General features: G+C 50.8%; 54 protein-coding genes (2 of these 54 only partly in view). 23 read left to right on the forward strand and 31 right to left on the reverse strand.

The window, feature by feature from the left end:
• The 4 genes from urtB to FN082_RS20170 form a co-directional block, all read right to left on the reverse strand.
• Positions 1–274, reverse strand: the 5' end (the start) of a protein-coding gene (gene urtB / locus FN082_RS20155) for an urea ABC transporter permease subunit UrtB (protein WP_142462458.1). 1301 nt of this gene lie to the left of the window's left edge; only the first 274 of its 1575 coding nucleotides appear in the window; its start codon is at positions 272–274; the stop codon falls past the left edge of the window.
• Between the two features lie 81 nt (positions 275–355).
• Positions 356–1627 carry an urea ABC transporter substrate-binding protein gene (urtA, locus tag FN082_RS20160; RefSeq protein WP_139539944.1) on the reverse strand — a complete coding sequence of 424 codons (1272 nt, stop codon included), beginning with the start codon at positions 1625–1627 and terminating at the stop codon, positions 356–358.
• 176 nt (positions 1628–1803) lie between these two features.
• The gene (locus FN082_RS20165) at positions 1804–2907 is read right to left on the reverse strand and encodes a cobalamin-independent methionine synthase II family protein (RefSeq protein ID WP_142982240.1); all 1104 of its coding nucleotides are present in this window, start codon (positions 2905–2907) and stop codon (positions 1804–1806) included.
• Positions 2908–3056: 149 nt separating this feature from the next.
• Positions 3057–3449, reverse strand: a complete 393-nt coding sequence (locus FN082_RS20170) for a rhodanese-like domain-containing protein (RefSeq protein ID WP_139539946.1) — start codon at positions 3447–3449, stop codon at positions 3057–3059.
• 67 nt (positions 3450–3516) lie between these two features.
• Here FN082_RS20170 and ftrA point away from each other — a divergent pair, with 67 nt between their 5' ends.
• Positions 3517–4527, forward strand: coding sequence for a transcriptional regulator FtrA (ftrA, locus tag FN082_RS20175; protein WP_142982241.1), 1011 nt, complete (start codon positions 3517–3519; stop codon positions 4525–4527).
• A gap of 135 nt (positions 4528–4662) precedes the next feature.
• Entirely contained in the window at positions 4663–4758 is a 96-nt protein-coding gene (gene mgtS / locus FN082_RS20180) for a protein MgtS (RefSeq protein WP_004102377.1), read from the forward strand.
• Positions 4759–5008: 250 nt separating this feature from the next.
• On the opposite strand, the gene FN082_RS20185 is transcribed toward mgtS, so the two are convergent.
• From FN082_RS20185 to FN082_RS20205, 5 genes are all read right to left on the reverse strand, one after another.
• A complete protein-coding gene (locus FN082_RS20185) occupies positions 5009–5407 on the reverse strand; it encodes a hypothetical protein (RefSeq protein ID WP_142982242.1) in 399 nt (132 codons plus the stop codon).
• Positions 5404–10851 (reverse strand): DUF637 domain-containing protein, encoded by a 5448-nt coding sequence (locus FN082_RS20190; RefSeq protein ID WP_235892137.1) that lies wholly within the window; start codon positions 10849–10851, stop codon positions 5404–5406. The genes FN082_RS20185 and FN082_RS20190 overlap by 4 nt, the downstream gene beginning before the upstream one ends.
• 53 nt (positions 10852–10904) lie before the next feature.
• On the reverse strand, positions 10905–12587 hold the full coding sequence (locus FN082_RS20195) for a ShlB/FhaC/HecB family hemolysin secretion/activation protein (RefSeq protein WP_142466636.1): 1683 nt from the start codon (positions 12585–12587) through the stop codon (positions 10905–10907).
• 254 nt (positions 12588–12841) lie between these two features.
• Positions 12842–13873 (reverse strand): methionine synthase, encoded by a 1032-nt coding sequence (locus tag FN082_RS20200; protein WP_139540112.1) that lies wholly within the window; start codon positions 13871–13873, stop codon positions 12842–12844.
• A 27-nt stretch (positions 13874–13900) separates the two neighbouring features.
• Entirely contained in the window at positions 13901–14878 is a 978-nt protein-coding gene (locus FN082_RS20205) for a DUF1852 domain-containing protein (protein WP_139539952.1), read from the reverse strand.
• Between the two features lie 179 nt (positions 14879–15057).
• Between FN082_RS20205 and FN082_RS20210 the strand changes: the two genes are divergently transcribed.
• The 5 genes from FN082_RS20210 to FN082_RS20230 all read left to right on the forward strand — a co-directional run bounded on the left by FN082_RS20210 (position 15058) and on the right by FN082_RS20230 (position 18902).
• The gene (locus FN082_RS20210) at positions 15058–15279 is read left to right on the forward strand and encodes a hypothetical protein (RefSeq protein ID WP_139539953.1); all 222 of its coding nucleotides are present in this window, start codon (positions 15058–15060) and stop codon (positions 15277–15279) included.
• Positions 15280–15800: 521 nt separating this feature from the next.
• Positions 15801–16361 (forward strand): hypothetical protein, encoded by a 561-nt coding sequence (locus FN082_RS20215; RefSeq protein WP_142982243.1) that lies wholly within the window; start codon positions 15801–15803, stop codon positions 16359–16361.
• A gap of 45 nt (positions 16362–16406) precedes the next feature.
• Positions 16407–17096, forward strand: coding sequence for a glycosyl hydrolase 108 family protein (locus tag FN082_RS20220; protein WP_142982244.1), 690 nt, complete (start codon positions 16407–16409; stop codon positions 17094–17096).
• 66 nt (positions 17097–17162) lie between these two features.
• Complete coding sequence (locus tag FN082_RS20225; protein ID WP_142982245.1) at positions 17163–17720, forward strand: murein L,D-transpeptidase catalytic domain-containing protein; 558 nt, start codon at positions 17163–17165, stop codon at positions 17718–17720.
• Positions 17721–18074: 354 nt separating this feature from the next.
• Complete coding sequence (locus FN082_RS20230; RefSeq protein ID WP_235891786.1) at positions 18075–18902, forward strand: YggS family pyridoxal phosphate-dependent enzyme; 828 nt, start codon at positions 18075–18077, stop codon at positions 18900–18902.
• Between the two features lie 308 nt (positions 18903–19210).
• Here FN082_RS20230 and FN082_RS20235 read toward each other — a convergent pair whose 3' ends face one another.
• On the reverse strand, positions 19211–20281 hold the full coding sequence (locus FN082_RS20235) for a LacI family DNA-binding transcriptional regulator (RefSeq protein WP_142463130.1): 1071 nt from the start codon (positions 20279–20281) through the stop codon (positions 19211–19213).
• Positions 20282–20488: 207 nt separating this feature from the next.
• On the opposite strand from FN082_RS20235, the gene FN082_RS20240 reads away from it, so the two are divergent.
• Together FN082_RS20240 and FN082_RS20245 are read left to right on the forward strand one after the other, a co-directional pair.
• Positions 20489–23596, forward strand: a complete 3108-nt coding sequence (locus FN082_RS20240) for a beta-galactosidase (RefSeq protein WP_142982246.1) — start codon at positions 20489–20491, stop codon at positions 23594–23596.
• A gap of 55 nt (positions 23597–23651) precedes the next feature.
• Positions 23652–24902, forward strand: a complete 1251-nt coding sequence (locus FN082_RS20245) for an MFS transporter (RefSeq protein WP_139539958.1) — start codon at positions 23652–23654, stop codon at positions 24900–24902.
• 57 nt (positions 24903–24959) lie between these two features.
• Here FN082_RS20245 and FN082_RS20250 read toward each other — a convergent pair whose 3' ends face one another.
• The 3 genes from FN082_RS20250 to FN082_RS20260 form a co-directional block, all read right to left on the reverse strand.
• Positions 24960–26048 (reverse strand): AAA family ATPase, encoded by a 1089-nt coding sequence (locus tag FN082_RS20250; RefSeq protein ID WP_139539959.1) that lies wholly within the window; start codon positions 26046–26048, stop codon positions 24960–24962.
• Positions 26049–26150: 102 nt separating this feature from the next.
• A complete protein-coding gene (locus tag FN082_RS20255; RefSeq protein WP_180349627.1) occupies positions 26151–26411 on the reverse strand; it encodes a hypothetical protein in 261 nt (86 codons plus the stop codon).
• Between the two features lie 28 nt (positions 26412–26439).
• Positions 26440–26694, reverse strand: coding sequence for a hypothetical protein (locus FN082_RS20260; protein WP_139539961.1), 255 nt, complete (start codon positions 26692–26694; stop codon positions 26440–26442).
• A 276-nt stretch (positions 26695–26970) separates the two neighbouring features.
• Here FN082_RS20260 and FN082_RS20265 point away from each other — a divergent pair, with 276 nt between their 5' ends.
• The gene (locus FN082_RS20265) at positions 26971–27297 is read left to right on the forward strand and encodes a hypothetical protein (protein ID WP_139539962.1); all 327 of its coding nucleotides are present in this window, start codon (positions 26971–26973) and stop codon (positions 27295–27297) included.
• 88 nt (positions 27298–27385) lie between these two features.
• Here the strand turns inward: FN082_RS20265 and FN082_RS20270 are convergent, their stop codons facing one another.
• The gene (locus FN082_RS20270) at positions 27386–27697 is read right to left on the reverse strand and encodes a hypothetical protein (RefSeq protein ID WP_139539963.1); all 312 of its coding nucleotides are present in this window, start codon (positions 27695–27697) and stop codon (positions 27386–27388) included.
• Positions 27698–27905: 208 nt separating this feature from the next.
• On the opposite strand from FN082_RS20270, the gene FN082_RS20275 reads away from it, so the two are divergent.
• The gene (locus FN082_RS20275) at positions 27906–28445 is read left to right on the forward strand and encodes a DUF2058 domain-containing protein (protein ID WP_139539964.1); all 540 of its coding nucleotides are present in this window, start codon (positions 27906–27908) and stop codon (positions 28443–28445) included.
• A gap of 99 nt (positions 28446–28544) precedes the next feature.
• Positions 28545–29027 carry a cold-shock protein gene (locus FN082_RS20280; protein ID WP_142982247.1) on the forward strand — a complete coding sequence of 161 codons (483 nt, stop codon included), beginning with the start codon at positions 28545–28547 and terminating at the stop codon, positions 29025–29027.
• Positions 29028–29099: 72 nt separating this feature from the next.
• On the opposite strand, the gene FN082_RS20285 is transcribed toward FN082_RS20280, so the two are convergent.
• Complete coding sequence (locus FN082_RS20285) at positions 29100–29585, reverse strand: hypothetical protein (RefSeq protein ID WP_142982248.1); 486 nt, start codon at positions 29583–29585, stop codon at positions 29100–29102.
• A 378-nt stretch (positions 29586–29963) separates the two neighbouring features.
• Positions 29964–32021, reverse strand: a complete 2058-nt coding sequence (gene dcp / locus FN082_RS20290; RefSeq protein ID WP_142463123.1) for a peptidyl-dipeptidase Dcp — start codon at positions 32019–32021, stop codon at positions 29964–29966.
• 172 nt (positions 32022–32193) lie between these two features.
• Between dcp and ydfG the strand changes: the two genes are divergently transcribed.
• Both ydfG and FN082_RS20300 read left to right on the forward strand, forming a co-directional pair.
• Positions 32194–32943 (forward strand): bifunctional NADP-dependent 3-hydroxy acid dehydrogenase/3-hydroxypropionate dehydrogenase YdfG, encoded by a 750-nt coding sequence (gene ydfG / locus FN082_RS20295; RefSeq protein WP_139539967.1) that lies wholly within the window; start codon positions 32194–32196, stop codon positions 32941–32943.
• Positions 32944–33039: 96 nt separating this feature from the next.
• The gene (locus tag FN082_RS20300) at positions 33040–33726 is read left to right on the forward strand and encodes a GntR family transcriptional regulator (protein WP_139539968.1); all 687 of its coding nucleotides are present in this window, start codon (positions 33040–33042) and stop codon (positions 33724–33726) included.
• Between the two features lie 41 nt (positions 33727–33767).
• Here the strand turns inward: FN082_RS20300 and FN082_RS20305 are convergent, their stop codons facing one another.
• The 10 genes from FN082_RS20305 to FN082_RS20350 all read right to left on the reverse strand — a co-directional run bounded on the left by FN082_RS20305 (position 33768) and on the right by FN082_RS20350 (position 44943).
• Positions 33768–34199 (reverse strand): universal stress protein, encoded by a 432-nt coding sequence (locus FN082_RS20305; RefSeq protein ID WP_139539969.1) that lies wholly within the window; start codon positions 34197–34199, stop codon positions 33768–33770.
• Between the two features lie 241 nt (positions 34200–34440).
• Positions 34441–35847 carry a glucuronate isomerase gene (uxaC, locus tag FN082_RS20310; protein ID WP_142982249.1) on the reverse strand — a complete coding sequence of 469 codons (1407 nt, stop codon included), beginning with the start codon at positions 35845–35847 and terminating at the stop codon, positions 34441–34443.
• Positions 35848–35952: 105 nt separating this feature from the next.
• Entirely contained in the window at positions 35953–37230 is a 1278-nt protein-coding gene (locus FN082_RS20315; RefSeq protein ID WP_139539971.1) for a TRAP transporter large permease, read from the reverse strand.
• On the reverse strand, positions 37221–37700 hold the full coding sequence (locus FN082_RS20320; protein ID WP_142982250.1) for a TRAP transporter small permease: 480 nt from the start codon (positions 37698–37700) through the stop codon (positions 37221–37223). Before FN082_RS20320 ends, FN082_RS20315 begins: the two co-directional genes overlap by 10 nt.
• Positions 37701–37744: 44 nt before the next feature.
• Positions 37745–38728, reverse strand: a complete 984-nt coding sequence (locus tag FN082_RS20325; RefSeq protein ID WP_142982251.1) for a C4-dicarboxylate TRAP transporter substrate-binding protein — start codon at positions 38726–38728, stop codon at positions 37745–37747.
• A 309-nt stretch (positions 38729–39037) separates the two neighbouring features.
• A complete protein-coding gene (locus FN082_RS20330; protein ID WP_142982252.1) occupies positions 39038–40501 on the reverse strand; it encodes a mannitol dehydrogenase family protein in 1464 nt (487 codons plus the stop codon).
• A 236-nt stretch (positions 40502–40737) separates the two neighbouring features.
• Positions 40738–42117, reverse strand: a complete 1380-nt coding sequence (locus FN082_RS20335) for an MFS transporter (protein WP_139539975.1) — start codon at positions 42115–42117, stop codon at positions 40738–40740.
• A gap of 43 nt (positions 42118–42160) precedes the next feature.
• Complete coding sequence (locus FN082_RS20340) at positions 42161–43180, reverse strand: Zn-dependent oxidoreductase (RefSeq protein ID WP_139539976.1); 1020 nt, start codon at positions 43178–43180, stop codon at positions 42161–42163.
• Positions 43181–43190: 10 nt separating this feature from the next.
• The gene (gene rspA / locus FN082_RS20345; protein ID WP_139539977.1) at positions 43191–44405 is read right to left on the reverse strand and encodes a starvation-sensing protein RspA; all 1215 of its coding nucleotides are present in this window, start codon (positions 44403–44405) and stop codon (positions 43191–43193) included.
• A 211-nt stretch (positions 44406–44616) separates the two neighbouring features.
• Positions 44617–44943: a YnfA family protein gene (locus FN082_RS20350; protein ID WP_142982253.1), complete on the reverse strand. Its 327-nt coding sequence runs from the start codon at positions 44941–44943 to the stop codon at positions 44617–44619.
• 135 nt (positions 44944–45078) lie between these two features.
• On the opposite strand from FN082_RS20350, the gene FN082_RS20355 reads away from it, so the two are divergent.
• Positions 45079–45420 (forward strand): DUF1283 family protein, encoded by a 342-nt coding sequence (locus FN082_RS20355; RefSeq protein ID WP_139539979.1) that lies wholly within the window; start codon positions 45079–45081, stop codon positions 45418–45420.
• A 60-nt stretch (positions 45421–45480) separates the two neighbouring features.
• Complete coding sequence (gene speG / locus FN082_RS20360) at positions 45481–46041, forward strand: spermidine N1-acetyltransferase (protein WP_139539980.1); 561 nt, start codon at positions 45481–45483, stop codon at positions 46039–46041.
• Here speG and FN082_RS20365 read toward each other — a convergent pair.
• The gene (locus FN082_RS20365; protein WP_142982254.1) at positions 46035–46745 is read right to left on the reverse strand and encodes a YnfC family lipoprotein; all 711 of its coding nucleotides are present in this window, start codon (positions 46743–46745) and stop codon (positions 46035–46037) included. The two genes, speG and FN082_RS20365, sit on opposite strands and share 7 nt — an antisense overlap.
• A 102-nt stretch (positions 46746–46847) precedes the next feature.
• On the opposite strand from FN082_RS20365, the gene FN082_RS20370 reads away from it, so the two are divergent.
• The 6 genes from FN082_RS20370 (at position 46848) to clcB (ending at position 53232) form a co-directional block, all read left to right on the forward strand.
• Positions 46848–47099, forward strand: a complete 252-nt coding sequence (locus FN082_RS20370; protein WP_139540114.1) for a DUF1161 domain-containing protein — start codon at positions 46848–46850, stop codon at positions 47097–47099.
• 148 nt (positions 47100–47247) lie between these two features.
• The gene (gene ynfE, locus FN082_RS20375; RefSeq protein ID WP_142982255.1) at positions 47248–49683 is read left to right on the forward strand and encodes a selenate/tellurate reductase subunit YnfE; all 2436 of its coding nucleotides are present in this window, start codon (positions 47248–47250) and stop codon (positions 49681–49683) included.
• 10 nt (positions 49684–49693) lie between these two features.
• Positions 49694–50311 (forward strand): DMSO/selenate family reductase complex B subunit, encoded by a 618-nt coding sequence (locus FN082_RS20380; RefSeq protein ID WP_142982256.1) that lies wholly within the window; start codon positions 49694–49696, stop codon positions 50309–50311.
• A gap of 1 nt (position 50312) precedes the next feature.
• Positions 50313–51170 (forward strand): DmsC/YnfH family molybdoenzyme membrane anchor subunit, encoded by an 858-nt coding sequence (locus tag FN082_RS20385; protein ID WP_139539984.1) that lies wholly within the window; start codon positions 50313–50315, stop codon positions 51168–51170.
• A gap of 17 nt (positions 51171–51187) precedes the next feature.
• Positions 51188–51796 carry a Tat proofreading chaperone DmsD gene (gene dmsD / locus FN082_RS20390; protein WP_142982257.1) on the forward strand — a complete coding sequence of 203 codons (609 nt, stop codon included), beginning with the start codon at positions 51188–51190 and terminating at the stop codon, positions 51794–51796.
• A gap of 140 nt (positions 51797–51936) precedes the next feature.
• Positions 51937–53232, forward strand: a complete 1296-nt coding sequence (gene clcB, locus FN082_RS20395) for a voltage-gated ClC-type chloride channel ClcB (RefSeq protein ID WP_139539986.1) — start codon at positions 51937–51939, stop codon at positions 53230–53232.
• Here the strand turns inward: clcB and bioD are convergent.
• The 3 genes from bioD to FN082_RS20410 form a co-directional block, all read right to left on the reverse strand.
• Entirely contained in the window at positions 53185–53880 is a 696-nt protein-coding gene (bioD, locus tag FN082_RS20400) for a dethiobiotin synthase (protein WP_139539987.1), read from the reverse strand. The two genes, clcB and bioD, sit on opposite strands and share 48 nt — an antisense overlap.
• Before the next feature lie 127 nt (positions 53881–54007).
• Positions 54008–55228 (reverse strand): sugar metabolism global transcriptional regulator Mlc, encoded by a 1221-nt coding sequence (mlc, locus tag FN082_RS20405; protein ID WP_142982258.1) that lies wholly within the window; start codon positions 55226–55228, stop codon positions 54008–54010.
• A 124-nt stretch (positions 55229–55352) separates the two neighbouring features.
• Positions 55353–56255 carry a LysR family transcriptional regulator gene (locus tag FN082_RS20410; protein WP_139539989.1) on the reverse strand — a complete coding sequence of 301 codons (903 nt, stop codon included), beginning with the start codon at positions 56253–56255 and terminating at the stop codon, positions 55353–55355.
• 118 nt (positions 56256–56373) lie between these two features.
• Here FN082_RS20410 and FN082_RS20415 point away from each other — a divergent pair, with 118 nt between their 5' ends.
• On the forward strand, positions 56374–57624 hold the full coding sequence (locus FN082_RS20415; RefSeq protein WP_139539990.1) for an MFS transporter: 1251 nt from the start codon (positions 56374–56376) through the stop codon (positions 57622–57624).
• 34 nt (positions 57625–57658) lie between these two features.
• Here the strand turns inward: FN082_RS20415 and FN082_RS30245 are convergent, their stop codons facing one another.
• Positions 57659–57671, reverse strand: partial view of a KPN_01571 family protein gene (locus FN082_RS30245; protein WP_235891606.1) — the 3' portion only. Its footprint extends 80 nt past the window's final position; the window shows 13 of its 93 coding nt (coding positions 81–93); the start codon falls outside the window, past its right edge; the stop codon is at positions 57659–57661.

Consider the following 57671-nt stretch of genomic DNA (forward strand, 5'->3'; position numbering starts at 1 on the left):
CACCGTCAGGCGCTGAAGCCGCGCCTAGCGCAAGCAGGTTTTCACCCTGCTTGCTGAAAGCATGACCGTGACTATCAGATTGTAATGTTTCACTTTTCAGCGCCCGCAGCAGCGGCAAACGTGGCGCTTGCGGCGCGGCGGCCCACTGTTCAAGCAGTTGAGCCTGCTGGCCGCGGTTGGCGGCGACGAAATCATCGGCGTCCGCTGCCTGCGCCCGCCACGGTATCAGTACCATCAGCAGCGCAAAATAACTCATGAGGCGCAATGCGTTCATGGTTGTTCTCCTTACCTCGGGAGCCGGGCGGTGCCCGAACATCAGAATTAATGACCCCGGCTCAGCGTCGGGGTTTAATACTTAGTTGCTGGCGCTTTTTACCGGGTGATCCGGTTTCTTGTCGTTACCGGCAATCCACGGGCTCCACGGCTGAGCGCGAACCGGCTCTTCGGTCTGCCAGACCACGTTAAACTGACCGTTGCTTTCGATTTCGCCAATCATCACCGGCTTGTGCAGATGGTGATTGGTCGCATCCATCGTCAAAGTAAAACCTGACGGTGCTTTGAAGGTCTGACCGGCCATCGCCTCGCGAACCTTGTCCACGTCGGTGGTGCCCGCTTTGGTCACCGCCTGCGCCCACATATGCAGACCAACCCAGGTTGCTTCCATCGGGTCGTTGGTTACCACGGTATCAGCGTTGGGCAGTTTATGGGCTTTGGCATACGCGCGATAATCGGCAACGAACTGTTGGTTGGTTGGGTTATCTACGGATTCGAAGTAGTTCCACGCCGCGAGGTTGCCCACCAGCGGTTTAGTGTCAATACCGCGCAGCTCTTCCTCGCCGACGGAGAACGCCACCACCGGCACATCGGTTGCTTTCAGCCCCTGGTTAGCCAGCTCTTTATAGAACGGGACGTTGGAGTCGCCGTTGATAGTGGAAACCACCGCCGTTTTTCCGCCAGCGGAGAACTTCTTAATGTTGGCGACAATAGTCTGGTAATCGCTATAGCCGAACGGGGTGTAGACCTCTTCGATATCTTTATCCTGAATACCTTTGGCGTGCAGGAAGGCGCGGAGAATTTTGTTGGTGGTGCGCGGGTAGACGTAGTCGGTGCCCAGCAGGAAGAAGCGTTTCGCCCCGCCGCCGTCTTCACTCAGCAGATATTCCACCGCCGGGATCGCTTGTTGGTTTGGCGCAGCGCCAGTGTAGAAGACGTTTGGCGACATCTCTTCGCCTTCATACTGCACCGGGTAGAACAGCAGGCCGTTCAGCTCTTCGAACACCGGCAGAACCGATTTACGCGATACCGAGGTCCAGCAGCCGAATACCGCCGCCACCTTATCCTGGGTCAGCAGCTGACGCGCTTTTTCAGCAAACAGCGGCCAGTTTGACGCCGGATCCACGACCACCGGCTCCAGCTTTTTCCCCAGCACACCGCCTTTGGCGTTGATGTCGTCGATAGCCATCAGAGCGACATCTTTTAGAGGAGTTTCGGAAATCGCCATCGTCCCGGAGAGCGAATGCATAATCCCGACTTTAATGGTGTCTGCGGCATAAACCTGAAAGGAGAAGCCCATGCTGATAACAGAGGCGGAGAGAGCAAAAGCTTTTAATAATGTTCGACGCTGCATGTGTATCACTCCTGAATAGCGCAAAAACAAAAAATGAATTAACGACTAACCGGGAGTAATTAGGCAAAAACGGTGCCAGGTTGTTCAGTGGCCTTAAAGCGCGGCGGGAGACGTAAGGAGTGAAAAATAGCGCGCAGCATTGCCTCAAAATAGTGCAACGCTGCGCGATGAAGTGATTACCAGACCTGGGCGGCGATACCGGTGACCAGACGGACTTTGTCCCACTGCTGAGCCTCAGTCAGGGAATTCCCCTCTTCAGTGGAGGCGAAGCCGCACTGCGGGCTAAGGCAAATCTGCTCCAGTGGGACGTACTGCGCCGCTTCCTGCAGGCGCGCTTTCACGCCCTCCGGGTTTTCAAGTTCACCGTTTTTGGTGGTGATTAGCCCCAGCACGACCTGCTGATGACCGGGACGAATAAAGCGCAGCGGCGCGAAGTCGCCGGAACGGTCATTGTCGTATTCAAGGAAAAAGGCATCAATATTCACACCGCCGAACAGCACTTCGGCTACCGGCTCATAGCCGCCCTCAGAAATCCAGGTCGAGCGGAAGTTTCCGCGACAGACATGCAGGCCAACGGTCAGATCCTCCGGTTTACCCTCCAGGGCTTTATTCAGGACACGAGCGTAGGTGCGCGCCAGTTCGTCCGGGTCTTCGCCGCGATCGCGAACCTGTTGACGCTGTTCATCGGAGCACAGATAGGCCCAGACGGTATCATCAAGCTGCAAATAGCGGCAGCCCGCATCGTAGAAGGCGCGGATCGCATCGCGCCAGGTGGTCGCCAGGTCATCAAAATAGTCGGCAAGGTCCGGGTAGACGGTGGCGTCGATATCTTTCCGCCCGCCGCGGAAATGCAGCACGCTCGGGCTGGGAATGGTCATTTTCGGCTGCGCGCTGCCGCTGATGCTTTTCAGGTAACGGAAATCTTCCAGCATCGGATGATCGCCAAAAGCCAGTTTTCCTGTGACGCGAATACCGTGCGCTTTAGTCTGTACCCCATTGAACTGAATACCTTTTTCAGAATCATAGCGTTCAACCCCCTGTAAACCGTCGAAGAAATCAAAGTGCCACCACGCGCGACGGAACTCACCGTCGGTCACCACATGCAGTCCGCACTCGCACTGCTGCCGTACCAGATGACGGATGGCCTCATTTTCAACCTGACGCAGTTGCTGTGCGTCGATAACGCCAGCGGTCAGCTGCTGACGGGCCTGTTTAATGGCGTCCGGGCGTAAAAAGCTGCCGACGATATCTGCGCGGAACGGGGCCTGATGACGTTGCATGGTGTCTCCTTAGCAGTGGGCAAGGTTAGTTGCCCACCGTGATAGTTTATTATTTGAATATTTAGACTTCTGGATGGCTATATGTCCAGATACTGTCATGCAGACCGTTCAGCCGCAAACGAGAATAATTCATGTCACATGAAATAAATTCATTTTGCGAACGGCAATCCTTCATCTTCCCAGCCGGTCAGGCCGCCGAGCATCATTTTGACCGGACGCCCCAGCAGAGCCAGCTTCATCGCCGCGGCATCTGCCCCGTTGCAGTGCGGACCGGCACAGTAGACAACAAACAGCGTCTCCTCAGGCCATTGTGCCATTCTCTCTTCATCTATCTGCCGGTGCGGTAAATGCAGCGCGCCGGGAAGGTGACGACGGGCAAATGTTTCCTCGCTGCCGACAACGTGCAAAAGAACAAAGTCGGGACTGCCGTCGCGTATCGCGCTGTACACATCGGCACAGTCGGTTTCAAGACTGAGTTTATGACGAAACCAGGCAGCGGCATCTGTAGAACTGGCAGGGGCAATCGCGGTTACAACACTCATGGCATCTTCTCCTTGTCTGTGATACCACTACTTTAATTAACCGCCTGCACGACATCTGCTGATAACCATGACTGAAAACGCTGAAATCATGACAATCCCATCCGTGACATTGTCACAACATTGGGTTGTCGCCCTGGCCTACGACGGGCTATGTACTTTTGAATTTGGTGTCACAGTAGAGATCTTCGGCCTGTCTCGCCCGGAGATGGGCGAACGCTGGTATCGCTTTGCCGTAGCCGCCGTCGATGAAGGTGAACTGCGGGCAACCGGCGGAATCCGTCTGATAACCGATGGCGGCATGGAGTTGTTAAATGAAGCAGATACCATCGTGGTGCCCGGCTGGCGCGGTATCGACGCCCCCGTTCCGCCTGCGCTATGCGAAGCACTGGTCACGGCACATAAACGAGGCTGTCGGATCATTTCTATTTGCTCCGGAGTCTTTGTTCTGGCCGCCGCCGGGTTGCTTAACGGACGCCAGGCCACAACCCACTGGCGCTATACCGAGCAGCTCCGCGCACGATTTCCGCAGGTTGAGGTGATCGACGATGTGCTGTACGTCGGCGCAGAGGGTGTGATGACGTCCGCAGGAAGCGCTGCGGGCATCGATCTGTGTTTACATCTGGTACGGGAAGATTTTGGTGTCGAGGCGGCGAATACCGTCGCGCGGCGTTTAGTGGTTTCCCCTCATCGCGACGGCGCTCAGGCCCAGCAGATTGTGCGCCCGGTAGCCAAAGCGCGAGAGAGCCAGCGGCTGGGGCAACTATTCGATTTTCTGCATCAGAATCTCGCCGCTAGCCATACCGTTGCCTCGCTGGCGGAAAAAGCCGGTATGGGGCCGCGCACGTTTTTGCGCCGTTTTGAAGATGCCACCGGCAAAACCCCTGCCCGCTGGCTGCTTGATGAGCGCCTGCTGCGCGCTACGCAGCACTTAATCCATAGCCGACTGAGCGTTGAGCAGATTGCCGAGCTTTGCGGCTTTTCTAATGCCAGTACCCTGCGCCACCACTTCCGCCAGCAGTTTGGTCTTAGTCCGCTGCAGTATCGCAAACAAACGCTGGCAGGTGGAAAGATGGAGTAATCCACAGCAGAAATAGTCCCCCCCTGTAGCTTGTTAAGAATTTGTTTAGACTGAACGAGTTATAATCAACTCAACAACCGTAAATTTGTTCAATGAGGACAACGTAACGCATAGCAAAACTAATGGAGGTTAATCATGCTGGGAAACATGCATGTATTTATGGCAGTTCTGGGAACCATTCTGTTCTTTGGATTTCTTGCCGCGTATCTAAGCCACAAATGGGACGATTGATGAACGACGATAATCCCCATCCGCAAACGCCCCCTGCTGCTGCTGCACCAGGGGGCGTTTTTGTTTTGACCTACTGATTAAACCTCACAAGACTCCTGAAACCTTCATTTGTAAATGATGTTTCAGCAGGCCCGATCAGGTCCAGTCAAGGTTTCCATCTCTCTTCACCCAGACAATACCAGTCGGACAAGCCCTGAGACATATATCATTCATTTTTAATATCTTCCCTCAACTACAGCTCAGGGAAACATTAGTTATTAAATAAATCATGCCAATTAGAACCTTTGCCACTCCTCGGCTCATAATATTTACCCACATCTATTGATATCCATTGCCCGTTATCTTCTATACTCATTTCTCTTACCAGAATACCTTGTTTACCAGTCACATGGTCCTTTTCCAATAAACCTACCAACTTTACATGATGGAATAAGCGAGAGTTCCCCCCCCCATACAAACTGACATTAGCCTCCAGATTATCAGATAGATTTTTATTTTTCACCGCCAATGATGGGGCTTTAGTATAATCCTCACCATAATCTAATCCAATAACATAAAGACCACCATCATCCAGATAAACAATGTAACCCTCAAATATTATTTCTTGCTCATCAAATGGAGAGCAAATTAACTCATCTATATTTTTCATTTCAATGTCACCCCATTAAAATTCATCGCTTTTTCAAGAATGTCTGCACGTATGCCAGTCGCGCCATTAAAAGGATCCCTGATCATATAATATCCTATGTTATCAATTTTCTTATAGGAGTCAACGATGATAAAATGCCCACCACTCCCAGTTTCCACATTGATAATTGATGGTTTTCCTTGCATGCTTAATTCCCTTAAAGTACTGGGGAGCAAAGTCTTTGTAGGATAATTAACGATTCCATTCTTAGATAACACATTACTTATCTCATAAATATTAACACCTGTATCCCTGATATCATCAAACTGCTTCACCACTGAGTCTAAGTTAACTATCCCACCCTGATTGTCGCTTATAATCATAGCACATGTTGTAGGCCCGCAAAGATTGCCTCCTCCTGAAGCATGAGATGTCTGGTTGATATAGCTACCCTCAGGAGTATAGTTAACTTTTATTTTTGAACCAATACTTTCACCGGCCCCATCTATAATATGAGTCCCATTTTTATAGGCATTAATTAAATAATCTTCTGTTTTTTTCGGTAACACAGAACCTACGGCAACCTCTTTTTTAATAAGGTCAGCAACAGGTTGAATATTAAACGCACTGTTTTTTAAAGTGTTATCAGCACTTTTGATTGTCTCCCAGGCAAGTTTTTTCGTCGTCTCCGACGATTTACCCACGAACAATGTACTACCTGCTGCAATAGGTCCGACGCCAATAATTGCCTCAGGGGCAATGATGTCAGCAGCATAAATACCAGCCTGATTTAAACATAAAGCGGGGTTTGACTTACACCCTGCCACAATCAGACGAGCAGCTAAAACTATTTCTGGAGCTGCACCTAAGATTGTTAATCCTCCAGCAGTTACAGCGAGACCTCCACCAGCAGTAATAGCAACCATAGCGGCAGCCTCTCTCCGAGCCTGAACGCGCTTCGCTGCAGCCGTATCGCCTTTACTTGCCGCCAGAATATCCCGCTGATTATCCAGCGCATACTGCTGCAGCATATGTTCTGTCATGTTGTAGCGGTACACGTTCTGAGCACTATCCGCACCGCTATATGTACCTTCTGGTGTGTGCGTAATCAGCGCACCAGTCAACGCGCCAATCACGCGAGCCGTCTGCTCTTTTGCCTCGTTACCATTTAAGGCTTCCTGCAACCGCAGTAACTGACGTTCCCGTTCATTCTGATTAGCTGGCTCAAACAAAGAACTTTGCATGATAACCCCGGCCAGCTCCGCAGCCAGTGCTCCGGCAGCGGCCCCTTTTCCATCACCACGACCAATTTCTGCGCTGATACCCGCGACCACCGCATGGCTCAGGGCTCTTCCTGGCAGGTCAAGAATTTCTCCGTTGTCGCCAATCAATCCCGCCCCTTCGGCATTAATCTGGTTGCCAATATTCGCCAGCAGGGCATTAGTCAGGTTGTCCTTAAAACTGCCGCCATTGATGGCGGTGTTCAGACTGGAGCTGATAACCGACTGCCCGGCCACGCGCTGGACAATTTTTCCCCATCCTTCGTTTTTAACCAAAGCCGGCAATCTTGCTTTATCGGGCGGAACATCAATATTCATGACTTTATCAAAGCCCGCCAGAGCGCCGCCAATAACCATAGAGGTTGCCAGTGATTTGACCGAACTACTGCTACCAAGTGCCGACAGTGTTTTTGACAGATTTCCCTGATTTTCCACCAGAGCCACTGCGGCCTGAGCGGCAAGAGAGGACATCCCGGCAGTAACCGCCCCGGTCGTCACTACGCCGCCGCCGACGGTGGAAGTCACTGAGGTTGCGACAGTCGCTGCCAGCGAACTGCCTGCCGTAACCGCTGCTGCTGCAATAGCGATTACCGCTGCCACCGCTGGATTCAGGCTCTGGTTTTTATAATTCCAGCTGTCGTAAGCATCCTTAACCGTATTCCACTGAACATCGCTGCGTGTGTTCAGCCCCTTCAGCCATTCTGTGCCAGGTAATGCGCTCAGAGCCGCAACTGCGCCCTGCAATGCCTGCCCATTTTTCGCTTTAACATCGGCGCTAACACCGCTGGCAGCATTGACTGTCAGTTTTCCACCTGCGTGAACAGACGGAAGCACCCATTTGCCTTCGCTGTAGCCCTTATTTGCCTGCTTGATATAGAAGCCTTTCGAGGTACTGACAGTCTGCTCGAAAGTCGTGTTTTTCACTGCCAGGAAATTGACTTTTCCGTTGGTACTGGTCAGCGTGGCGTTCTTTTTCGCCTCGATCTTACTGGCTTCATAGGTACTATCATCGCGACTCAGCAGGCTGAGATTGCCTCCCGCAATAAACTCCGTCACCCGGTTGGTGGTGGTATGTTTCGTTTGTTTGACGGTGGTTTTTTTACCCCACCACTTTCTCTTCGTGGTTTGACGTTGGTAATGACTGGACTCTTCCATCGCCTGGGCATAGAGCCAGCCGCCTTTTGCTGCAACATCCATCGCCCCCTTTGCCAGCAAACGGGATGCCTGGAAAAGGATGCTGCCACCAGAGATGACCGTCAGTGCACCACCAGCATTCAGCGTGACCCCCGTCTGGCTGACGGTTTCAGTCCAGGCATTCCCAGACTCGCGATATACCGTTCCCCGCGCGGACTGAAATTGCATATTCCCGCCGGATGTCAGCGTGATGTTACCGCCTGATGTCAGCGTACTGCCGTTAGCCTGGATACCGCCATTTGCCGCCAGAGTCAGGCTCTTTGCACCGTGTAAACGGGTCAGTACGTTGAGCTCATCCCTGTTATTGTCATTACCGCTGTCCGTCACCCCATATCCGTATGCGCCCAGCCAGATAAGTTTCCCGGCCTGCAGCGTCGCAGTTTTCCCGGCGACAATATGAGCGCCCTGTAGGCCAATATCTGCTGCTGAGCTGATGAGCAGATTGCCACCAGCTTTCAGATTACTGCGTAACTCAGGTATCCTGCTATCCGGGAAAAACGCCTTATAGCGGCTACTTAGACTACGCATATTGAGGTCGGTGTTTGCGGCCGAGGTGAGACTGATATTCCCTCCGGCTTCAAACCCTGCGCCATATAGAGACAGGCGCTTGCCGCTCAATGTGATATCACCAGAAACGCGCAGCGGCTCTCCGGGTAGCATCCGATTGAACAGTTCCTGTTTACGAGCTTGGGTCAGGACAACACCAGGGCGCTCATGACCGAGCATGGCTTCATTTTTCTCGAGTGTGATATCACCATTCGCAACCAGAGATATATTCTGGCTCAGAACAGGAAAACGCGTGTTCTTAAGCAGAATATTTTTAGCCGCTGTCATCGATAAATCACGTGACGCCTCCAGGCTCCCTAGCCAGCGTAGCCCATTAGAATGGAAATAGTTTGGCCACTCGCTGGTATGAGACGTGACATCTCCGCCGCGACTGACCAGCGTAATGTTCTCTCCCTTCAGCTCACTCTGCCAGGACTCAACATTACCGCCGGCCAGGATGGAAAGATTTTTTCCGGCAGTCATCAATGCCAACGCCATTTTTGTACTGCTGTCTGACTGTAAAGTAATATCTCCGGTCGCTTTCATCACATCGGTAGTAATAATACTTCCAGCTCTCAGCAGGATATTTTTTGCCGTAATAGTATCCGGCCGGGCCATGACTTCCGAATACTGAACGTTCGTGGCGTAAGGTTCTTTACTTTCGATTCGTTCAGAAAAATCAGCGACCAGATTACCACCAGCAGAAAGAGTTGCTGGAGAGATCGTCGGGTTTCTCCAGCTCTTAACCTCACCCGTTTTCTGGAATGTATAAGTTTTATTTTGTTTCCCTGCAATCGTCAGCTGACTCTCCGGAATCGCAGGGGAGACATTATTCGAAGGACGATACGCCGTATTGTAGGAGGACCAGGTATCCATAGTACCCGTGATACCGCTGATATGATTCAGGGTTTTCCCGGTCAGAATAAGATCCCTATTTGCTTTTATAATACTTTCGTTATTATTTAGCAGAGTGGCATTGATATAACCATTTCTGCCAGCCTGAAGTGAAGCTGCTGGCGATGTTGCAGTACGACGATATTCTTTTCTGGCGGTATTGACCAGGTCTGAACTATTAAAATTAGCTGTACCAAACCATTTGCCACCTAACGTTGCATTCCAGTAAATCACATCAGCCAATGTGATATTTCCTGAAGCGTGTCTGATGGCACTGATTGTACGATGTTGTGGAATATTAACGAATGCTGTTGAATTAGGGTTGATATCTTTCCATTCGTAAGTCAGAACATCACGGGTATTGTTCAGCGTTTCTGTACGTATTACCAGGTCGCCGGTATTGGTCTGAATACGCGAAGAACGATTCTCCACAAGAGTGGCTTTATTACCCTTAGCATCTTTCTGTATCCACAAATTTTTGTGGCTATGCAATGCCGCGCCACTACCGGTATTGCTCACCGTAGACGCAAATATCCGCATATCCCCATGGGCAGTGGTACTGCCCCGGTTATCCACGGTTGTGGCCGCCAGCGTCATATCACGTTCAGCGCGCACGCTGATACCGGCGGGCGTGACGATATCCCGCCCGCTGACATTCAGGTCAGTCTGCGCTTTAACGTTGCTGAGGGTGATTTTTCCGGCTGTCGTCAGGGAAATATCCCGCTGGGTAGAGGTAACACTTTTCAGGTTAACGCCAACCCCGGCTTCGGTGGCTACCAAACGGATTTTCCCGGCGTACATTCCGCCCAGTGCCTTAGTATCGACGGCAAGTTGAGGTTTTGCCCCATCGCCAGTAATGGTTTTTATCGTGCCATCTTTAAAGCTGACCCGGTTTGCCCCTTGGGTCAGGGTGAGCGTTTTAGCGTTAATTTTACCGTTCAATTCGGTTGCCCGACTGATGACATCAACATATTCAGTCCGGGATCCATCCAGACCATTGCCTCCAATAATCACCGTGCCTTTTTTAACGTCGAGTGCCTCAAGCGCTCCTTTTTTGTCAAACTGCGGCTTGCCGGTTGTCAGGGTCACTGAAGGAGTGTTGATGAAACCGCATCCGTCGCAGGTAATACCGTTTGGATTAGCAATCATCACGCCGGCTTTATTGCCAAAAACTTCCAGCTTTCCTTTCAGTTCAGAACGATTGCCGCTGGTCACCTCATTAATAATAAGCTCGGCCGGTTTTCCCTTAAGTCTGGAGTTGCCGTTTTCAATGGTTATCCCTAGCTGTGTTTTCCCTCCCTGAGTAGCATTATTTAATACCGCCCCTGGTGTACCAACATTAAAATCCTTAAAAGTATTGTGCGATATTCCTGCTGCGTTGGGCGTGGCGATGTTCACCACCGGGACGTTCCCGGGTTTAATCACCACTTGAGTATTACCATTAGCAGCGTTGATGCCAGCCGCAATAGCGGGATGTAGAGGCTGAACGGCGGTAAGGTATATCAGTAGCCAGCTGGCCCCTCGGGCCAGCGGATGAGCGAGTTTATCCATATCTGAACATCCTGTATTACGGGGCCGTCATGGCCCCTACTGTGTGCTGGCAGTTAAAGTGAAACCGTGGCCTGCCAGTAAACCACGTGTTTATCCGGAGTCATGGAGTTCGGCCAGTACAATGGAATACCTACAGTCAATGACTGAGATAACGATTTCCCCGTTAGCTCCAGCCCAATCGATGCACCGGTCAGCGTGCCACCTTCTGTTATTCCTCTCTGACTCACTACATGACCGATATCCAAAGCCCCCGTCGCTGACAGCCTCCCTCCAGTAATCGGGAGGATCATCAACTCCTCGGTCAGCTCATTTCGCCAATAAACTCCCCGATTGCCGGACAGATACTGCTCTTTAAAACCTCTTACTGAATACAGCCCCCCGACGGACAGTTGTTCACTGGCATAGAGTCTGTCCGGCGTGGTCTGCCCATACGCTGAGGTTAGCCAGTAAAGCGAGGGGGTAATTGGGTAAAACCAGCTTGTACTGGCGCTAAACCGCCGAAACTCACTTCGTGGAAGGTCGGGGTGAGCCGGGTCATCCCGTGTTGCACCAGCGAGAGAGACTCCATGAGAAAGGGATGGGCCGAAGGTCAGATAGCCTCCGCCGATACTCCGGCTGTAGCTCAAGCCGGCGGTCACACTGCTGAGGGTTGGGCTACTGACGTCAAGGCGTATGCCCCCCAGCCGGTTTTCGGTTTGCCTGCGTGACAGGGCCATATCCAGCGCCAGACGTTGTTTACCATCACGCAGTAATGTCCGGCTGGCAGCCAATCGTTGTGACTGCACACTACCGCCATAGCGCCAACGCTGCGGAGACTCACCGACAGAAAGCGTCTGATAAAAATCAGACCACGCATATTGCGCGCTGAACAACCAGTATCCATAAGGAATCGAAACGCCAGCCAGGACGCTGCGACTGCGCCTGTCGTGGTGAAATTCACTATCCCTTCCTGCTGACAATGTCCACTGATCTGCCAGGCTGAGCAAATTATCTACTGTCAGGCGGCTGTTTATCTGCCTACTGCCGGTGCTTTTCTGTCCGCTGTTATCTACACCAACATCCAGACTGACGGGAAAACGCTGACTGACTGGCACCAGCTCTAACCGGGAAAATCCCTCCCGGCTCCCCGGCAGAATATCAACGGTCAGCGATCGCGAAGTCAGTCGGTTCAACTGCTCCAGCCCCTGTTCAATATCGCGAAGATTGAGTATTTTCCCTTTGATCTTCGGAAGAGCCATTTTCAACGCGTTTTCCTGATAGCCATCCAGGGTGACGGATTCCACCTTCCCTTCCGTCACGGCAATGACCAGATTCCCTCCAGAAATATCCTGTTCAGGCAACCAGGCGCTTGAAGTGATGAATCCACGGGAAAGATAATCCTGTGTGACATCCCTCACGCGCTGCTGAATATGCCTAATTGTCATACATCCTTCCGGTGGGATTGCCATCAGTTTTTTCTGTGCAGAGCGCGGGAGAACCGTGACGTTTTCCAGTCGGATATGCCGTAGTTCAAAGCACTGCCCGATCTCTTCAGAAGAGGTTGTTTCCGGTAGTGAAGGGACTGGTGCGGAATCGCGGAGTATATCGCGCTGCTGTTGCGTATGTTCCAGTAATGCCTTTTGTTGCTGCTCAATGGCACTCTGGTCGGCAGGACTTAGAGGGGGGGCACCGAACAGACTTGCGGATATCAAACCGGCAAGCAGAAGCCCATACCTGGCAGCGGGCAAACACGACATCAAAAACTCCGTTTTCTGAAATGTTGTGAAATTTAATGTAATGATTTGTAATTAGATGTCCATTAAATTTTCACAATTGTACGATATTTACGCCAAACTCAATTGCTGCCGCCAACGAACTGCTGGCTAAAATACCAATATGGTTTATGAAATATATTCAGAGGGCTTGGGGAAATGGGATGAAATCGAGTGGATATACTGAAAATATTTCCCCCCGCAGTTGATTACTTGAGGGGGATTGTAGATGGTTTACTTTATTTCCCCTGAAGCTCCCTGCGAATAATCTCCGCCCCGGCGCTTAACGCATTGAGCTTGCCGTTGGCTACCCGACGAGATAACGGGGCCATGCCGCAGTTGGTGGACGGGTACAGCTTATCCGCATCAACAAACTGAAGCGCTTTGCGTAAGGTGCCAGCCACCTCTTCCGGCGTTTCAATCGTATTGGTTGCTACGTCTATCGCCCCCACCATCACTTTTTTACCGCGAATCAGTTCAAGGAGATCCATCGGAACGCGTGAGTTATGGCACTCCAGTGAGATAATATCGATATTGGATGTTTGCAGTTTGGGAAACGCTTCTTCATATTGTCGCCACTCTGACCCCAACGTCTTTTTCCAGTCAGTATTCGCTTTGATGCCATATCCATAGCAGATATGAACCGCCGTTTCGCATTTTAGCCCTTCAATAGCGCGCTCTAACGCAGCAATCCCCCAATCATTGACCTCATCGAAAAACACGTTAAAAGCAGGTTCGTCAAACTGAATGATATCGACGCCAGCAGCCTCTAACTCTTTAGCTTCCTGATTAAGTATTTTCGCAAACTCCCACGCGAGTTTTTCACGGCTTTTGTAATGCGCGTCATAGAGCGTATCAATCATGGTCATCGGCCCCGGCAGCGCCCATTTAATCGGCTGCTTAGTGAGCTGGCGTAAAAATCGCGCATCTTCAACAAAAACGGGTTTTTGACGCTCAACGGCACTCACAACGGTCGGGACGCTGGCATCATAACGATTGCGAATTTTCACCACTTCCCGCTTTTCAAAATCAACACCGCTGAGGTGCTCAATAAACGTCGTGACAAAGTGCTGGCGTGTTTGTTCACCATCGCTAACAATGTCGATGCCTGCGCGCAGCTGATCGAATAAAGCCAGGCTGAGTGCGTCCTTTTTCCCCTCAATAAGTTCTTCATTTTGTAATTTCCAGGGGGACCATAGTTTCTCTGGTTCTGCAAGCCAGGAAGGTTTCGGGAGACTGCCTGCCGTTGAAGTTGGTAATAATTTTTTCATCATAGATAACCTTGTGTATGCGATGTATTAAAGAGCGTACTGAGCGGACCATTGCTCAAGAATATTCTTATACGGTTTAATAAAGTGCTCTTCAGTAAACTTACCCTGTTCAATAGCCAGCTGGCTGCGTTCTTCCCGGTCATAAACTATTTTTGTTAACGAGTGATCCTGATGATTCAAATCAGGCTGATAGTATTGCCCTGCCGCAGAGTTAGCGTTGTAGATCTCTGGTCGGTAGATCTTTTGAAAGGTTTCCATCGTGCTGATGGTACTTATCAGCTCAAGGCTCGTATAATCACTCAGTAAATTACCCGTAAAATAAAAAGCCAACGGCGCAACGCTGTTCTTCGGCATAAAATAGCGAACCTGTAATCCCATCTTGCCAAAATATTGTTCAGTTAAAGCCGAGCCATTTGGCTGGTATTCAATGCCCAATACGGGGTGTTCATTCCCCGTGCGTTGATAGATATCTTTCGTTGACACGCTAAGACAAATCACCGGTGCTTTTTTGAAATTCTCCTGGTATTCCGTTGAGTTGATGAAATGCTTAAATATATTCCCGTGTAAATCACCAAAATCGACTGGAATGCTAAAGCCTGATTGACCCTTATTATGCTCTGGCAACAGTATGCTAAAGTCATAATCCCTTACATATGAAGAGAAATTATTGCCGACAATACCGTCGATACGTTCGTTGGTTTTTTTATCAATAATATTGGTTTTCAAGATCTCAATAACCGGAAAAGCATCACCACTGGCTTCAATCTTCATTTCAACAGAAATGATTTCCAGCTCAACAGAATAGCGGTCGCTTTTCGGGTTATCCCAATGCGCCAGCGTATTGAAACGGTTATCAATCATAGCTAGCGTGTTGCGCAGGTTTTGCTGGCGATTTTCCCCTCTGGCCAGGTTTGCAAAGTTGGTTGTAATACGCGTACTTTCAGAAGGGTTATAATTCTCATCAAAAGAACTGCTTTTGATGGTAAACGTAAAATCTTTATTCATCGCGATTCTGCATCCTGAGTTCTGACGTGAAAACCGAGCTTACTTGTTGATTTACCGGTAACAGCTGGTTGCTCATTCGGCCGTCTTCATGTTGTCAATAAATTGATATGGATCAATTTATGCCAGAGACATGGAGTGAGTGAAAGCGACTTAATTTCATTACAACATGAGCCATCTTCATGATCGAAGGCACGGTTGGGTCCGTCGCTGCTGTCAACGACGCTGAGCGACAAGGTTCACCGAAAGAATCGGCAGGCTTTAAGATACAGGAGATAACCAACCTGCTTTTTACAAGCCCGTACGGCATTTCTTCAGGGCAAAAAGCCAGCAAGAGAGGTTATTTTATTCTGCTATTCACTCTTTCTTTAATACAAGCACTCTGTGCAAAAGCGGAGCAATAACATTAAATGTTTTTCCTGGCCTTTAGATGATAACCACGCAGGCAACCATTGGCACAGTCTAAATGGTCAATCTATACTGCTATTGATCGGTGAATTAATCATGCTGATTACATCAACTCAACCTGCTTGTTATCTCCACCCACTACAGGAGGGGGTATGTTTTATTTTCGAATAAACAAAGTCAGGATTTTAGACAATCATAAAAATGTATTTCTCTTTTTTGGCGATGGATTAGCACAAGTTAAATTAATCAGTTTTATCACTTCAGACTCAAGCATCCGCTGCTCGATACATGGTATGCAGAGAATTTTCAACCCGAGTTGTGGCAACAACGTTAAAAAATCATCCTGACGTTCAGCCTGGCCTGCTTTATATGTCACTCAATAAGCAAGAGCACTATCGCTATGGTGAGCGGAAACGAGATGGTATCCCCGATCTGAGTGGAAATATTCGCGTAGATTATTCTATCTTTACATTCGAAGAGTAAACAGGCGTGATATTTATTGGTGAGGAGTATAGTTATGTTTTTATTCAAAAAACACACATCAGCATATATTCTGGTTTTATTGTTTTTTTCTACTGCTGTTCAGGCAAAACCAGGCAGTAAACCAGAGGCAACTAGCACCGCGCTGGCTTATATAGTACCAATTATCGTCGTTTTTGGTTCGTTGATTGCCATATTACTTATTCGGAATTCACTGCCTAAAGAATGGTCTTTAGCCGATGCACTTTCTGAAGATGTCGATTTACCATTTACCGAGGAAGTGAAAGAGATAAAAGATGGTGTTGAAACAGTAACGAATAGACCTGTACGCGATGCGGAAGGCAAGCCAATTCTGATACCGGTAATGAAAGCCAGCTCCAGTCGATTAATCGCATTGATGGGTATGATAGTCATTTTATTTATGTTTATCGGTTTCGGAACCTTAATACTATTTGATTTCGGTAAAAATGGTGAAATCTCCAATCCGAGCTCAGTGAGTGAAATCATTAAATTTCTGGCGGCAGGCATGACATTATTTGCACCTTATGTCGTAAATAAATTCACTTCTCTGTTTCAGGGTTTAATAACGAACAAATAGACACAACGTTGCACCGAACCGTAATCCCTCTTGAAGGAGAGTACTATGTTTTCCAAAAGCAAAATTGAGTCGCTACAATTAGCATTGAAATCATTAGAACTTTATAATGGCGATATTGATGGTATCGTCGGCCCGGTGACACTGTCAGCAACTAAAAAGTTCGAAGCGCTTATGGTTGAAAAACCATACATGAGTAAACCACCAGCCGAAGCCCCAATACCTGACATCACAAAAATCGATACCATTATCGATCAACCTGGTTCACATATTGATGAAGCGCTGACGTTTACTTTAAAAAATGAGGGGGGGTATATTAATCATCCAGCGGATCAGGGAGGGGCGACGAACAAAGGCATCATGCTTAGTGAGCTATCAGAATATCTGGGGAGAAAAGACGTAACGGAAGATGAACTAAAAAACATCGATGTTAAAACAATCACAGCCATCTACAAAAAGAATTATTGGGATATTTTAAATTTAGATAATATTTTAGATCAAAGCATTGCTACTGCACTGTTTGATATGAGCGTGTTATGCGGCGTAGGAACCACATTAAAAATTTGCCAGGAAATATTAGGCATTAGCATAACCAAAAGAATGGATACTCAAACACTGGACGCCCTCAATAAACTTCCCAATGACAAATTCATTCCTCTGTTTGCCAGTAAGCACATTGAATTATTAAAAAAAATCGTAGCCAAAAACCCATCTCAGAATGTATTTCTTAAAGGATAGACAAACAGAGCTAACCGGCTTAATTCACTCATTGATGATGATAGCATAGACGTCAGCATACCGTCATTGGCAACCGGCGGCACCATTGGTGAGGGATTATATGCCCTCGCAGATAGTGCTGGCATTCCACCGGGTGATATTAAGAAGATGATTGACTGGCAAACGCAAAACAATGCAGCATCCAACCCACGCTATTGGGTTGTATTCAAAATAAAAGAGCACTCAAGAACCCAAAGAATGCATATCTTTGATCGCATCGGTAATTCTGTCCAAAGTGTTTATGCAGTACACGGGACAGGTAGCGATCCAAATAATGATGGACTGGCAACAATTTTTTCAAATACACCAGATTCTCACCAAAGTTCATTAGGACTCTATAAAACGCTGAGCACCTATACGATGGCAAAACATGGTAGAGCATTGCGGCTTGAAGGTCTTGAGGAGAGTAATAATAATGCCTACATACGGGGTATTGTCTTTCATGGGGTCCCCTATGCGGATGAAGAATATATAAACAAATATGGCCGTTGCGGGCGCTCTTACGGTTGCCCCGCCGTTGCGTATGACATTGTTCAATCATTAATTGATAAACTCAAAGGAGGCTCACTGCTATTGATATCCTGAACAAGAATAAAACCCGTCTATTAAGATCGATGCCTGACACAGATTAAAAATCTGTGGAAAGTTCAGCAGTACCTTCCCACTCTCCATATGAAGGTACTGCCAATCTTGACGCTCCTCTGGGTGGCGGATTACCTTAGTTTCAGGACATCTCAACGTGCGTTTTGGTGAGTTCGAATATATCCCTGCTCGCGCATGTGAATCAGGTTCTCCTCGCTGGTACATACCATCCCTAAAGTCACAATTAATTCACTCGCTTTCACGTCGCTGGTATACTCAAAACACTTTGACCTATGACAAAAATTCATTTGGCCCATGACAACGAAATACTATTCTGCGCAACGGAGATTTTGAACCATGAAACCCACAGCTGAGAAACAAGTCCTCTCCTCTTCCTCAACCCAACCACAGCATGGCATGCATAACCGGTGGCCGCGTGCAGAGAGTGTTGAGGATTTTCGCGAAAATCTCCATGCGGTACAGCGGCGTATACACGAGGCGTGTCAACGCAGCCAGCGCGACCCATCAACGGTCCGGCTACTGCCGGTCAGCAAAACCATGGATGAAGCGCATATCCGCCTTGCGCATCAGGCCGGTTGCTTGCTGCTCGGGGAAAATAAAGTTCAGGAAGCCTGGGGAAAATCGCAGGCCATGGCGGATCTCACGGATCTGAAATGGTCGGTTATCGGCCATCTGCAATCGAACAAAGCCAAGCTCGTCGCCAAATTCGCCAGTGAGTTTCAGGCGCTCGATAATTTGCGTACTGCCGAAGTCCTCGACCGTCGCCTGCAGGCAGAAGGACGGATGCTCGATGTTTTTGTTCAGGTCAATACTTCCAACGAAGCCAGTAAATACGGGCTTGCGCCGGATGACGTCGAATTATTTTTATGTCAGTTGAAAAGCTATGAAAACCTGCGGGTGCGCGGATTGATGACGTTGGCTGAATTCACCTCCGACGCCGAACGCGTCAGAGCCTGCTTCATTCGCCTGCGATCTTTACGCGATCGCCTGTGCGAGATTGCTCCCTGTGGTTATCAACCGCAAGAGCTCTCAATGGGTATGTCCGGTGACTTTGAAATCGCTATTGAAGAAGGGGCAACGGTAGTGCGCGTCGGGCAGGCAATATTCGGTGCGAGAGCGCTACCTGATGAGTATTACTGGCCGCAAGAAAACCAGGCCTCGTGACAGCATTTTATGCTGATTCGAAAACGATAACCCTCGAAAATTTTTTAAACACGCATCGCTAAAACAGCGTATTTATGCTTGTAAATGTTCAATAACAAATCAGTTAACAGCATAAAATAAAAATCGGGCTTGCCCATTGTTACCAAAAAATGGGCAAAAAAAAACCGCCATGTGACTGGCGGTGAATAAATGCTTGCATGGATAGATTGTGTTTTGCATTTTTACGTTCAGAGCATAAATCACCCTGTCTACGTCTACCTCGCACAATATCACACGCAACATAAATGAAAGCTAAACGGTCATGTTGCTCAAAGTTTTTCCGCCAGCGCTTTGAGCTGAGCGATTACCTCCCTTTTCTCCCCCTCATCACCTCCCTTAAAGGGCCAGGTGGACTGGCGGATGATCAAACGCGTGGGCAGCAGCTCGCAAATTTCCATCTGCGGGTCAGACATAAGCTGGATCAACAGCTCGACCGCCCGTTTTCCCAGAACATTAAAATCCTGAGCGACGGTGGTTAACGGCGGCTGAAAGTAAAGACTGTCCGCCGTGTCGTCATAACCGGTGACGGAAATAGCCTGGCTACCGGTACGATTAAGCTGCGCCAGCGCGCTAAGCACCCCGAGCGCCATCTGATCGTTAGCGACCACGATCGCACTAATACGCGGATGCTGATGCAGTAGCTCAAACGTCTTATTCCAGCCGCTGGCGGCGCTCCAGTCGCCAAAGACCGTCACCGCATTGCTGATCCCCAGCCGATGCAGCGCCTCGCGCCAGCTGCTCAAGCGCATGCGCGCGGAAACCGAGCTTTCCGGCCCGGCCAGTAACCCGAACTCGCGATGCCCAGCTTCCCAGAGGTGCCGCACACAGGCTCCGCAGCCGTCGCGGTGATCAAAACGCACGCAGCACACATCGGTCTCCGGCGACACATCAAGAAACAGGCAGGCAATATCCGGGTTCTCCACTACCAGCCGCTCCGCAAGGCTGCTTTCCAGCGGCAGACTGATAATCGCGCCGCGAATCTGCTGGGCGCGAAACTCATTGAGCCGGGCCTGAAGAGACGGGTAATCAACCTGTACCGGCATCGCAATCGACACCTCAAGCTGATGCGAACCGGCGTAGCTTTTCACCGCGGCGGCAATTTGTGAAGGCGCGTGCAGCGTTAGCGAGGCGGTAATCAATCCAATCGACGGCGCGGATTTACCCGCCAGCAGCTGGGCTGAACGGTTCGGAACATAGTGCAACGCCTGCATAGCGCGGATCACTTTATCGCGGGTTCGTTCAGAAACCACATCCGGATTATTCAGCACCCGGGAAACCGTCTGCTGAGAAACACCGGCCTCGCGGGCCACATCTTCTAACGTTGCCAAACGGCGCTGCATCACATCCCCCCTTTGCCCAAAAACACCAATGTCGTGCGCTAACATTTTATGTTTAAAAGACGACAAAAATCAGTCATTTTTTCAGTGTTTCGTGATCGTCAGTAGGTTTCATTTTCGCCAATATTGCGGCAATTATAAAAATATCCGATAACAAATTCATATTGTCTAGCGAATGACATTTTCCTCACTTATCCGTCAGGTATGCGTATGCAACAACACGACTCTATCTCCGCCGCAGGACCAATGTTTTATGAAGTACTCGCCCGCGAAGACTGGCAAAACCAGACTATTACGCATCTCAACCGTTTACCGGCTCATCCCACATTCGCCAGTTGGCGCAACACTGACAAAGCGCGAGACAACCAACCTTCGGCAAGCCGTCGTCTGCTTGACGGGCAGTGGCAGTTCTCTTACGCCCACAGCCCTTTTGACGTAGATGCCCGCTGGCTGGAAGGCGATCTGCAGGATAGCCGCACAACGCCGGTACCATCAAACTGGCAAATGGAAGGCTATGACGCCCCCATCTACACCAACGTGCGTTACCCGATCGACACCACGCCGCCGCGCGTCCCTGAGGAGAACCCAACCGGTTGCTACTCGCTGACCTTTAGCGTCGAAGAGAGCTGGCGGGCCGAAGGCCAGACGCAGATTATCTTCGATGGCGTCAACTCCGCGTTCCACTTGTGGTGCAACGGCGAATGGGTCGGCTATTCGCAGGATAGCCGCCTGCCTGCGGCCTTCGATCTCACGTCATACCTTCAGGCAGGCGATAACCGTCTCTGCGTAATGGTGATGCGCTGGAGCGCGGGAACCTGGCTTGAAGATCAGGATATGTGGCGCATGAGCGGGATCTTCCGCTCGGTCTGGCTGCTGCATAAACCGACGTTGCACCTGTGCGACGTTCAACTCACTCCACAGCTGGATGCGCTCTATCGCGATGCCGAACTGCTGGTCAATTTAAGCGTTGCCGCGCCGGTAGCGCAGTTGGAAGAGCTGGCAGTGAAGGTCGAACTGTGGGATGACGCTCGCCTGGTTGCCAGCCACCAGCAGTTGCCGGGCTCGCCAATTATTGATGAGCGCGGAAACTATGCCGAGCGCGCGGCGATTCGTTTACCGGTAGAACGTCCGGCGCTGTGGAGCGCGGAAGCGCCAAACTGCTACCGCGCGGTAGTGTCGCTGTGGCGCGGCGATGAGCTGATCGAAGCAGAAGCCTGGGATATCGGTTTTCGTCGCGTCGAAATCAAAAATGGCCTGCTGCTGCTGAACGGTAAACCGCTGTTGATCCGCGGCGTCAACCGTCACGAGCATCACCACCAGCGCGGCCAGGTAGTGACCGAAGAGGATATGGTGCAGGATATTCTGCTGATGAAGCAGAACAACTTTAATGCCGCACGCTGCTCGCACTACCCTAACGCTCCGCGCTGGTACGAGCTATGCAACCGCTACGGCCTGTACATCGTTGACGAAGCCAATATTGAAACCCACGGTATGGTGCCGATGAATCGCCTCTCCGACGATCCTTCCTGGCTGCCTGCCTTCAGCGCTCGCGTCAGCCGGATGCTGCAAAGCAACCGCAATCACCCGTCAATTATTATCTGGTCATTGGGGAATGAATCCGGCGGCGGCAGTAACCATGAAGCGATGTATCACTGGCTCAAGCGTAATGACCCATCGCGCCCGGTGCAGTATGAAGGCGGCGGCGCCGACAGTACCGCCACTGATATCATCTGCCCGATGTACGCCCGCGTTGAACGCGACCAGCTGATTCCAACGGTGCCGAAATGGGGGATAAAAAAATGGATCAGTATGCCGGGCGAACAGCGCCCGCTGATCCTCTGCGAGTATGCCCACGCGATGGGCAATAGCCTGGGCAACTTTGCCGATTACTGGCAAGCGTTTCGCGACTATCCTCGCCTGCAGGGCGGATTTATCTGGGACTGGGCGGATCAAGCCATTAGCAAAACTTTCGACGACGGCAGCGTTGGCTGGGCCTACGGCGGTGATTTTGGCGACAAACCGAACGATCGCCAGTTCTGCATGAACGGCCTGGTCTTCCCTGATCGCCGCCCGCATCCTTCATTAATTGAAGCCAAACATGCGCAGCAGTACTTCCAGTTCACCCTGCTGGCGCAAAGCCCGCTACGCATCAGTATCAGCAGTGAGTATCTGTTCCGTGCCACCGATAACGAAGAGCTACGCTGGCAGGTTCAGGCCGCCGGGGAAGCCGTTGCCGAAGGCTGCGTGAAGCTCGATCTTGATCCTGAAGGACGGAGCGAGTTAACGCTGTGCGACGGGCTGACGCTGCCCGCTGGGGCTGAAGAGGTATGGCTGTCGCTGGAAGTTGTTCAGCCGCAGGCTACCGCCTGGTCCGACGCCGGACATCGCGTCGCCTGGCAGCAATTCCCGCTCGCCGCGCCGCTGGTTCTACGCAACCCTTCCCCTGCCGGTACTGCGCCTGTACTGGACAGCAGCGACCGCGCCTGGCTCGTGCGCTGCGGCTCACAACAATGGACGGTCGACCGGCAAAGCGGTCTGTTAAGCCACTGGCAAGTGGATGGCGTTGAGCAACTGCTGACCCCGCTACGCGATCAGTTTGTTCGCGCGCCGCTGGATAACGATATTGGCGTCAGCGAAGTCGAACGTATCGACCCTAACGCCTGGGTCGAGCGCTGGAAAAGCGCCGGGCTCTACGACCTCAGCGCCCGCTGTGTAGAGTGTGACGCCCAGCGCCTGGCTCATGAAGTGATTATTGATAGCCGCTGGCACTATCTACGCGGCGACGAAGTGGTGATCGTCAGCCACTGGCGAATGACGTTTGATGCCGAAGGCAAGCTGCATCTGGCGGTCGATGGTGAACGCGCAGGCACCCTGCCGCCGCTTCCGCGCGTCGGTCTGAATTTCCAGGTACCCGATCAGCATCAACCGGTCTCCTGGCTGGGCTACGGCCCGCATGAGAACTACTCGGATCGTCGCACCAGCGCCTGTTTCTCCCGCTGGCAGCTGCCGCTGGAAGAGATGACCACACCGTATATTTTCCCGACGGAAAACGGCCTGCGCTGCGACAACAAAGCGCTGGACTGGGGGCGCTGGCACGTGGCGGGCAACTTCCACTTCTCAGTACAGCCCTATGGCACCACGCAGTTAATGGAAACCGATCACTGGCACAGGATGACGCCGGAAAACGGCGTCTGGATAACCCTCGATGGCCAGCATATGGGCATCGGCGGCGATGACTCCTGGACTCCGAGCGTACTACAGCAATGGTTGCTGCTTGAGACACAATGGCAATATCAGTTAACGATTCACTTCCAATAATAATCGGGGGCGTGAGCCCCCAACCTTACAGGCATAATAATATGGAATATTCACAATGAAACTCTCTGAACTCGCGCCACGTGAACGGCATAACTTTATTTATTTTATGCTGTTCTTTTTCTTCTACTATTTCATTATGTCAGCCTACTTCCCCTTCTTCCCGGTATGGCTGGCGGAAGTCAACCACTTAACCAAGACCGAAACGGGGATCGTTTTCTCTTCCATTTCACTATTCGCGATTATTTTCCAGCCCGTATTTGGCCTGATTTCAGATAAACTTGGTCTGCGCAAACATCTGCTGTGGACCATCACCATTTTATTAATCCTGTTCGCGCCGTTCTTTATTTTCGTTTTCTCCCCCCTGTTGCAAATGAATATCATCGCGGGCGCGTTAGTGGGCGGTATTTATCTGGGGATTGTTTTCTCCAGCGGCTCCGGGGCGGTAGAGGCCTATATTGAGCGCGTCAGCCGCGCCAACCGTTTCGAATACGGTAAGGTTCGCGTTTCCGGCTGTATTGGCTGGGCATTATGCGCATCAATCACCGGTATTTTATTTGGCATTGACCCCAATATTACCTTCTGGATCGCCTCAGGTTTCGCCCTGATCCTCGGCGTGTTGTTGTGGGTATCAAAACCGGAGAGCAGCAATAGCGCTGAGGTTATCGACGCGCTCGGCGCCAACCGCCAGGCCTTCTCGATGCGCACCGCCGCTGAACTGCTGCGGATGCCGCGCTTCTGGGGCTTTATTATTTACGTCGTGGGCGTCGCCAGCGTGTATGATGTTTTCGACCAGCAGTTCGCCAACTTCTTTAAAGGCTTCTTCTCCAGCCCCCAGCGCGGAACCGAAATCTTTGGCTTCGTCACCACCGGAGGGGAGTTACTTAATGCGCTGATTATGTTCTGCGCGCCCGCTATCGTTAACCGGATCGGTGCCAAGAATGCCCTGCTGACCGCGGGATTAATTATGTCAGTACGTATTCTGGGATCGTCCTTTGCCACCTCAGCGGTGGAAGTCGTTATATTAAAAATGCTGCATATGTTTGAAGTTCCGTTCCTGCTGGTCGGTACTTTTAAATATATCTCCTCGGCGTTTAACCCGAAGCTCTCAGCCACGCTGTTCCTGATCGGCTTTAATTTATCGAAACAGCTTTCAGGCGTGGTGCTTTCAGCATGGGTAGGGAGGATGTACGATACCGTCGGATTCCATCAGGCTTATCTTATCCTCGGCTGTATTACCCTGAGCTTTACCGTTATCTCACTGTTTACCCTGAAAGGGAGCAAAACGCTGCTCCCTGCTGCTGCATAATATGCATGCCGCCGGAATAACCCGGCGGCGCTTCTGCACCAATACCCGATAAGGTATCTATCCGATAATCCGCGTTTCTCCATCGCTATTTTCCAGTCCATAAATCCGGGCTTCAGCCATTGAGGAAATCAGTTCAGCCAGCTCGGCAGAGTGGCTGGTTAACCAGATTTGACTATAGCGGGACGCTTCGACGATCAGCCGGGCAAGCGCGGGAAACATCTGGCGATGCAGACTATTTTCAGGTTCATTGATCGCCAAAAATGCCGGAGGTCGTGGGCTTAACAATGCCACCGCCAGGCACAGGAAACGCAGCGTGCCGTCGGACATTTCCGCCGCCAGTAAAGGCCGGTAAACGCCATTTCGGCGCATCTTCATGGAGAAACGCGAGTTTTCGTTTTCGCAGTAAAAAGTGCATTGCGGAAAGGCTTCTGCGAGGATCTCATGCAGTAGCTCTTCCGCTCCAATTTCCACGATGGTTTGAAAAGCCGCCGCCAGATTATGTCCATCGCTATCAAGCACCGGAGAGCGGTAACCTACCGTCGGATGGCGCAGCGGCGAGAGTCTGCCAATAGTAAATTCGTGATAGAAACGCCAGTGGCGCATGGTTTCCCTGACCCGCGACACTTCAGGAAAGCGATGCGGCTCGCCTAGTTGGCCAAAAATAGATTCGTTCTCATAAATAGTGTCGGTGAAGGTGCTTCGTTCACCGTTAACGTCTACCAGAAATGCGGCCTGATTTTTGCGCTCCAGCACTCTCGATGAAGGGCGTCGGGAAAATCCCGTCAGCCAGATAGACTCCTCTTTAACTATCGGATCCAGTTTAAACTGAGTGGGATAAGGCAGCTTTTCCGGAAAACCAACCTGTAGCTGATAGTCGAATTCATCGGTCATACAGGCAATCTGTAGCCGTCGGGGAAAGCGGTCGGTTGGCGCACTCGGCCCGGACCACATGATGTTTTCCAGCCCGCCTTCATCGCTGATATAGCCAGAGAATTTCCCATCGGCGCAAGCGGTTAACAGGTGGATAGCTTTATAGATATTGGACTTACCGCAGCCGTTGGGGCCAAAAACAATATTCAGCGCACCGAGCTCCAGTTCGATATCCCTGACCGATCTGAAATTCTTTATCCGGATATGGCTAATCATAAGATTCCCGAAACGTACAAAAGCGTGATGGCTTACTGTAACGGAGACGGGTGAAAAACGAAACTCAACCAGCCGGACGACAGACAGTCGCCCGGCGCCAGATTAACTGAAGAGTTTTTTCATACCACGGGTCAGCGCCACTCTTTCGAGTTTGTCTGAGTCCTCATGGCTATCGTTGAAAACGCCGAAAAAATAGCGTTCATCGTCAATGGTTTGCGAGACTATCTTATAGCTCAGCGGCTGACCAGATTTTGCACCATATTGCGCGGGAGTCACGGAAATTTCCTTCGCGTTATCGGCAACGCTGACCATCAGGCCATCGCCTTTCCCCCCTACCAGCATCACCTTAATTAACGGATGCACCATGTCCCTCCCGGGTTGAGGTCAATGATTAATTTTCGATGGCCGCAGGCTGACAGTTAGCCTTTGAGTCACCGTGGCCGGATTTGTCATTCGCAGGAACCGGATGAGCGCCCTCTTTACCCACCACAGGCGGTAACGGTACGCCTTCTTTGTCCACCGCTGGCGGCGCTTTCTGGCAGGTCGCCGTTTGCGTGACTTCCGCGCCCCAGGCTGACGTTTGCAGATTCAGGATCGCCACGGGCGCTAAAAGTAACGCAGTCTTCAGTACATTCTTATAGTTCATACCGGCCTTGAGTAAAAAAATTTATTTCTTATGCTGAGCTAAGCGCTGATTATTAGTAGTAAAAGCTGACAAATGATGAAGGAAAAAAGAGGAATTGTGAATATCAATAGCTCCGATTTATCAATTTCGGCGTCTATACCAGGGAATCTATTCGGATCTTACCTCTCGGAATTATCTCAATCAATTGAAATTACAGGAAAACCACTAATTCTGGCGAAGTTCTTTACTGAAGCGCGGTTCTATACTGAAAGCGAAAACAACAATCTGGGTTATATAATGAAGAAACATTATCTGTTGCTCCTTCTGGCAAGTGCAGCGCTATTACAGGGCTGTTCGGCATTTGACAAACATCATGGCGTTAACTGGGGAGAAGGTACTTGCCCACCCCCGACGGCGGATGCGATCGGCAAGTCTAATCAGTTGATTATCGAAGATGGTAAAACGCTGAAATGCCAGATTCGCCCTTACGTTAGCAATATGGCCTGCCAGGGTATTACTGATAAAACCAACGCCGACGGCGTCGTCTGTCAGAACGGGCTTGGTCAGTCGATCCTGTTTATCTTTGACGACAAAGGCGTGCTGAAAAAACACGGCAGCGTGTAGGTCATCGGCTTGCTGGCCGGACGAGAGTCATCTTAAGGCCCCCCGGGCCTTAATTTTTTCACTTGGCGAGAATTCCAATAAACCTCACTCAAATCTCGACGATCTTAGCGACATCAAACTGAAAAACATAAGGATCGGATAATAGCTGGAATTGCTCATCATCCGCATAGGTCACTGCGACATGGTAGTCTTCACCGGCAAAAGCTTTGACAGCATCCAGACTGCTCCAGTACGTTGCCAGAAAGAAGTGCTCCCACTCCCCCTGCTTCTCTCGCCTGACAAATGCTCCCACGTTTCCCGATATGCTCTGCGAATGCTGCACGCCAGTCGCCTGCAAATGAAGCGCAAAGGCATCACCAAACGCCGCGGGGACACAACCGTGCCATGTTCTGACAATCATCTTCAAACCCCATAAAAAATCATTTAAAGTGCATTTATAGCAAAATAAAGCTCAATGATGTGATTTTTTATTCATCTTTATTTATCTTTAACCATTAAAGATATCCTCCCGCTTCCGGCCGTATCGCATTGCCGTCCCTGTACGCTGACACATCAACTAAAATTACAGGTATAATCCCACTTATTATTCAGCGGATTTAGATACGAAGATGACAAAACTCACCTTACAAGAGCAGATGCTAAAAGCCGGATTAGTGACCAGCAAAAAAATGGCCAAAGTCCAGAGGACCGCTAAAAAGTCACGCGTACAGGCTCGTGAAGCCCGAGAAGCGGTGGAAGAGAATAAGAAAGCACAGCTTGAGCGAGATAAGCAGCTGAGCGAACAGCAAAAACAAGCAGTCCTGTCGAAAGAGTATAAAGCGCAGGTCAAGCAGCTTATTGAAATGAACAAAATCGACATTTCAAAAGGTAATATCGATTTCAACTTCACGGATAACAATTTCATTAAAAAAATTGCCGTGGATAAACTGACTCAGGCTCAGCTGATTAGCGGCCGCCTCGCCATTGCGCGTCTGGCCGTTGATAATGATGGCGAGAGTAAATATGCGATTATCCCCGCAAGCGTAGCCGATAAAATTGCCCAGCGAGATGCCTCCAGTATTGTCTTAAACAGCGGATTAAGTGCGGAAGAGCAGGATGAAGACGATCCGTACGCAGATTTTAAAGTGCCCGACGATTTGATGTGGTAAGCACCTCACAAGAGGTGATGTAGAGATAGCCTGCGCGGGCATTATGCTTTACGCTGCGCGCGGCAAAGACAGAGTAGATAAACGATTAACCAGGCGGTAATGGCAATGAACGGAACGATCACAACGTGGTTTAAAGATAAAGGTTTTGGATTTATCAAAGATGAAAATGGTGATAATCGCTATTTTCATGTGATTAAAGTTGCCAACCCCGATCTGATTAAAAAAGATGCGGCGGTGACTTTCGAACCCACCACCAATAACAAGGGTTTGTCCGCCTATGCGGTGAAAGTCCTTCCGGAAAGTAAATACATTTATATCGCAGGCGAACGGGTTAAGCTTACGTCAATCAAATCTTACCTGGTTTACAGCGAGGAAGAGCCAGCGGATGCCCGTATCGATAAAGAGAATGCGGTACTGTCCGTGGGTCTGTTGATGGGGAACATCAGGCCTAAATCAGCGGCTAAACCGGGTGAAGTGCGCTCGGTGAAAAAGTTAGCTATCACCACTTTCCAGGGCACGACGCTAATCTTCTCCGAGGATGAAATAGATATAGAGGCCACGGTGAAACTGCTTAAAGTCTAACCCCGCGCAGATAAACAAACCGGGCTCTGCGCCCGGTTGAGGTTGATGAAAAGCTGTTTTCTTCATTTTATTTTATTGGGTTGCTCCACTTTTATCAGGTAGGTTATCTCTGAAACGACAAGAGGTCTTATCTGTACATATCACTGAAGGTAAGAAGGTATCCTCGCGCACTTGTGTTGGCAGCGCAGCACACTTCTTGCTAAGTTCCAGTCTGCGCTTGCCCAGTGCGGTTATAGATTTGTCTTTCGGTATATAAAAAGTTATATCTATATCTTTAGGCTTTTCTCCAGGCCAAAAACCATAAGTACCCTTGGCTGACACTAATTCTGCGCTTTTATCGTCGAATACATAGAAACTTCCAGTGCCGCTACGATTTTCCATAATATGGATAATACCGGTTGGGTGGTTATTCTCAATAGCGTCATGCTCCCACAACGAGCGAACACAATATGCCATCCCCGCAGTACCTGGCGTTCCTTTAAACGTTTCAATGGCCTGATTTGAGCCACAAGCCGTTAGCCCAAAAACAGAAGTTAAAATTAATAATCTTAATGACATATCGTCAGCATCCTTTGCTAAATCAACGAAAAAATCACTATATCATTAATATGATAGTTCGCTAATGATTACATGATAAAAAAAGGGTCGTATCAAATATCACCCTATACAGCCGCCGCAGCCCAAGCCCCTCCAGACATCACCCAGAGCGCATATCGCCGCACTAGACAATAGCAGCCCTGGGTTCAGGTTTGCACAATATCACAACGCTCGAAGTCTCGGCAGGGTGAAAACGAAGCTATGGCTATATGATAAATTGGGTCATGCTCCACGCTAATTTCGATGAATTTAAAAATTCATTTTGGGAATATATATTGCAGGGATTTTTTTGAAAAAAATGAATAATAAACCGGGCTCTGCGCCCGGTCCTCTTTTGCTCTACGAAACGCTCGACTCACTCAGCCCGCGGTTTTCCAGCATTGGCTCAATCTGCGGATCGTGTCCGCGCCACTGGCGATAAAGTTCAGCTAAATCAGTGCTATTGCCGCGAGACAAAATCGCTTCGCGGAAGCGCTGGCCGTTTTCTCGGGTTAAACCACCCTGCTCAACGAACCACTGGTAGCCATCGTCCGCCAGCATTTGCGTCCACAGATAGGCGTAATAGCCTGCGGCATAGCCGCCGCCAAAAATATGCGAGAAGTAGCTGCTGCGGTAGCGCGGAGGCACGGCGGGAAGATCCATATTCTCCGCAGCGAGGGCCGCAGCTTCAAAGGTATCGACATCCTGCGGTAATTTATCCAGCGACACGCTGTGCCAGTGCATATCCAGCAGCGCCGCCGCGAGCAGCTCGCTCATATCGTAGCCTTTATTAAACTTCGCCGCGCGGAACATACTATCGCGCAGCGATGCCGGCATGACCTCGCCGGTTTGATGATGCCGCGCGTAGTGGGAAAATACCTGCGGTTCACTGGCCCAGTGCTCATAAATCTGCGACGGAAACTCAACAAAATCGCGTGGCGTATTGGTTCCTGACAGGCTGGCATACTTCTGGCTGGCAAACAGGCCATGCAGCGTGTGGCCAAATTCGTGAAATAGGGTAATGACCTCATCCCAGGAAAGCAGCGCGCTATTCCCACCTTTGGGTTTCTGATAATTACAGACGTTGTAGATAACCGGGTGCTGCGCACGCAGGGTGGATTGTTCGACAAAGACGCCCATCCATGCCCCGCCGCTTTTACTGTCGCGTGAGAAGTAGTCGCCGTAAAACAGCGCAATCCCCTCGCCGTTAGCGTCGATAATTTCCCATACCTGCACGTCAGGGTGATAAACCGGAATATCAAAGCGCTCAACAAAACGAATGCCAAACAGCTGCGTCGCGGTCCAGAATACGCCGTCGCGCAGAACGCGGTCCAGAGCAAAGTAAGGTTTTAGCTGCGCTTCATCAATAGCGAATTTCGCCCTGCGCACCTGCTCGCCGTAGTAGAGCCAGTCCCACGCCGCCGCGCGGAAATCGCCGCCCTCATCATTAATGACCTGCTGAATATCAGCCTGTTCCTGCTCTGCTCTTGCCCGTGCCGCTGGAGCGATTCGTCGCATAAAAGCAAAAGCCTCTGTCGGAGTTCCCGCCATCTGATCGACCATCGACCAGCTGGCGAAGTCGTCAGCGCCCAACAGTTGCGCTTTACGCGCGCGGATTTCTGCCAGCCGCAGTACCAGCTCACGAGTGTCATTCGCGTCGCCTTTCTGGTTGCGCGTCCAGCCTGCGGCGAACAGATTCTCGCGCGTTTGTCTCTCCTGTAACGAAAGTAGCGCCGGCTGCTGGGTGGTATTGAGTAAAGAAAGAAGCCAACGGCCACTTAACCCTTTCTCTTGCGCGGCTTCAGCTGCGGCGGCAATCTCATCTTCACTGAGTCCAGTGAGCTGATGGGCATAATCCAGCACCAGCCCACCGGACTTCACCGCTGCCAGCAGGCGCTGCTGAAACTGACTTTGCAGCGCTGCCGCTTCGGTATTCAGCGCACGCAGCGCCGCTTTTTGAGCATCCCCCAGCTTCGCGCCTGCAAGAGTAAAACGCTGCCAGGTCACTTCCAGCAGACGCAGGGATTCAGCATCCAGAGAGAGCGATTCACGCTGCTCCCACACCTGTTTCACCCGCTGAAAGAGCGCATCGTTAAGCCAGATATCATTGCCCAGCTCCGCCAGCTCGGCGGAAAACTGCTCATCAAGCGCCTGAATCGTCGGGTTGGTATTCGCTCCTGCCATCGCGAAAAATACGTTGGTTACCCTGGATAGCAGCTGACCACTCTGCTCCAGCGCCACCAACGTATTGGCGAAATCCGCCGGAGCCGGGTTGTGAACGATAGCCTCAACCTCTTGACGCTGACGCTGTACGCCTTCATCAAAGGCCGGGCGGTAATGGCTATCTTCAATAAGATCGAAGCGTGGTGCCTGGTAAGGAAGCAAGCTGACGCTTAAAAAAGGGTTGTTCTCCGACATCATCATCTCCTGAACACGATTATTCTGTAAGATTAGGCAACTCATTGATTGGCCGCAATGATTTCTCTACTTACCGCCGTAATTGTCAGGATATGGCTGACGATTTCCATTACCCGTCATCGGGATCGCGTGCTATGGTATGAATTCACAAAAAGCGTTGAGGAACAGCAAGATGATTATCCTGGTTACCGGAGCAACAGCAGGTTTTGGTGAAAGTATTACTCGCCGTTTTGTCGCTAACGGTCACAAAGTGATTGCCACCGGGCGTCGCGAAGAGCGCCTGAAAACGCTGAAGGATGAGCTGGGTGAGAACCTTTATACCGCACAGCTGGACGTGCGTAATCGCGCGGCTATCGAAGAGATGATTTCCGGACTCCCCACGGAGTGGCAAGCGATCGATATTCTGGTCAATAATGCCGGGCTGGCGCTGGGTCTTGAACCTGCGCACAAAGCCAGCTTAGAAGACTGGGAAGATATGATCGATACCAATAATAAAGGACTGGTTTATATGACTCGCGCCGTCCTGCCGGGTATGGTTGAACGTAATCGCGGCCATATTATCAACATCGGTTCAGTCGCTGGTGCCTGGCCTTATGCTGGCGGTAACGTCTACGGTGCGACCAAAGCTTTTGTGCGCCAGTTTAGCCTGAATCTGCGCACCGACCTTCATGGTACCGCCGTTCGCGTGACCGATATCGAACCGGGCCTGGTTGGCGGAACCGAATTCTCTAACGTGCGCTTTAAGGGCGATGACGCGAAAGCAGATAAAGCCTACGAGAACACCCAGGCGCTGACGCCGGAAGATGTGACCGAAGCAGTCTGGTGGGTGGCAACCCTGCCGAAACACGTCAACATCAACACGCTGGAAATGATGCCAGTTAGCCAAAGTTTTGCCGGGTTGAACGTTCACCGCCAGGGCTAAGCTCTATGCGTTGCCCGGCCCCAGTTGGCCGGGTATGGGCTGGAAAGCAAAAAACGCGTAAAATAGCGCAAATATCTCATAAAAAAGTAATTATCAATGGCCGCAGAATCCCAACTGAATCCGACACAGCCCGTTAATCAGCAAATTTACCGTATCCTTCGTCGGGATATCGTCCACTGCCTGATCCCGCCAGGCACCCCGCTATCGGAGAAAGAAGTTTCCGTGCGCTTTGACGTTTCTCGTCAGCCGGTGCGTGAAGCCTTTATCAAGCTGGCGGAAAACGGTCTGATTCAAATTCGTCCACAGCGCGGCAGCTTTGTGAACAAAATCTCCCTCTTACAAGTGCGTAATGGCTGTTTTGTCCGCCAGGCCATTGAGTGTGCTGTTGTCCGTCGTGCTGCTGAAATGGTCAATGACGAACAGCTTTATCAGCTCGAACAAAACCTTAACCAGCAGCGTATTGCGGTGGAACATCAGCAATTAAACGATTTTTTTCAGCTGGATGATGAATTTCACCAGAAGATATCTGCGATTGCCGACTGCCAGCTGGCCTGGGATACTGTTGAAAATATCAAGGCTACGATTGATCGGGTGCGCTATATGAGTCTCGATCACGTCACCCCGCCTGACATGATGCTGCGTCAGCATTATGATATTTTTCAGCCCCTGACGGTTCGCGATCTGGATGCCGTCGAGAAGGCAATGCGTTTGCACCTGCAGGAAATTAGCGAATCGGTATTGCTCGTCCGCCAGGAGAATAGCGACTGGTTTAGCGAAGAGTAGAATGAGCAGCGGCAGAATTTCACCTCTGCCGCTATGGGTTATTATCTGACAACCAGCACCGGTATTTTGGCGTGACGTAAAACCGACTCAGCGTTAGAACCTAAAAGATGAGTCGATATACCCGGTTTGCGGGAGCCAATCACAATAACGTCAAAATCCTCGTTGTTGCTAATGGCTAAGATTTCATCACGCACGTTGCCAAATACGACCCGGGAGTGGATCCTGTCAGTAGGAATCGAGAACAGACGGGATATCGTCTTCATTTTTTTCTCTGACTCTTCGCGCATATAGGCTTCAAACTTACGTATATCGGCAGCAAAACCTCGCAGAATCGAACTACTGCTGTTTGGCAGGACGCTCAGTAACGTAATTTCCCCCTCATCCGCTGACGCTAAAAACTCGGCATGACGAACGGCTTTATCGCTTAAATCCATTTCAAAAACGTCTACTGGTAACAAAATTTTTTTGTACATAGACCGTTCTCCTTTTTCTTAACAAACTTAATGAGTTAGCTCATCATGCCATATTTACTTCAGCAGGAGAATGATTAATCACCCAAATAAATATTTAATCCATTAAAATAAATATCAATTATTTATATTTAGCTATTGTTAGATAAAGTTATGTATATTCTGCGATCTGGATCAATATTTCTTTAGCCCAAACGATAAACGGGCAGTTCCGAAAACTGCCCGATTTCTCCGACGTAACATCTTAGAATCGGAAGTAATTCACCGCATTTTCGTGGCAAATATTGCTCACCATCTGGGATAAAATGTCGCGATCGTCAGGTACCTCACCTCGGACTACCCACTCGCCAATAAGGTTACATAGAATTCGACGAAAATAGTCGTGGCGGGGGTAAGAAACAAAGCTGCGGGAATCAGTTAACATACCGACAAAGTTCATCAACAGGCCCTGATCGGCCAGGGTATTAAGCTGATTTTCCATACCACGACGAGTATCGTTAAACCACCACCCGGAGCCAAGCTGCAAAGGTGATTTTACCCCTTGATCGGCAGACTGAAAGTTGGCAATCGTCGAGGCGACAATATCGTTATAACTCGCGTTTAGATTATAAAAAATGGTTTTTGGCAGCACGTTATGCTGAGCCAAAGCATCAAGGAATTGGTTCAAATTTTCGGCAAGCATTGGCTGGTCCGCAATTGAATCAAAGCCTACGTTGGCGCCCAGCCTGTCAAACATCGCGGTATTATTATTACGAATAGCGCCAAAGTGAATTTGCATTGCCCAGTCACGCTGTTTGTAATGCCCGGCCAAAAGGAGATAAATGGCGCTATTTAAACTCACCTGCTCTTCGCTGGTTAAATGTCGCCCCTTACGCTTTGCCTGAAAAATGGACTCAACCTCAGAGGTCGCGGCGTGTTTCCAGGAAATAACCTGCGGACCATGATCGGAAATACGACACCCCATCTGATGGAAGTGGTCAATCCGCTGCTGAATGGCTTTATCAAAATCCTGCATGGTTTCGATGGACAGCCCGCTGATGAGTGAGAGCTTATCCATAAATAAACTGAAAGCATGAGCATTGGTTTCAAAAAGTTCGTCAGGACGAAACGTTGGCAAGACTTTGACGTCAAAGTCGGGGTCATCCATTAATAATTTATGATAGTGTAAGGAATCAAACAGTGAATCCGTGGTGCAAATAATTTCAACGTTTGACCGTTTAATTAGCTCTCGGGGCAGAAATGCTTTTTGGTCAATCAACGCGTTGCAGTGCGCCATAACCTTCTGCCAGTTTTGACTTGTCAATGTTTCTTCGTAATCAAAGTACGCCTGTAATTCAAGATGGGTCCAGTGATACAACGGATTTCCAAAGCATGACTCAACTGTCGATGCCCAGGCATGAAACTTTTCATCCGCTGAAGAATCTCCGGTAATGAATCGTTCATCAATACCATTGGCGCGCATCGCGCGCCATTTATAGTGGTCACCAGCCAGCCAAATGTCACTGATATGAGAAAATGACTTATTTTCATAGATATCCCTGGCATCAAGGTGACAATGGTAATCAATAATTGGCAATGATTTTGCCACATCATTATATAATCTTATACCTGGTTCATTATTAATCATAAAAGATGCGTTTACTAATGCCATACATAGCCTCAAAAAATATAAACAAACAAGACCGTAAATTAATATCTAACTTACGGTCTTAACCTGGCTTATGCGATAATAATAATATCGCTATTTAGCGCGAATTTACATCAAGGTCTGCGGTAAGAACAAGGTAATTGATGGGAATATCACCAACATCGCAATGAATATACAGAACGCGATTAGGTAGGGTATGGAAGCCCTAACGAACGCCACGGTACTGCAATTGAGGATCCCACACACGGTATACATACAGATACCGACTGGAGGAGTGTTAGCACCCAATAGCGTAAGGACCACAAAGATCAGCCCAAAATGTATCGGATCAAAACCTGCTTCAATGGCAATAGGTAATAAAATCGGCGTCAGGAGAAGAATAATGACGCTACCGTCAAACAGCATCCCTGCCACTGTAATTAAGGCCAATAGCAACATTAAAATACCATACCGATTTTCCGTAATCTGGAGGATGCTCTCAGCCAACTGTTGCGGAATCTGATCGAGGATAGTGATATGACCCAGTATTGCTGCAGACATAATCAGCAGCATAACCACGCCAATATCGCTGATTGTTTCCTTTAACACTTCCCATAACGTGGCATTATCAAGGGCTTTATAAATATAGCGGCCGATAATAAAAGCATACAATACGATAAAGGCACCCGCTTCAGTGGTAGTAAAAATACCCAGACGAATGACGACGATTAAAACAACAGGAAACATCAGTGCCCAAAAACTATTTTTAAAACTCAGCCAAACATCCTTCCTGTTCGGCAGCGAATCCATTTCGGGCTTGATCTTCATGCGCCTGGCGAGGATATAGTTCGTCACCATAATAATAATGGTTAACAGTAGCCCAGGAAAAATCCCGGCAATAAACAGCTTCCCGATTGAAACGTTGCCGACAAAACCATAAAGGATCAAGAGAATGCTTGGCGGGATAGTCGCCGTAATCAGCGAGCTAAAGGCAATCACTACGGCGCTGAACGCTTTAGGATAACCGCGAGCAACCATCGGCAAGCCCAGAACGCGAGCCTGCATAGCAGCATCCGCGGTTGCAGAACCCGATACGCCGCCCAACAAACACGCTAAAAGTACGTTAATCTGCGCAAGGCCGCCTACCATCCACCCGGATATTACTTTGGCAAAGTCTAACAGACGATGCGTAACACCAGACTTATTGAGTAAATTTCCCACCAGCAGGAATAGTGGCGTTGCCAGTATGGGAAAAGATTGCGTGGGGGCCGAGAATTTCTGAAATGCAATACCTACCGGAAGAAAGTCGGCCGTAAAAAAATAGCTCAGACTGGATATCGCAATAACCATTCCCACTGGCATTCCAATAATCAACAGTACGACGAACAGGGCTACGGTTAAGAGCATATCTCGACCTCATTCTTTTGCTGTTTTTCTTTACAACCACCGAATAAAAAACCCAGAGAGGTAAAAAGCATCAACGTACATCCTGTGGGTACTGCGCTGTTTAGCCAGGCGAGAGATAATTCAGTAACCGGCAGGACCTGAAGATGGGTAGTTATAACAAAATTAAAGCCATACCAGACGCCGCATAATAGAAAGCCAAGGATAAAAATTTCATTTATCCATAGGCATATCCGCTTTAATTTCTGTGGAAATAACATCACAATCGCGTCGATACCAATATGACGTCGGGTCTGGAAGGCATAATCAATAGCAAACATACTTATCCAGGCAAAAATCACCATGGCAATTTCTAGTGACCAAATCAAAGGGTGACCAATTGCCCGGCCCACGCCTCCGGCAAGAATAATGATGACAATTGCAACTAATCCAATACGTGCCAATACAAGTTCAAACTGGCGGAACAGTTTCATTTTAACCTCAGAGCTACAAATGGGGGCTGTCGCCCCCGATAAAATCAGTTAATTACGCTCTTTACCTGATCCAATGCAGATTCCAGCCCCAATTTTTTAGGCACATATGCGCAAGCATCAATAAAAGGCTGGACATCAACATCAGATATTGTCATGCCCTTACTCGCCATATCAGCAAGCATTTTATCGCCGACTGCAATCGTGTTTTCAGAAGCGCTATTACCGTTGCTCTGCGCTTCTTCTTTTAGAATTTGTTGCTGTTCAGGCGTTAATGTTGATAACCACTTTTCAGAAACAATAATGCCAGTCATTAGATGTATATGATTCGTTTTTGTAATATATTTTGTAATTTCATACAATTTAGAACCATACACCGCCGTGGGTTGCGCATCAGCAGCATCGACAACGCCGGTCTGAATTGATGAGTAGATTTCTGACCATGATAAAGGCGTTGGCGATCCCCCCATACATTTTATGGTTTCAATCGTTACTGGCGCCTCCAGTGCGCGAACCCTGACGCCAGACAAGTCCTCTGGTTTTTGTACTGGTTTTTGCGTGACCAGCATCCGCGCTCCCTGGTACCAATTAAAAGATAACGGCGTCAGACCTGAATTTTTTGCCATTTTTTCACTCCACTGAGTGAAGACAGGGCTATTAATAAAGGTTTTTAATTTCTCATAATCTTTAAAAATAAACGGTGCAGGAAGAATGGCCATCTCCGGGACAAACTGCGCTAATCTGGCACCATCAACAATAACGCCGACATTGCTTCCTGCCTGTGCGTGCTGGAGCAGTTCATTATCAGCGCCAAGCTGTCCGCTTGAAAATAGTTTTATCTTAATATCACCATTTGTTCGTGACTCTACGTTTTTCTTAAAGGTCTGCAACCCTTTATAGATAGGATCATCCGGGGATAATGATGTGCTAACGTTGAGTGATTCCGCACCACTACATACTCCCGCTACCAACAGCGGCAGAATACATACAGCTTTAGCCAACCACTTCCCTTTATTATTCAAATTATCCATTATTTCACCTTGTCCGATTAATTAGAGACCGTTCCATGTAGACTTATTTTCTTATCAGATAACCTCTCACCAGCCATTCGAGTTTAATCACCAGACCTACTACCATACAAGAGCGTGTGATAGAAAAGCCATTAAAGATCACATTTATAGATTGAAGTATTAACTGCTGCTATCTGCGATCGCTTTTAAATAAAAGAAGTGAATTGGTGTGGCGATGATATTCAGAAATTGAATATAATAAATTAATAAATTTGTTTTGAGGATGTTTAGAAGAAATGCCGCCGTAACCGGCGGCACTAAAGAAAGGATTTAATTAGCCAGGGCCCAGGCCGCAACGGTGGCTTTGGCACCTTGTTTCTGCAGTGACAGATAAGCCCGAGTCACCTCACTGACAAAACGAGGTTCCTCTATCAAACTCCGACCAAAAATTGCCTCAATAGCCATCAGAGCTTTCACACGGTCTTCACCATCTGCACTGTTTTGCACGGCATGTTGAATGATCGACAGTAACGGGTCCGAAATCTCAATCGCCTGTCCCTGGTCGTCAACACCGCTAACGTAGCGCATCCAGCCTGCGACACCCATTGCCAGCAAAGAAAAATCACTGCCATGAGATAAATGCCAGCGAACCGAATCCAGCATACGCTGCGGTAGCTTCTGGCTGCCGTCCATCGCTATCTGCCAGGTACGATGCTTCAGCGCCGGATTGCTATAGCGATCGATAAGTAATCCGGCATAACGCGCCAGATCAACGCCCTGCACTTTCAGCGTCGGAGCCTGTTCTTGCAGCATCAACGCATGTGCGGCGCGACGATAGTTATCGTCCTGCATACAGTCATTAATGTGCTGGTACCCGGCCAGATATCCCAGATAAGCGAGGAAAGAGTGGCTGCCGTTCAGCATACGCAGCTTCATCTCTTCAAACGGCAGGACATCAGAAACCAGCTCAGCGCCCGCTTTTTCCCACTCAGGGCGACCAGCAACAAAATTGTCCTCAATAACCCATTGACGGAAAGGCTCGCAGGCTACCCCAGCCGGATCGCGTACGCCGGTAAGCTGTTCAATTTTGTCCAACGTATCGGCCGTCACGGCCGGGACGATACGGTCAACCATCGTCGATGGGAATGTTACGTTGTGTACAATCCATTCTGCCAGCTCGGCATCGACTGCGCGGGCATACGCGCAAACCACATTGCGCATAACGTGACCGTTTTCCGGCATGTTGTCGCAGGACATGACGCTAAACGCCGCCAGCCCTGCGGCTTTGCGTCGAGCCAATGCTTCGACCACCACGCCTGGGGCGGATTTGGGCTGATGGGGGTTTTGTAAGTCAGCGACGATGAGCGGGTGATCCAGCTGCAGCTCTCCGCTGGCCGGAGAATGGCAGTAGCCTTTTTCGGTAATCGTTAATGAAACAATTGCGACCTGAGGCTCGCACATTTTCGCCAACACGCTTTCCAGGCCATCAACCTGAGCGTGCATCGCCTGTTTTACCACGCCAACGACGCGAGCGGTCCAGGCATCCGCCGACATCTTGGCAACGGTATAAAGTAAATCCTGCTGCTGTAAATCGGCAATCTGCTGCTCGCCACCGATCAGGTTCACTTCCGTGTAACCCCAATCGCTACCGTGCTCTGTCGCCAGAATATCAGCATATACGGCCTGGTGAGCGCGATGAAATGCGCCAAAACCCAGATGGACGATGCGCGGAACCAGACGGTTGCGATCGTAAGACGGCAACGTGGCGTTAGCTGTTAAAAGCATGTTTTCCATGGTGACTCTCATATTTATGATTTCAGGATTTCAATTCTCAGTGAGAATGTTTCTGTGATATAAACCATCTCATGCAACTGGTATAACATCTTTGACTTTTATCAACTGCCATACAAGAAGATACAGGTTGCTATAATTTCGATACATCAGTTATGAAGGGATAGAAAATGCCGGGCTTAAAGCCCGGCTGGTTTTAATTTACAGCTACCATCATTACGTGCGGACTCTATGGAATATCAAATATACTGCCCGGTGCGGACTGTTTTGTTCTGCGCTGCATCGTCATCAGCGGCATCATTAAGCAAGCTAAGGTCACGGTCACGAACTTCCGGCATAAGAATGGCGGAAATTAAACCGATGATTGAATAGCAAATCAGCATAACGACAATTGGCATCCATGAGCCGGTCATATTACAGAAAATACCTGCCAGAACGGGACCAAACCCTACCGCGACTAAACCACCCGCCTCTTTCGAAATTGCCATGCGGGTAAAGCGGTTGCGGGAACCAAACATTTCCGCCATGGTGATATTTTCCAGCGCAAACAGCCCTAACACCGCAACGTTATGAATCACGATTAGTGATGCCATAATAGTGCTCGCGCTATAGCTCTTATCAACAATTATCGACAGCATCGGATAAGCCAGAATAATGGCCGAAATATTGATAATAATATAAGGTACGCGACGTCCTACTTTATCTGACAGCCATCCAAGGAATGGAATGGTGATAAAGCCAATAACGGAACTGATCATTAGCGCATCAGTCGGAATACCTTTATCAAACAATAAGGTTTGAACCAGATAACCCGCAAGGAAAGTTTGTAGTAAACCAGAGTTCCCGGCCTGCCCGAAGCGTAGCCCTGTCGCCAGCCAGAAGGACTTGCTTTTCAGCATTGAGCTGACAGTACCTTCCTGGGTCGCCATCTCTTCCTGCAAGGAGCTGTCTTCGCTAACCTTTTCAAACACTGGGCTCTCTTTCAGGTTGAGACGCAGCCAGATGGCAAAAATCATGACGACAACGCTGGCAAGGAACGGAATACGCCATCCCCAGGCAACGAGCTGTTCGCGATCCAGCACAAAGAACATAAATGCCCAGATAGCCGTGGCGCTCAAGGTACCGCAGTTGGTTCCCATTGCAACCAGCGAAGAGATAATGCCGCGCTTACCTTTTGGCGCATATTCCGCCAGCATAGTCCCGGCACCGGATATCTCTGCACCCGCACCCAGCCCCTGAATAATACGTAAAGTAACCAGCAATACCGGAGCTAGAATACCGACCTGCGCGTAAGTTGGCAGAACACCAATAAGCGTGGTACAGATCCCCATCATCGTGATAGTAATAAACAGGACTTTTTTACGCCCAATACTGTCACCCATCTTACCAAAAATAAATGCACCGACGATTCGGGCTATATACCCAGCCCCGTATGTGCCCATTGCCAGAATGAGCGCCATGGCAGCCGACTGTTCCGGGAAAAATATCTCGTGAAAAACCAGCGCCGCGCCTAAGGAATAGAGCTGGAAATCCATAAATTCCAGCGCGGTACCTAACCAACCAGATACGGCTGCACGAATGAGGTCCGACGTTGATCTCTCATTTTTAACTGTAGTCATAATGATTATCTCTAATTGTAGGATATAGAGTCCGCACCTGTAATTATTGCCCGAAGGTTAATAAAACCTTGCAGCAACGCTTTCTGTCATTTTCAAAAAGTTCCAGCGCATCCACAACATCCTGATACGCAAACTCGTGGGTTATCAATTCCTCCGGATTAATTAACCCTTGTTCTAACCAGGCTATTACCACTGGAAACTTATTCGCATTAAGCCGCGAGGAAAAAATCGACAGTTCTTTTCCGGTAATTCCCTGCTGAACAACCTGCGACGGTTCCGTCGAGAACCCCATCAGCACAATTCTTGCCGCCGGTGAAGCCAGAGAAACGGCTTCTTGTAAAATCGAGGGATGGCAGGCCGCATCGATAATCAGCGTCGGCTGTATCCCCTTCGCTTTCAACGTGTCAGCTAGCGGTTCATCACTGTTGTTGATAACCCAATCCGCACCGTTGCGCTGAGCCATCTGCAAACGCTCGTCAATTCGGTCCACAACAATAACTTGCTTAACGCGATAAACCCGCTTTAACACCTGAATGGTGGTCAGCCCCATCGGCCCGGCACCGTAAACCAGCGCAATATCCTGGTCAGTCGGGTTTACGTGCCCAGTAACGTTAGCCGCGATGGTGAATGGCTCAATCATGACCGCATGTCGGTCAGATACGTTTTCTGGAACCAGCCAGGCATTTTTTGCTGGCACAACAGCGTATTCGCTAAAGCCACCGTCCCGATGCACCCCTAACACGACCAGTGAGGTACAAACATTAGGTTTACCCACCGAGCATGGGTAGCAGTGACCGCAGCTAATGACTGGATCGACGCTAACGCGTTGGCCAATGGCTTTGTCCGCCACGCCTTCGCCGACGGCATCAATCACGCCAAAAAACTCATGGCCGATCACGCGTGGATATTTAGCAAAGGGATTATGCCCACGGTAAATATGACTATCGGAACCGCATATACCAGCCAGCTTAACTTTAACCCGCACTTCTCCTGCTGCTGGTTGCACAAGCGGACGCTCTTCAATCACCAGCTCATTGGGCTGACGAATCACGATACTTTTCATTTTCTTCTCCTTACCAGTTCCACAACGTGCCGTCTTCCAGACGCGCTACCGGTAAATAGGCCGGTTCATAGGGATATTTCGCTGCCAGTTTTTCATCGAACTCAATGCCCAAGCCCGGTTTTTCACCCGGATGCATATAGCCGTTATCAAACGTCCAGCTATGCGGGAAGACTTCCAGCATTTGCTCGGAATAGCCCATATATTCCTGTACGCCAAAATTCGGCACCCACAGGTCAAAATGCAGCGCAGCAGCCATACACACCGGAGAAAGATCGGACGGTCCGTGTGAACCGGTGCGAACCTGATACAGCGAAGCAAAGTCAGCAATACGGCGCATCCCCGTAATCCCGCCTGCGTGAGTGATGGTCGTGCGGATATAGTCAATCAGTTGCTCTTCAATCAGCTGTTTGCAATCCCAAATACTGTTGAAAACCTCACCCACGGCAATCGGCGTGACGGTGTGCTGACGAATTAAGCGGAAGCACTCCTGGTTCTCTGCCGGAGTCGGATCTTCCATCCAGAACAGGCGGTAATCTTCAATGCTCTTGCCAAAACGCGCCGCTTCAATCGGCGTCAGGCGGTGATGCATGTCGTGCAGCAAGTGTTCGTTAAAACCGAATTTCTCACGTACGGCAGCAAAAAGCTGCGGTGTGAAATCGAGATATTTTTCAGTAGACCAGAGCTGTTCTTCAGGCCACTGCCCTTTCGTTGCCGGTTCGTAAGCCTGACCTTTACCTTTCGCCATACCATAGGTGGTTTTCATACCCGGTACGCCGCACTGCACGCGAATCGCTTTAAACCCCATCTCTTTATGGCGAGCGTAGTCTTCCAGCACTTCGTCAATTGAGTGGCCCGTGGTGTGACAGTAAACCATGACCCCTTCTCGTGATGCGCCACCGAGCAGTTGGTACAACGGCATCCCAGCCGCTTTAGCTTTAATGTCCCATAACGCCATATCGACGGCGGAAATAGCCGACATCGTCACCGGGCCGCGACGCCAGTAGGCTCCCTTGTAGAAAAACTGCCAGATATCCTCAATGCGGTGCGCATCACGGCCCACCAGCTGCGGGCAAACGTGATCCTGCAGGTACGATGCAACAGGCAGCTCGCGACCGTTTAGCGTGGCGTCACCTAAGCCGACAATACCGTCATCGGTGGTGATCTTGAGGGTAACGAAGTTACGTCCCGGACAGGTGACGAAAACTTCAGCGGCAACGATCTTCATCTCTCATTCCTTACTTCTATGCGGTTAGTGAATAAAATTAAAACATCAGACCTACTACCATACAAGTATAATGATCGAAAAAGCCGCGACAGATCACATTATCTCGGCAAGCTAAGAGGCGGAATGAGCAACGGAGGTTAGCGAAAATAAAAGGAACAAAAAGGATCCGGGATAGCTCGGTCTATCCCGATTAATAGAGGAGAAAGGAGAACTAAGATCGCCCCCAGCCAGCGGCAATAATCAGCATTCCGCATAGCGCAACCAGCGCCCCCAGCCAATCGTAATGGCTCAGTTTTACGCCATCAACGAAACGCAGCCACAACAGCGCAGTACACACATAAACCCCGCCGTAAGCAGCATATACCCGCCCACTGGCCTCCGGATGTAGCGTCAACAACCAGACAAAAAACACTAATGCCACTGCCGTTGGGATCAGCAACAATGGCGTTGCCCCGCGTTTTAACCATAGCCATGGTAAATAACAGCCAATGATTTCACACAGCGCGGTGGCAAAGAAAAGCAGTGTCGTTTTTAACATCGAAAGTATCGTGAGTTGAGAAAGCGTTAACCCATTCTACGCAATAATGGCCGTGGTTTACTCCGTTTTGTCGGGTATGCCGCCGAAAGGAGATGTAGTAAACTTAAACCATGGGATCACTTAAAGGAAATCGTGATGAATACAACACTGAACAAACGCTGGTGCCTGACCGCCCTGTTGGCGTTGAGCGCGATGGTCTTTACCGCGTCATCGTTTGCCAAAACCGACAAGCTGGTGATCGAGTCCGGCGATAGCGCCCAAAGCCGCCAGCAGGCCGCGATGGAAAAAGAGCAGTGGAACGACACCCGCACATTACGCCAGAAAGTCAATAAGCGCGCAGAAAAAGAGTGGGACAAAGCCGACGTGGCTTTCGATGCCCAGGACAACTGCCAGCAGAGCGCAAACGTCAACGCCTACTGGGAACCCAATACCCTGCGCTGTCTCGACCGCCGCACTGGTCGAGCTATTAATCCATAATGTATGGCGCCTGCGGGCGCCAGAATCGTTAAAACTCCGCAATAACTCACAGGTATTTCCATGACTGGCGCTTATCACGTCAAACTCCGCCCGCTCGAACGCGAAGACCTACGCTTTGTTCACCAGCTCGATAACAATGCCAGCGTTATGCGCTACTGGTTTGAAGAACCTTATGAAGCCTTTGTCGAGCTCTCCGACCTGTACGACAAACATATTCACGATCAGAGCGAACGCCGCTTTGTCATTGAATGCGACGGCGAAAAAGCCGGTCTGGTTGAGCTGGTGGAAATCAACCACGTCCACCGCCGCGCTGAGTTTCAGATAATTATCTCCCCGGATTATCAGGGAAAAGGTCTGGCAACCCGCGCCGCTAAGCTCGCTATGGACTACGGCTTTATGGTGCTCAACCTCTATAAGCTGTACCTTATTGTTGATAAAGAGAATGAAAAAGCGATCCACATCTACCGCAAGCTCGGTTTTATGGTGGAAGGCGAGTTGATCCATGAATTCTTTATTAACGGCGAATACCGAAACACCATCCGCATGTGCCTGTTTCAGCATCAGTATCTGGCCGAGCATAAAACGCCGGGCCAGACGCTGCTTAAGCCAACGGCTCAGTAATAATCAATGGTGCTTTTGATGGTGTAGTGGCGCGTTAGCGATGGCTGCACGCTGTCGTCGACAACCTGAAGCTCGCAACTGACCGGGTTGTCGTGGTTGTCGTAATCGCAGGTCTGGCTTACGTTGCCCAGCGTACGGTCGTTGAAGATGCTTACGGCGGTATAGTCCATTTTCTTACGCGGATCGGATGACGGCGTTGAGCTGACCGTAAAGCGTTCATCTTTCGCGACCGTCGTTTTGCCTAACGGATAGCCTTCGCTATCGTAGCGGTATGTGGCGGTGCTCTCTTTGCCGCGAGCGGTGACAACAAATCCGTTATCATCGGTTTCCCACGACACGCCTGCCGACGGCATTTCCGCCAGTTGACATTTGCCCTGCAAACGCAGGCGTTTCTCGTGGCTTTGCGCATCCAGATAGTAGTTGGCATCCAGCACCAGGGCCGCACCGGTTTTATTCTCCCGATCCTCAAACGCCAGCAGGTCGAAACAGCCTTCACTGGATAACTGCCCTTTGACCCACTTCACCACTTCATCATGTTCATCATACAGCGTCTGGCTAAACGCCTTCACCGGCCCACGCAGCGGGTCAAACTCAAATTCGTTAGAAAAACTCGCCATTTCCGGCGTAAAGGCCTGCGGCACTGCTTTTTCATCACAAGCGCTCAGGAACCATACTGCCGATATCAGCAAAAACCATTTTTTCACGCGCGATTCCTTTTGTGCATAGTGCAATCATATTAGCAAATACAATTGTTTACACCACTTCTGCTATGCTTAAATCTGGATAACGTCAATAAGGAGTTTATGATGAAACGAGCACCCTGGCTATGTGCCGCTCTGCTGTTGGGTTCGGCGTCCGCTTTGGCCGCACCAGACTCTTGCGAGCGAGTTAAAAACGATATTCAGCAAAAAATCATCAATAACGGCGTCCCCGAGTCGGGCTTTAGCCTGGCAATTGTGCCGAGCGATCAGCCCGATCAGCCGGGGGCGCAGGTCGTCGGCCACTGCGCCAATGACACCTTTAAAATTATCTATACTCGCGACAGCAACGCCCAGTAACCCCGCCCAGGTAATTGGAACGGTCTTATCCCTCGGTTGACCGGGGATAAGATCTTTCTAACCCCTTTTAAGTATTATTTCTCACTCTACACGCCGAATAACAGCAGTGTCGGTGCCAGACCATTATAACAAGATCATGGAGTGAGCTATGTCTGACCAGGAATACCATGGCGGCCTGAGCCGTCGAACGCTAATTAAATCATCCGCTTTGGGTTCGCTGACGTTGGCAGCCGGCGGCCTGACGTTACCTTTCAGCCTGCGCAATGCCGCCGCCGCCGTACAAGAAGCGACTCAAAGCGAGGAGCGCATCGTCTGGGGCGCCTGTTCAGTAAACTGCGGTAGCCGCTGTGCCTTGCGCTCGCACGTGCGCGATGACGAAGTGGTCTGGGTGGAAACCGATAATACCGGTGCGGATATTTATGGCGATCATCAAGTCCGCGCCTGCCTGCGCGGCCGTTCTATTCGTCGACGCATCAATCATCCAGACCGTCTTAACTACCCGATGAAACGCGTCGGTAAACGCGGCGAGGGTAAGTTTGAGCGTATTAGTTGGGAAGAAGCGCTGGATACGATTACCGATAACCTCAAAAGGGTCGTCAAAGATTACGGCAACGAAGCGGTTTATCTCAATTACGCCACCGGCATCGTCGGCGGCAATATGACCCGTTCTTCTCCTGCGGCCTCTCCCGTAAAACGCCTGATGAACTGCTACGGCGGCTCACTGAACCTTTACGGCTCATACAGCACTGCGCAGATTTCCTGCGCTATGCCCTACACCTACGGCAGTAATGACGGCAACAGCACCTCCGATATTGAAAACAGCAAACTGGTGGTGATGTTCGGCAATAACCCGGCGGAAACCCGCATGAGCGGCGGCGGCATTACTTATTACCTGGAACAGGCGCGCGAGCGTTCTAATGCGCGCATGATCGTTATTGACCCACGCTACACCGACACGGCCGCCGGGCGAGAAGATGAGTGGATCCCGATTCGCCCCGGCACCGACGCCGCGCTGGTCGCTGGGATCGCCTGGGTGCTAATTAACGAAAACCTGGTTGACCAACCGTTCCTCGATAAGTATTGCGTCGGTTACGATGAAAAAACGCTTCCGGCAGATGCTCCGGCCAATGGCCATTACAAAGCGTATATTCTCGGTGAAGGCGATGACGGCACTGCGAAAACTCCACTGTGGGCCTCAAGAATCACCGGAATTCCCGTCGATCGCATCGTCAAGCTAGCCCGGGAAATCGGCAGCGCCAAACCGGCTTATATTTGCCAGGGCTGGGGGCCGCAGCGCCAGGCCAACGGCGAGCTGGCATCCCGCGCTATCGCCATGCTAGCGATACTCACCGGCAACGTCGGTATTAACGGCGGCAACAGCGGGGGACGAGAATCTACCTATACCATCACCATTGAACGTCTGCCTGTGCTGGAGAATCCGGTTAAAACCGCCATCTCCTGCTTTAGCTGGACTGACGCCATCGATCGTGGCGCAGAGATGACCGCCACCCGCGACGGCGTGCGCGGCAAAGAAAAGCTGGATGTACCGATTAAATTCTTCTGGAACTACGCCGGCAACACCATCATCAACCAACACTCGGACATCAATAAAACCCATGAGATCCTGCAGGACGAAAGCAAGTGCGAGATGATCGTGGTTATCGAAAACTTTATGACGTCGTCAGCCAAATATGCGGATATCCTGCTGCCGGACCTGATGACCGTTGAACAGGAAGATATTATTCCCAACGACTATGCCGGTAATATGGGCTACCTCATCTTCAGTCAACCGGTCACTTCAGCCAAGTTTGAACGCAAGCCTATCTACTGGATCCTCTGTGAAATAGCGAAACGCTTAGGCGATGATGTTTATCAGAAATTTACCGAAGGCCGCACCCAGGAGCAGTGGTTACAGTATTTGTATGAAAAAATGCAGGCAAAAGACCCAGGGCTCCCGAGCTACGACGAATTGAAAAAGATGGGGATTTACAAACGTAAAGATCCCAACGGCCACTTTGTCGCCTATCGCGACTTCCGTGAAGACCCTGTCGCTAATCCGTTAAAAACCCCGTCGGGTAAAATCGAGATTTACTCCAGTCGTCTGGCGGATATCGCCGCCAAATGGCAGTTGGAAAAAGACGAGACCATCAGTCCGCTGCCGGTCTACGCCTCCACCTTCGAAGGTTGGGATGACCCGCTGCGCGAGAAATTCCCACTGCAAATGTTCGGCTTCCACTACAAAGCGCGCACTCACTCCAGCTACGGCAACGTTGACGTATTGCAGGCTGCCTGCCGTCAGGAGGTCTGGCTTAACCCACTGGATGCTGAAAAACGGGGAATCAAAAATGGCGATACGGTGCGCGTATTCAACGCTCGCGGCGAGTTGCGTATCCCGGCAAAAGTGACGCCGCGAATCATGCCCGGCGTGTCGGCAATGGGCCAGGGAGCCTGGCATGATGCCGATATGAACGGTGACCGCGTCGATCACGGGTCCTGCATCAATACGATAACCACGCACCGCCCTTCACCGCTGGCGAAAGGCAATCCGCAGCACACCAATCTGGTCGAAATCGAGAAGGTTTAAGGAGTAAACCATGAAAACTCAGTATGGATTTTTTATCGATTCCGCCCGCTGTACTGGCTGCAAAACCTGCGAGCTGGCCTGTAAGGATTATAAAAACCTAACACCAGAGGTAAGCTTTCGCCGCATTTACGAGTATGCGGGCGGCGACTGGCAGGAAGACAACGGCGTGTGGAATCAAAACGTCTTCGCCTATTACCTCTCCATCGCCTGCAACCACTGCGAAGACCCTGCCTGCACGAAGGTGTGCCCAAGCGGAGCAATGCACAAGCGCGATGACGGATTTGTCGTCGTTGATGAAGAGGTGTGCATCGGCTGCCGCTACTGCCATATGGCCTGTCCGTACGGTGCGCCGCAGTACAATGCGGAAAAAGGTCATATGACTAAGTGTGATGGTTGCTACGACCGGGTTGCCGAAGGCAACAAGCCGATTTGCGTCGAATCCTGTCCGCTGCGGGCGCTCGATTTTGGCCCTGTAGAAGAACTGCGCAAAAAGCATGGTCAGCTTGCCGCCGTTGCGCCGCTGCCGTCAGCGCATTTTACCCGACCGGGTATCGTCATCAAACCAAACACCAACGCGCGTCCTTGCGGCGATACTACCGGTTATCTAGCCAATCCACAGGAGGTGTAAAATGGGAAATGGATGGCATGAATGGCCGCTGGTACTGTTTACGGTGCTGGGGCAAAGCGTCGCCGGAGCCATTATCGTTAGCGGGCTCGGCTGGCTATCGCTGAATAACAACTCCGAGGCCAGGGAGCGCCTGGTACGTTGTATGTTTTTTATCTGGCTGCTGATGGGAATTGGCTTTCTGGCGTCAGTCATCCACCTCGGTTCACCGCTGCGGGCATTTAACTCGCTTAACCGTGTAGGCTCATCGGCATTGAGTAATGAAATTGCCAGCGGCGCGCTGTTCTTCGCCGTGGGCGGTTTCTGGTGGTTGCTGACGATTCTCGGGAAAATGCCAAAGATTCTGGCAAAAGCCTGGCTACTGCTCACCATGCTGCTCGGCTGCCTGTTTGTCCTTGAAATGACCCTGGTGTATCAAATTGATACCGTGCCGACCTGGTATAATGGCTACACGACTGCCGCATTTTTCCTGACGATGGTACTCTGCGGTCCGCTTTTCGCTGCCCTGCTGCTGCGTATCGCTAACGTGCCCTTTAACGGTACCGTTTTCGCTTCCATGAGCGCACTCGCACTGTTAGCAAGCCTGGCGGTAGTCATTTTGCAGAACACAGAACTGGCGGAGATCCACAGCTCCGTGCAGCAGGCCAGCACCCTGCTGCCAAATTATGGCTGGCTACAAATACTGCGTTTAGTCCTTGTGACCCTGGGCCTCGGCTGCTGGATCTGCCCGCTGGCGAGACGGAAAACCCCGCGCATTGCCAGCTTGCTGCTTGGGCTAATTCTGGTATTGCTCGGCGAGTTTATCGGCCGCGGCCTGTTTTATGGTCTGCATATGACCGTCGGTACGGCGATTGCCGGTTAATGAATTAAGGAATAAGTATGATGCAACCGCAAGACCGCGACGCTATCGCACTCAGCGCCCGCACGCTGGGCGCGCTGTTTTCTTTTGCTCCGGACAGCGAGCAGGCAGCTCCGCTCGTTGCCGCTCTGCGCGACGGAAGCTGGCAGAATCAGTGGCCATGGGCGGTAGCTGACAGCCTGGCGGCGCAGTTCGTTATTGATGACAATGAACCGCTACCTGATGCCTGGCAACGGCTGTTTATCGGCCCGTGGGCGCTGCCCGCGCCGCCGTGGGGCTCGGTCTGGCTGGATAAAGAAAGCGTGCTGTTTGGCGACTCAACCCTGGCGCTGCGCGAGTGGATGCGCGCGAATGGCATTCGCCTGGCGGAACAGCGTTCTGAGCCAGAAGATCACTTCGGCACTTTGCTGCTGTTGGCCGCCTGGCTCTGCGAGACCGGGCAGGACGAGGCATTTACCCAGCTCCTTGCCTGGCATCTTCTTCCGTGGTCAGGCCGCTTTCTGAGCGTATTTATCGCCGATGCAGGTCATTCTTTTTATCGGGCACTCGGTCAGCTGGCGCAAGTGACGCTGGCGCAATGGCAGGCGCAATTGCCCTGCGCCGTCGCGGAGAAACCCCTCTATCGGTAACGCCTTACGACATGCCCGTCTGGCGGGCATGTTTTAATTGTGACAATGTCACTTTTCATACCCATTCGCACTTATAGCTTTTGCGTATATTCTTATTCCTGGTAAAAATAAGCCCTATTTCCCATCACTCGAATCCGCTGATGCATCGTCTTCATACTTACCCTGATGTACAGGTTATGTTTCGCCGTCTGGCGATCGCTATGCTGGTCGGCGTTTTTGCCGCCCTTGCCGTTGCCCTGTTTCGCCATGCGATGGCGGGCCTGGAAAGCCTGTTTCTGAGCAACGACAGCGGAAGCCTGGTGAATGCCGCCGAATCAATGCCAGGATGGCGTCGGCTGTTAACGCCCGCGCTGGGCGGCCTGGCCGCAGGAACTCTGCTTTGGCTCTGGCAGCGCCGCACGGTTGAGCGCCCCCATGCGCCAACTGATTATATGGAAGCCCTTGAGACCGGCGACGGCGTTTTTGACACGCCTGCCAGCCTGGTGAAGTCGCTCGCCTCCCTGCTGGTGGTCACCACCGGCAGCGCCATAGGCCGCGAAGGAGCAATGATCCTGCTGGCGGCGCTGGCCGCTTCGCTATTCGCCCGCCGCTTTACGCCAAAAGAAGAATGGAAACTGTGGGTCGCCTGCGGTGCTGCTGCCGGGATGGCCAGTGCTTATCACGCTCCGCTGGCCGGAAGCCTGTTTATTGCCGAGATCTTATTCGGCACTCTAATGCTGGCATCGCTTGGCCCGGTGGTGATCGCCGCAGTCGTCGCCCTGCTGCTGACCAATCTGATGAACGGAAACTCGACTCCGCTGTATCACGTTGAATTCCACGAAACCCTTCGCACGACCCATTATGCGCTGATGCTGGCTACGGGCCTGCTGGCCGGTCTGTGCGGGCCGTTGTTTATCTGGCTGATGGGCTATAGCCATCAGTGCTTTATCCGGCTGCGCCTTTCGCCTCCGTGGCAACTGGCACTGGGTGGAATTATCGTCGGCCTGCTGTCGCTAATCACTCCGGCAGTCTGGGGAAACGGCTACAGCGTGGTGCAAAGCTATCTCCTGTCGCCGCCTCTATTTAGCGCGGTCATTATCGTATTTATCTGCAAGCTGCTCGCCGTGCTGGCCAGCAGCGGCTCCGGCGCGCCGGGCGGGGTCTTTACGCCGACGCTATTTGTAGGTCTGGGGATCGGTATGCTGTTCGCCAGCCTGACGGGACTGTGGCTGCATGATTACCAGGAGATCGCGATAATGATTGGTTTGACCGGCATGGCGGCGTTTCTGGCGGCCACAACCCACGCACCGATTATGTCAACGCTGATGATATGTGAAATGACCGGACAGTACGTTTTACTGCCCGGTTTATTGATTGCCAGCGTACTGGCGTCGGTGCTATCGCGGACGTTACGCCGGGATTCTATCTACCGCCATCACCTCGCCGAGCATCGATAAGTCAATATACTGGCTCAGTTCGCGCTGTTCGGCGCGCGGTAAATAAGGCAGCTCGCCGATAAGCGGCGCGGGCAGTTTTTTGCTTAGTACGTCGATGATTTCAGCATAGTGCGCCAACCCCGGATTGATGCGGTTGGCAATCCAGCCAATCAGCGGCAGACCGTCATTGGCGATAGCCTGCGCGGTCAGCAAGGCGTGGTTAATGCAACCTTCCTGAATACCCACCACCATCAATACCGGTAGCTGTTCCTGCACTACCCACTCGGAAAGCGGGCGCAGATCGTTCATCAGGCTGCGCCAGCCGCCGGTGCCTTCGACTACCACGTGATCGACCTGGCCACTCAGGCGCAGGAGACCATCCGACAACAGGCCGTAGTTGATCGGGCAACTATGCGCCACGCTGCTTTCATCTTCGCTTAACGCGATGGGATTGACAGCATCATACGGTAACGCCAACGATGACACGCTCTGTAAAACCAGCGCGTCTTTGTTCCGCAGTCCGTCTGGCGTCTCTTTGCTGCCCTTCGCCACAGGCTTGTACCCGGCGACGCTTTTGCCGCTGGCAGCCAGTGCCTGCAACAGCGCACGGGAAACCACTGTCTTCCCGACAGCAGTGTCAGTACCTGTTATGAAGAAACGCTTAAACATCACTAACCCCACAGTTATGTTGATGAAATATACGGGAGAGAAATAATCAACTGTGGAAAAAGTCTACGCGATGCGGCCAGAGGCCAGCTTGAGATAGCGCAATTTTTGGTGTGAATATGAAAAAATGTTAACCCTGTAACAGTCGTATCAGCAACGATCCGTTATAGAGGGCATCCTTGACCAGAGCCGCGCCGGCCATCGTTCCCCGGTTAGAAAACTGAGTGCTTTCTACCGCAATATGGCGGCTGTAGGCCGGTAAGGACTGTTGTCGAATACAATCAGAAATTGCCGGAAACAGAATGTCCGCCGCCAGGTTGAAGGGGGAGCCAATAAGGATTTTCTGCGGGTTAAAGAGGTTAACCATGATGGCCAGAATTCGCCCGACGTGGTTCCCGACGCCGCTGATAATATCCCGCGCCAGCAAATCCCCCTGCAGCGCGGCCTGACACAGCCACTCGACGCTTAACGGCTGCTGGTGCAGCATGGAGCTCATTGATTTGGCCATTCGCACCTGCGCCAGCTCCAGCACGCTTTCCACGCTGGCGATAGTTTCAAGACAGCCATGGTTACCGCAATAACAGCGTTTTCCGTAAGGGTCGACCTGCGTGTGACCGATTTCGACCAGGCTGCTGCTGCCCGCGTGCAGCAGACGACCATCGGTGATCACCCCCGCGCCCACGTTATGGTCGATAACGACCTGAATCACATCCCGCGCGCCCCTTGACGCGCCAAATAGCGATTCGGCCATGGTCCAGGCGCTGATGTCATGCTGAATATAGACCGAGACGCCGGTATGATTGGCTAAAATCTCGCCAAGCGGCATATCCTTAACGTCTTCATAAAAAGGCATCCGGTGGATAATGCCGTTCTCAGTGTCAATAATCCCCGGCATGGTAACGGCGATGGCGGTTAACCGCTCCAGCTTCTTTTGGTGACGAATAAAAAACTGATCAACATGGTCAAGTAGCCTTGTCGTAAAGGGCTGAACGTGCTGTAGAGCCAGTTCAAGCTGCTCTTCCACCACCAGCGCGCTGCTTAAATCTCTTAGCGCGAGGTGAATCTCACCGCGATTAATACGAATCGAAAGATAGTGCCAGGCTTCCGTTTCGACCATCAATCCCACGGCAGGCCTTCCCCGGCTCCCCGGCTCCTGGATTTCCGTCTCCTGGACCAGATGCGCTTCCAGCATTTCGCGAACAATTTTGGTGATACTGGCAGGCGCCAACTGCGCGAAGCGCGAGAGATCGATGCGCGACACCGGGCCAAGCTGATCAATCAGGCGGTAAACCGCACCCGCGTTGGTCTGCTTAATTTGATCGATATGGCCTGGCTGACTATCCGCTACCACCGTTGACTCCCTTTATTTTCGCGCTTCGAAATAAACTGAGGGCTATGGTGAAGCACTTCAACGGTACTCGTCAAATTTTTACTTAGCCTTGTGATTTACCGCACATTTTTAAGCGTTTTTTGTCTCAAATAACCAATGCGGCACTGGCAAGGAGCGACTCACGAAAACGCTGGGCCGCCTGCCCCTGTTCGTGATGCTTCGACCACACCAGCCACATTTCCGATACCGCATCCTGCTCGTCGATGGGCAACCAACGCATTTCCGATAGCTGTACTCGCCGAAATGAAGCGGGCAAGATTGACACACCAAGCCCGGCCGCCACCAGTCCGATGATAGTCATCGCTTCCCCTACCTCCTGAGTAATGACCGGCGTCAGGCCGTAGCGGCGCATTAAACCCAAAATATCGTCGTACAATCCAGTACCTACATGAGGGTCGAAGAACACAAACGGCTCCCTCGCCAGTTCACGCAGGCTGACGCTCGACTGATTAGCTAACGGATGATCGCGGGGCACCATCGCCAGCAGCGGTTCACGCAGCACTCTCTCCCAGACCAGCGTATCCGGTAGTTGGGTATTACGCATCAGCCCCAGATCCAGCGCCCCCTCGTTCAGCGGCACAATCTGTTCGCGAGTGTTGGTTTCCCGTGTCTGGATGTGTACATCAGGATAGCGGCGGCGAAAAGTCGACAGCGTATCGGATACCGCCTTAATAAAGGGGGCTGATGAAGTAAAACCAATGCGCAGTTCGCCGGTTTCACCATGATGCAGACGAGCCGCCCGCGCGGCGGCATCATCTACCTGCGAGAGGATCTGTCGACTATCGGCCAGAAACTGCCTCCCCGCCTCCGTCAGGCTGACGCTGCGGTTAGTACGGGCAAAAAGGCGCGCGCCGATTTGCTGTTCAAGGATTTGAATTTGCTGACTAAGCGGTGGCTGGGAGATATTCAATCGCGCCGCCGCATGACCAAAATGGAGTTCTTCAGCCACGGCAATAAAGTAGCGCAGATGACGCAGTTCAATATTCATATTTAAAACGTCTTATTTGAGATTATTAATATATTAGACAGAATATTTACATTTTCATACCCTTAATAAGTGGCCGGTAAGGTCACTTAACTCTCTGTTTATCAGCAAGGATTTTTCCGTGAGTCGTACAACTACCGTTGACACCGTTCCGGCAAGCGACGTCAGCGACACCATCGCTCCTCAGCCAAACCAGTTTATCAAGCGCGGTACCCCACAATTTATTCGTGTGACCCTTGCCCTCTTCTCTGCCGGGCTGGCGACCTTTGCGTTGCTCTATTGTGTACAGCCGATACTGCCGGTGCTATCCAGTGAATTCGGCGTCTCTCCGGCCAGCAGCAGTATTTCGCTGTCGATTTCTACGGCCATGCTGGCGGTCGGCCTGCTGTTTACCGGGCCGCTGTCCGACGCCATTGGCCGCAAACAGGTGATGGTGACCGCGCTGGTGCTGGCTTCCTGCTGCTCCCTGCTATCAACAATGATGTCCAGCTGGCATGGGATCCTGATCATGCGTGCGCTAATTGGTCTGTCATTAAGCGGCGTGGCGGCGGTCGGCATGACCTATCTGAGCGAGGAGATCCACCCCAGCGTGGTGGCATTCTCAATGGGACTGTATATCAGCGGTAACTCCATTGGCGGCATGAGCGGCCGTCTGCTGACCGGGGTATTCACTGACTTTTTTGGCTGGCGTATTGCGCTGGCGGTGATTAGCGGCTTTGCCCTTGCGGCGGCGCTGATGTTCTGGCGCATCCTGCCGGAGTCGCGCCACTTCCGCCCGACATCGCTGCGCCCCAAATCGCTGCTAATCAACTTCCGTTTGCACTGGCGCGACCGCGGGCTGCCGCTGCTGTTCCTTGAAGGCTTTCTGTTAATGGGGTCGTTTGTCACCCTGTTTAACTACATCGGCTATCGTCTGATGCTTTCTCCGTGGTCACTTAGCCAGGCGGTGGTGGGCCTGCTGTCGGTGGCCTATTTGACCGGGACCTGGAGCTCGCCGAAAGCTGGCGCGATGACCGTTCGTTACGGTCGCGGCCCGGTGATGCTGTTCTCCACGGCGGTGATGCTTGGCGGACTACTGCTGACGCTCTTCTCTTCCCTATGGCTTATTTTTGTTGGCATGCTGCTGTTTTCGGCAGGTTTCTTCGCCGCACACTCGGTAGCCAGTAGTTGGATTGGCCCACGTGCTCGTCGCGCCCGTGGCCAGGCCTCGTCACTCTATTTATTCAGCTACTATCTGGGCTCCAGCATGGCGGGGACATTAGGGGGTGTTTTCTGGCATAACTACGGCTGGAACGGCGTTGGCGGGTTTATCGCGCTAATGTTGATGGCAGCACTGCTTACCGGCACATGTTTACACAAGCGCCTGAAATAACGCTCTTTAACGTGGCCTGAATGGGCCACGTTATTCACCACATTCCC

It is taken from the genome of Klebsiella spallanzanii (assembly GCF_902158555.1).
GTDB lineage: Bacteria > Pseudomonadota > Gammaproteobacteria > Enterobacterales > Enterobacteriaceae > Klebsiella > Klebsiella spallanzanii.

What these genes read in the sequence shown, in the direction of transcription:
- FN082_RS20185 (WP_142982242.1), bottom strand. Translation starts at nt 5,407, where the DNA reads ATGAAAAATATAGATGAGTTAATTTGCTCTCCATTTGATGAGCAAGAA.
- FN082_RS20385 (WP_139539984.1), top strand. Translation starts at nt 50,313, where the DNA reads ATGGGAAATGGATGGCATGAATGGCCGCTGGTACTGTTTACGGTGCTG.
- FN082_RS20305 (WP_139539969.1), bottom strand. Translation starts at nt 34,199, where the DNA reads ATGTACAAAAAAATTTTGTTACCAGTAGACGTTTTTGAAATGGATTTA.
- FN082_RS20350 (WP_142982253.1), bottom strand. Translation starts at nt 44,943, where the DNA reads ATGTTAAAAACGACACTGCTTTTCTTTGCCACCGCGCTGTGTGAAATC.
- FN082_RS20210 (WP_139539953.1), top strand. Translation starts at nt 15,058, where the DNA reads ATGATCGAAGGCACGGTTGGGTCCGTCGCTGCTGTCAACGACGCTGAG.
- rspA (WP_139539977.1), bottom strand. Translation starts at nt 44,405, where the DNA reads ATGAAGATCGTTGCCGCTGAAGTTTTCGTCACCTGTCCGGGACGTAAC.
- FN082_RS20165 (WP_142982240.1), bottom strand. Translation starts at nt 2,907, where the DNA reads ATGCAACGTCATCAGGCCCCGTTCCGCGCAGATATCGTCGGCAGCTTT.
- uxaC (WP_142982249.1), bottom strand. Translation starts at nt 35,847, where the DNA reads ATGGCATTAGTAAACGCATCTTTTATGATTAATAATGAACCAGGTATA.
- FN082_RS20215 (WP_142982243.1), top strand. Translation starts at nt 15,801, where the DNA reads ATGTTTTTATTCAAAAAACACACATCAGCATATATTCTGGTTTTATTG.
- ynfE (WP_142982255.1), top strand. Translation starts at nt 47,248, where the DNA reads ATGTCTGACCAGGAATACCATGGCGGCCTGAGCCGTCGAACGCTAATT.
- dcp (WP_142463123.1), bottom strand. Translation starts at nt 32,021, where the DNA reads ATGTCGGAGAACAACCCTTTTTTAAGCGTCAGCTTGCTTCCTTACCAG.
- dmsD (WP_142982257.1), top strand. Translation starts at nt 51,188, where the DNA reads ATGATGCAACCGCAAGACCGCGACGCTATCGCACTCAGCGCCCGCACG.
- FN082_RS20380 (WP_142982256.1), top strand. Translation starts at nt 49,694, where the DNA reads ATGAAAACTCAGTATGGATTTTTTATCGATTCCGCCCGCTGTACTGGC.
- FN082_RS20195 (WP_142466636.1), bottom strand. Translation starts at nt 12,587, where the DNA reads ATGTCGTGTTTGCCCGCTGCCAGGTATGGGCTTCTGCTTGCCGGTTTG.
- ydfG (WP_139539967.1), top strand. Translation starts at nt 32,194, where the DNA reads ATGATTATCCTGGTTACCGGAGCAACAGCAGGTTTTGGTGAAAGTATT.
- FN082_RS20330 (WP_142982252.1), bottom strand. Translation starts at nt 40,501, where the DNA reads ATGGAAAACATGCTTTTAACAGCTAACGCCACGTTGCCGTCTTACGAT.
- FN082_RS20190 (WP_235892137.1), bottom strand. Translation starts at nt 10,851, where the DNA reads ATGGATAAACTCGCTCATCCGCTGGCCCGAGGGGCCAGCTGGCTACTG.
- mgtS (WP_004102377.1), top strand. Translation starts at nt 4,663, where the DNA reads ATGCTGGGAAACATGCATGTATTTATGGCAGTTCTGGGAACCATTCTG.
- FN082_RS20315 (WP_139539971.1), bottom strand. Translation starts at nt 37,230, where the DNA reads ATGCTCTTAACCGTAGCCCTGTTCGTCGTACTGTTGATTATTGGAATG.
- speG (WP_139539980.1), top strand. Translation starts at nt 45,481, where the DNA reads ATGACTGGCGCTTATCACGTCAAACTCCGCCCGCTCGAACGCGAAGAC.
- FN082_RS20240 (WP_142982246.1), top strand. Translation starts at nt 20,489, where the DNA reads ATGCAACAACACGACTCTATCTCCGCCGCAGGACCAATGTTTTATGAA.
- FN082_RS20235 (WP_142463130.1), bottom strand. Translation starts at nt 20,281, where the DNA reads ATGCAGCGCCGTTTGGCAACGTTAGAAGATGTGGCCCGCGAGGCCGGT.
- FN082_RS20355 (WP_139539979.1), top strand. Translation starts at nt 45,079, where the DNA reads ATGAATACAACACTGAACAAACGCTGGTGCCTGACCGCCCTGTTGGCG.
- FN082_RS20410 (WP_139539989.1), bottom strand. Translation starts at nt 56,255, where the DNA reads ATGAATATTGAACTGCGTCATCTGCGCTACTTTATTGCCGTGGCTGAA.
- FN082_RS20170 (WP_139539946.1), bottom strand. Translation starts at nt 3,449, where the DNA reads ATGAGTGTTGTAACCGCGATTGCCCCTGCCAGTTCTACAGATGCCGCT.
- clcB (WP_139539986.1), top strand. Translation starts at nt 51,937, where the DNA reads ATGCATCGTCTTCATACTTACCCTGATGTACAGGTTATGTTTCGCCGT.
- FN082_RS20265 (WP_139539962.1), top strand. Translation starts at nt 26,971, where the DNA reads ATGAAGAAACATTATCTGTTGCTCCTTCTGGCAAGTGCAGCGCTATTA.
- FN082_RS20340 (WP_139539976.1), bottom strand. Translation starts at nt 43,180, where the DNA reads ATGAAAAGTATCGTGATTCGTCAGCCCAATGAGCTGGTGATTGAAGAG.
- FN082_RS20275 (WP_139539964.1), top strand. Translation starts at nt 27,906, where the DNA reads ATGACAAAACTCACCTTACAAGAGCAGATGCTAAAAGCCGGATTAGTG.
- FN082_RS20205 (WP_139539952.1), bottom strand. Translation starts at nt 14,878, where the DNA reads ATGAATAAAGATTTTACGTTTACCATCAAAAGCAGTTCTTTTGATGAG.
- FN082_RS20285 (WP_142982248.1), bottom strand. Translation starts at nt 29,585, where the DNA reads ATGTCATTAAGATTATTAATTTTAACTTCTGTTTTTGGGCTAACGGCT.
- FN082_RS20280 (WP_142982247.1), top strand. Translation starts at nt 28,545, where the DNA reads ATGGCAATGAACGGAACGATCACAACGTGGTTTAAAGATAAAGGTTTT.
- FN082_RS20325 (WP_142982251.1), bottom strand. Translation starts at nt 38,728, where the DNA reads ATGGATAATTTGAATAATAAAGGGAAGTGGTTGGCTAAAGCTGTATGT.
- FN082_RS20300 (WP_139539968.1), top strand. Translation starts at nt 33,040, where the DNA reads ATGGCCGCAGAATCCCAACTGAATCCGACACAGCCCGTTAATCAGCAA.
- FN082_RS20230 (WP_235891786.1), top strand. Translation starts at nt 18,075, where the DNA reads ATGAAACCCACAGCTGAGAAACAAGTCCTCTCCTCTTCCTCAACCCAA.
- urtA (WP_139539944.1), bottom strand. Translation starts at nt 1,627, where the DNA reads ATGCAGCGTCGAACATTATTAAAAGCTTTTGCTCTCTCCGCCTCTGTT.
- FN082_RS20200 (WP_139540112.1), bottom strand. Translation starts at nt 13,873, where the DNA reads ATGAAAAAATTATTACCAACTTCAACGGCAGGCAGTCTCCCGAAACCT.
- FN082_RS20270 (WP_139539963.1), bottom strand. Translation starts at nt 27,697, where the DNA reads ATGATTGTCAGAACATGGCACGGTTGTGTCCCCGCGGCGTTTGGTGAT.
- bioD (WP_139539987.1), bottom strand. Translation starts at nt 53,880, where the DNA reads ATGTTTAAGCGTTTCTTCATAACAGGTACTGACACTGCTGTCGGGAAG.
- FN082_RS20260 (WP_139539961.1), bottom strand. Translation starts at nt 26,694, where the DNA reads ATGAACTATAAGAATGTACTGAAGACTGCGTTACTTTTAGCGCCCGTG.
- FN082_RS20245 (WP_139539958.1), top strand. Translation starts at nt 23,652, where the DNA reads ATGAAACTCTCTGAACTCGCGCCACGTGAACGGCATAACTTTATTTAT.
- FN082_RS20220 (WP_142982244.1), top strand. Translation starts at nt 16,407, where the DNA reads ATGTTTTCCAAAAGCAAAATTGAGTCGCTACAATTAGCATTGAAATCA.
- FN082_RS20335 (WP_139539975.1), bottom strand. Translation starts at nt 42,117, where the DNA reads ATGACTACAGTTAAAAATGAGAGATCAACGTCGGACCTCATTCGTGCA.
- FN082_RS20250 (WP_139539959.1), bottom strand. Translation starts at nt 26,048, where the DNA reads ATGATTAGCCATATCCGGATAAAGAATTTCAGATCGGTCAGGGATATC.
- FN082_RS20370 (WP_139540114.1), top strand. Translation starts at nt 46,848, where the DNA reads ATGAAACGAGCACCCTGGCTATGTGCCGCTCTGCTGTTGGGTTCGGCG.
- FN082_RS20320 (WP_142982250.1), bottom strand. Translation starts at nt 37,700, where the DNA reads ATGAAACTGTTCCGCCAGTTTGAACTTGTATTGGCACGTATTGGATTA.
- ftrA (WP_142982241.1), top strand. Translation starts at nt 3,517, where the DNA reads ATGACTGAAAACGCTGAAATCATGACAATCCCATCCGTGACATTGTCA.